59 protein-coding genes, 1 pseudogene and 1 riboswitch (1 of these 61 only partly in view) are annotated in these 57,671 nt (G+C 49.7%); of the genes and pseudogenes, 58 read left to right on the top strand and 2 right to left on the bottom strand.

Features of this window, described 5'->3' with window-relative positions:
* From WMO29_RS08170 to WMO29_RS08210, 9 genes are all read left to right on the top strand, one after another.
* Positions 1-587 carry the 3' portion of a single-stranded DNA-binding protein gene (locus WMO29_RS08170; RefSeq protein ID WP_349164434.1) on the top strand. Its footprint begins 40 nt before the window's first position, so the window shows 587 of its 627 coding nt (coding positions 41-627); its start codon lies off the left edge, out of view; it ends in the stop codon at positions 585-587.
* Positions 588-678: 91 nt separating this feature from the next.
* On the top strand, positions 679-1,164 hold the full coding sequence (locus WMO29_RS08175; protein WP_349164435.1) for a cob(I)yrinic acid a,c-diamide adenosyltransferase: 486 nt from the start codon (positions 679-681) through the stop codon (positions 1,162-1,164).
* A gap of 106 nt (positions 1,165-1,270) precedes the next feature.
* A riboswitch (Lysine riboswitch) is annotated at positions 1,271-1,445 on the top strand.
* 90 nt (positions 1,446-1,535) lie between these two features.
* Complete coding sequence (gene dapA, locus WMO29_RS08180; RefSeq protein WP_178038896.1) at positions 1,536-2,426, top strand: 4-hydroxy-tetrahydrodipicolinate synthase; 891 nt, start codon at positions 1,536-1,538, stop codon at positions 2,424-2,426.
* 3 nt (positions 2,427-2,429) lie between these two features.
* Positions 2,430-3,185, top strand: a complete 756-nt coding sequence (dapB, locus tag WMO29_RS08185) for a 4-hydroxy-tetrahydrodipicolinate reductase (RefSeq protein ID WP_349164436.1) — start codon at positions 2,430-2,432, stop codon at positions 3,183-3,185.
* Between the two features lie 203 nt (positions 3,186-3,388).
* Complete coding sequence (locus WMO29_RS08190; protein WP_349164437.1) at positions 3,389-4,339, top strand: ABC transporter ATP-binding protein; 951 nt, start codon at positions 3,389-3,391, stop codon at positions 4,337-4,339.
* 1 nt (position 4,340) lies between these two features.
* Positions 4,341-6,419, top strand: a complete 2,079-nt coding sequence (locus tag WMO29_RS08195) for an ABC transporter permease (RefSeq protein WP_349164438.1) — start codon at positions 4,341-4,343, stop codon at positions 6,417-6,419.
* Positions 6,420-6,992, top strand: coding sequence for a DUF4340 domain-containing protein (locus WMO29_RS08200; protein WP_349164439.1), 573 nt, complete (start codon positions 6,420-6,422; stop codon positions 6,990-6,992). It begins immediately after the preceding gene.
* 97 nt (positions 6,993-7,089) lie between these two features.
* Positions 7,090-7,728, top strand: coding sequence for a TIGR01906 family membrane protein (locus WMO29_RS08205; RefSeq protein ID WP_349164440.1), 639 nt, complete (start codon positions 7,090-7,092; stop codon positions 7,726-7,728).
* A 76-nt stretch (positions 7,729-7,804) separates the two neighbouring features.
* Positions 7,805-8,047, top strand: coding sequence for a hypothetical protein (locus WMO29_RS08210; RefSeq protein WP_349164441.1), 243 nt, complete (start codon positions 7,805-7,807; stop codon positions 8,045-8,047).
* Positions 8,048-8,135: 88 nt separating this feature from the next.
* On the opposite strand, the gene WMO29_RS08215 is transcribed toward WMO29_RS08210, so the two are convergent.
* Entirely contained in the window at positions 8,136-8,456 is a 321-nt protein-coding gene (locus tag WMO29_RS08215) for a DUF1622 domain-containing protein (protein ID WP_349164442.1), read from the bottom strand.
* Positions 8,457-8,832: 376 nt separating this feature from the next.
* On the opposite strand from WMO29_RS08215, the gene WMO29_RS08220 reads away from it, so the two are divergent.
* The 30 genes from WMO29_RS08220 to WMO29_RS08365 all read left to right on the top strand — a co-directional run bounded on the left by WMO29_RS08220 (position 8,833) and on the right by WMO29_RS08365 (position 39,059).
* Positions 8,833-9,681, top strand: a complete 849-nt coding sequence (locus WMO29_RS08220) for a MurR/RpiR family transcriptional regulator (RefSeq protein ID WP_349164443.1) — start codon at positions 8,833-8,835, stop codon at positions 9,679-9,681.
* Between the two features lie 38 nt (positions 9,682-9,719).
* Complete coding sequence (locus WMO29_RS08225; protein ID WP_349164444.1) at positions 9,720-10,202, top strand: PTS sugar transporter subunit IIB; 483 nt, start codon at positions 9,720-9,722, stop codon at positions 10,200-10,202.
* A gap of 44 nt (positions 10,203-10,246) precedes the next feature.
* On the top strand, positions 10,247-11,035 hold the full coding sequence (locus WMO29_RS08230) for a PTS mannose/fructose/sorbose/N-acetylgalactosamine transporter subunit IIC (protein ID WP_349164445.1): 789 nt from the start codon (positions 10,247-10,249) through the stop codon (positions 11,033-11,035).
* Positions 11,028-11,843 (top strand): PTS system mannose/fructose/sorbose family transporter subunit IID, encoded by an 816-nt coding sequence (locus tag WMO29_RS08235; RefSeq protein WP_349164447.1) that lies wholly within the window; start codon positions 11,028-11,030, stop codon positions 11,841-11,843. Before WMO29_RS08230 ends, WMO29_RS08235 begins: the two co-directional genes overlap by 8 nt.
* Positions 11,844-11,870: 27 nt before the next feature.
* On the top strand, positions 11,871-12,716 hold the full coding sequence (locus WMO29_RS08240) for a class II fructose-bisphosphate aldolase (protein WP_349164448.1): 846 nt from the start codon (positions 11,871-11,873) through the stop codon (positions 12,714-12,716).
* Between the two features lie 7 nt (positions 12,717-12,723).
* Positions 12,724-13,176, top strand: coding sequence for a PTS sugar transporter subunit IIA (locus WMO29_RS08245; protein WP_349164450.1), 453 nt, complete (start codon positions 12,724-12,726; stop codon positions 13,174-13,176).
* A 16-nt stretch (positions 13,177-13,192) separates the two neighbouring features.
* Positions 13,193-13,660 (top strand): PPC domain-containing DNA-binding protein, encoded by a 468-nt coding sequence (locus tag WMO29_RS08250; protein WP_349164451.1) that lies wholly within the window; start codon positions 13,193-13,195, stop codon positions 13,658-13,660.
* A gap of 69 nt (positions 13,661-13,729) precedes the next feature.
* Positions 13,730-14,968: a 3-oxo-tetronate kinase gene (otnK, locus tag WMO29_RS08255; protein ID WP_349164452.1), complete on the top strand. Its 1,239-nt coding sequence runs from the start codon at positions 13,730-13,732 to the stop codon at positions 14,966-14,968.
* Between the two features lie 3 nt (positions 14,969-14,971).
* Positions 14,972-15,571, top strand: coding sequence for a class II aldolase/adducin family protein (locus WMO29_RS08260; RefSeq protein WP_349164453.1), 600 nt, complete (start codon positions 14,972-14,974; stop codon positions 15,569-15,571).
* A 137-nt stretch (positions 15,572-15,708) separates the two neighbouring features.
* Positions 15,709-16,206, top strand: coding sequence for a MarR family winged helix-turn-helix transcriptional regulator (locus WMO29_RS08265; protein ID WP_349164454.1), 498 nt, complete (start codon positions 15,709-15,711; stop codon positions 16,204-16,206).
* Positions 16,200-17,945, top strand: a complete 1,746-nt coding sequence (locus WMO29_RS08270) for an ABC transporter ATP-binding protein (RefSeq protein ID WP_349164455.1) — start codon at positions 16,200-16,202, stop codon at positions 17,943-17,945. The genes WMO29_RS08265 and WMO29_RS08270 overlap by 7 nt, the downstream gene beginning before the upstream one ends.
* A complete protein-coding gene (locus tag WMO29_RS08275; protein WP_349164457.1) occupies positions 17,942-19,861 on the top strand; it encodes an ABC transporter ATP-binding protein in 1,920 nt (639 codons plus the stop codon). The genes WMO29_RS08270 and WMO29_RS08275 overlap by 4 nt, the downstream gene beginning before the upstream one ends.
* Positions 19,862-19,944: 83 nt before the next feature.
* Positions 19,945-20,340: a hypothetical protein gene (locus WMO29_RS08280; RefSeq protein WP_349164458.1), complete on the top strand. Its 396-nt coding sequence runs from the start codon at positions 19,945-19,947 to the stop codon at positions 20,338-20,340.
* A 161-nt stretch (positions 20,341-20,501) separates the two neighbouring features.
* Entirely contained in the window at positions 20,502-20,855 is a 354-nt protein-coding gene (locus WMO29_RS08285; RefSeq protein WP_349164459.1) for a hypothetical protein, read from the top strand.
* 201 nt (positions 20,856-21,056) lie between these two features.
* Positions 21,057-22,448 (top strand): asparagine--tRNA ligase, encoded by a 1,392-nt coding sequence (gene asnS / locus WMO29_RS08290; protein ID WP_349164460.1) that lies wholly within the window; start codon positions 21,057-21,059, stop codon positions 22,446-22,448.
* A 215-nt stretch (positions 22,449-22,663) separates the two neighbouring features.
* Positions 22,664-23,902, top strand: a complete 1,239-nt coding sequence (locus WMO29_RS08295; RefSeq protein WP_349164461.1) for a VWA-like domain-containing protein — start codon at positions 22,664-22,666, stop codon at positions 23,900-23,902.
* Positions 23,899-25,353 carry an ATP-binding protein gene (locus WMO29_RS08300; protein ID WP_349164462.1) on the top strand — a complete coding sequence of 485 codons (1,455 nt, stop codon included), beginning with the start codon at positions 23,899-23,901 and terminating at the stop codon, positions 25,351-25,353. The genes WMO29_RS08295 and WMO29_RS08300 overlap by 4 nt, the downstream gene beginning before the upstream one ends.
* Positions 25,354-25,540: 187 nt before the next feature.
* Positions 25,541-25,924 carry a metal-sensing transcriptional repressor gene (locus WMO29_RS08305; protein ID WP_349164463.1) on the top strand — a complete coding sequence of 128 codons (384 nt, stop codon included), beginning with the start codon at positions 25,541-25,543 and terminating at the stop codon, positions 25,922-25,924.
* A gap of 78 nt (positions 25,925-26,002) precedes the next feature.
* The gene (locus tag WMO29_RS08310; protein ID WP_349164464.1) at positions 26,003-26,860 is read left to right on the top strand and encodes a hypothetical protein; all 858 of its coding nucleotides are present in this window, start codon (positions 26,003-26,005) and stop codon (positions 26,858-26,860) included.
* 212 nt (positions 26,861-27,072) lie between these two features.
* Positions 27,073-27,612 carry a Uma2 family endonuclease gene (locus WMO29_RS08315; protein WP_349164466.1) on the top strand — a complete coding sequence of 180 codons (540 nt, stop codon included), beginning with the start codon at positions 27,073-27,075 and terminating at the stop codon, positions 27,610-27,612.
* Positions 27,613-27,834: 222 nt separating this feature from the next.
* Positions 27,835-28,611 (top strand): SDR family NAD(P)-dependent oxidoreductase, encoded by a 777-nt coding sequence (locus WMO29_RS08320; protein ID WP_349164467.1) that lies wholly within the window; start codon positions 27,835-27,837, stop codon positions 28,609-28,611.
* A 15-nt stretch (positions 28,612-28,626) separates the two neighbouring features.
* The gene (locus WMO29_RS08325) at positions 28,627-29,304 is read left to right on the top strand and encodes a nuclear transport factor 2 family protein (RefSeq protein WP_349164468.1); all 678 of its coding nucleotides are present in this window, start codon (positions 28,627-28,629) and stop codon (positions 29,302-29,304) included.
* Positions 29,305-29,317: 13 nt separating this feature from the next.
* Positions 29,318-29,989, top strand: coding sequence for a hypothetical protein (locus tag WMO29_RS08330; RefSeq protein ID WP_349164469.1), 672 nt, complete (start codon positions 29,318-29,320; stop codon positions 29,987-29,989).
* A gap of 23 nt (positions 29,990-30,012) precedes the next feature.
* Positions 30,013-30,999 carry an ABC transporter permease gene (locus WMO29_RS08335; RefSeq protein WP_349164470.1) on the top strand — a complete coding sequence of 329 codons (987 nt, stop codon included), beginning with the start codon at positions 30,013-30,015 and terminating at the stop codon, positions 30,997-30,999.
* Positions 30,999-31,880: an ABC transporter permease gene (locus tag WMO29_RS08340; protein WP_349164471.1), complete on the top strand. Its 882-nt coding sequence runs from the start codon at positions 30,999-31,001 to the stop codon at positions 31,878-31,880. The genes WMO29_RS08335 and WMO29_RS08340 overlap by 1 nt, the downstream gene beginning before the upstream one ends.
* 10 nt (positions 31,881-31,890) lie before the next feature.
* Positions 31,891-32,880 carry an ABC transporter ATP-binding protein gene (locus WMO29_RS08345; protein WP_435391125.1) on the top strand — a complete coding sequence of 330 codons (990 nt, stop codon included), beginning with the start codon at positions 31,891-31,893 and terminating at the stop codon, positions 32,878-32,880.
* Positions 32,873-33,832 carry an ABC transporter ATP-binding protein gene (locus tag WMO29_RS08350; protein ID WP_349164473.1) on the top strand — a complete coding sequence of 320 codons (960 nt, stop codon included), beginning with the start codon at positions 32,873-32,875 and terminating at the stop codon, positions 33,830-33,832. The genes WMO29_RS08345 and WMO29_RS08350 overlap by 8 nt, the downstream gene beginning before the upstream one ends.
* 60 nt (positions 33,833-33,892) lie before the next feature.
* On the top strand, positions 33,893-35,497 hold the full coding sequence (locus WMO29_RS08355) for an ABC transporter substrate-binding protein (RefSeq protein WP_349164474.1): 1,605 nt from the start codon (positions 33,893-33,895) through the stop codon (positions 35,495-35,497).
* 24 nt (positions 35,498-35,521) lie between these two features.
* Positions 35,522-37,513, top strand: coding sequence for an oxidoreductase (locus tag WMO29_RS08360; protein ID WP_349164475.1), 1,992 nt, complete (start codon positions 35,522-35,524; stop codon positions 37,511-37,513).
* 43 nt (positions 37,514-37,556) lie between these two features.
* The gene (locus WMO29_RS08365; RefSeq protein WP_349164476.1) at positions 37,557-39,059 is read left to right on the top strand and encodes an FGGY-family carbohydrate kinase; all 1,503 of its coding nucleotides are present in this window, start codon (positions 37,557-37,559) and stop codon (positions 39,057-39,059) included.
* A 5-nt stretch (positions 39,060-39,064) separates the two neighbouring features.
* On the opposite strand, the gene WMO29_RS08370 is transcribed toward WMO29_RS08365, so the two are convergent.
* Positions 39,065-40,021 (bottom strand): sugar-binding transcriptional regulator, encoded by a 957-nt coding sequence (locus tag WMO29_RS08370; protein ID WP_349164477.1) that lies wholly within the window; start codon positions 40,019-40,021, stop codon positions 39,065-39,067.
* A 193-nt stretch (positions 40,022-40,214) separates the two neighbouring features.
* On the opposite strand from WMO29_RS08370, the gene WMO29_RS08375 reads away from it, so the two are divergent.
* From WMO29_RS08375 to WMO29_RS08465, 19 genes and pseudogenes are all read left to right on the top strand, one after another.
* Positions 40,215-40,964 carry a MurR/RpiR family transcriptional regulator gene (locus WMO29_RS08375; protein ID WP_349164478.1) on the top strand — a complete coding sequence of 250 codons (750 nt, stop codon included), beginning with the start codon at positions 40,215-40,217 and terminating at the stop codon, positions 40,962-40,964.
* 142 nt (positions 40,965-41,106) lie between these two features.
* Complete coding sequence (locus tag WMO29_RS08380) at positions 41,107-42,663, top strand: PTS transporter subunit EIIC (protein WP_349164479.1); 1,557 nt, start codon at positions 41,107-41,109, stop codon at positions 42,661-42,663.
* A gap of 2 nt (positions 42,664-42,665) precedes the next feature.
* The gene (locus WMO29_RS08385; RefSeq protein WP_349164480.1) at positions 42,666-43,997 is read left to right on the top strand and encodes a family 4 glycosyl hydrolase; all 1,332 of its coding nucleotides are present in this window, start codon (positions 42,666-42,668) and stop codon (positions 43,995-43,997) included.
* Positions 43,998-44,090: 93 nt separating this feature from the next.
* Entirely contained in the window at positions 44,091-45,353 is a 1,263-nt protein-coding gene (locus tag WMO29_RS08390) for a peptidoglycan-binding protein (RefSeq protein ID WP_349164481.1), read from the top strand.
* Between the two features lie 130 nt (positions 45,354-45,483).
* Positions 45,484-46,254 carry a phosphoribosylformimino-5-aminoimidazole carboxamide ribotide isomerase gene (hisA, locus tag WMO29_RS08395; protein ID WP_349164482.1) on the top strand — a complete coding sequence of 257 codons (771 nt, stop codon included), beginning with the start codon at positions 45,484-45,486 and terminating at the stop codon, positions 46,252-46,254.
* 72 nt (positions 46,255-46,326) lie between these two features.
* Positions 46,327-46,851: a ribosome hibernation-promoting factor, HPF/YfiA family gene (gene hpf, locus WMO29_RS08400; RefSeq protein WP_178039627.1), complete on the top strand. Its 525-nt coding sequence runs from the start codon at positions 46,327-46,329 to the stop codon at positions 46,849-46,851.
* Positions 46,852-47,050: 199 nt separating this feature from the next.
* Entirely contained in the window at positions 47,051-49,624 is a 2,574-nt protein-coding gene (gene secA, locus WMO29_RS08405) for a preprotein translocase subunit SecA (protein ID WP_178039626.1), read from the top strand.
* Between the two features lie 65 nt (positions 49,625-49,689).
* The gene (locus tag WMO29_RS08410) at positions 49,690-49,881 is read left to right on the top strand and encodes a small, acid-soluble spore protein, alpha/beta type (RefSeq protein WP_178039625.1); all 192 of its coding nucleotides are present in this window, start codon (positions 49,690-49,692) and stop codon (positions 49,879-49,881) included.
* Between the two features lie 74 nt (positions 49,882-49,955).
* On the top strand, positions 49,956-50,249 hold the full coding sequence (locus WMO29_RS08415; RefSeq protein WP_349164483.1) for a response regulator: 294 nt from the start codon (positions 49,956-49,958) through the stop codon (positions 50,247-50,249).
* A gap of 56 nt (positions 50,250-50,305) precedes the next feature.
* Complete coding sequence (locus WMO29_RS08420) at positions 50,306-50,458, top strand: hypothetical protein (protein WP_349164484.1); 153 nt, start codon at positions 50,306-50,308, stop codon at positions 50,456-50,458.
* 87 nt (positions 50,459-50,545) lie between these two features.
* Entirely contained in the window at positions 50,546-50,899 is a 354-nt protein-coding gene (locus WMO29_RS08425) for a helix-turn-helix transcriptional regulator (protein WP_349164485.1), read from the top strand.
* Between the two features lie 90 nt (positions 50,900-50,989).
* Positions 50,990-51,133, top strand: a complete 144-nt coding sequence (locus WMO29_RS08430; RefSeq protein ID WP_349164486.1) for a hypothetical protein — start codon at positions 50,990-50,992, stop codon at positions 51,131-51,133.
* Positions 51,118-51,546: pseudogene (locus tag WMO29_RS08435) on the top strand (D-lyxose/D-mannose family sugar isomerase); the annotation flags it as partial. The gene WMO29_RS08430 and the pseudogene WMO29_RS08435, both read left to right, overlap by 16 nt.
* 14 nt (positions 51,547-51,560) lie before the next feature.
* Positions 51,561-52,943: a xylulokinase gene (locus WMO29_RS08440; RefSeq protein WP_349164487.1), complete on the top strand. Its 1,383-nt coding sequence runs from the start codon at positions 51,561-51,563 to the stop codon at positions 52,941-52,943.
* A gap of 85 nt (positions 52,944-53,028) precedes the next feature.
* Positions 53,029-53,172, top strand: a complete 144-nt coding sequence (locus tag WMO29_RS08445; protein ID WP_349164489.1) for a hypothetical protein — start codon at positions 53,029-53,031, stop codon at positions 53,170-53,172.
* 64 nt (positions 53,173-53,236) lie between these two features.
* Positions 53,237-54,502, top strand: a complete 1,266-nt coding sequence (locus WMO29_RS08450) for a saccharopine dehydrogenase family protein (RefSeq protein WP_349164490.1) — start codon at positions 53,237-53,239, stop codon at positions 54,500-54,502.
* Between the two features lie 89 nt (positions 54,503-54,591).
* On the top strand, positions 54,592-55,035 hold the full coding sequence (locus tag WMO29_RS08455) for a GNAT family N-acetyltransferase (RefSeq protein ID WP_349164491.1): 444 nt from the start codon (positions 54,592-54,594) through the stop codon (positions 55,033-55,035).
* A 14-nt stretch (positions 55,036-55,049) separates the two neighbouring features.
* Complete coding sequence (gene cdd / locus WMO29_RS08460) at positions 55,050-55,478, top strand: cytidine deaminase (RefSeq protein ID WP_178039621.1); 429 nt, start codon at positions 55,050-55,052, stop codon at positions 55,476-55,478.
* Positions 55,475-57,517: a hypothetical protein gene (locus WMO29_RS08465; RefSeq protein ID WP_349164492.1), complete on the top strand. Its 2,043-nt coding sequence runs from the start codon at positions 55,475-55,477 to the stop codon at positions 57,515-57,517. Before cdd ends, WMO29_RS08465 begins: the two co-directional genes overlap by 4 nt.
* The last annotated feature ends 154 nt before the right edge of the window (positions 57,518-57,671 follow it).

Here is a 57,671-nt window from a genome sequence, read left to right on the forward strand (position 1 = left end):
GCGGAGAAATTGTATCGGGATTTACGTTCAGCCATGAGGTATTCGGGGAGGGCTTTTATATGGTGGATATTCTGGTTCGCCGCCTGTCCGATTCGGCGGATCTGATTCCGGTGATGATATCCGAGCGGCTGATTGACATATCCAGGGATTACGTGGGGGAATATATCCGTATCGGCGGACAGTTCCGTTCCTATAACCGGCACGAAGAGAAAAAGAACCGGCTGGTGCTTTCGGTCTTTGCCAGAGAGGTGGAATTTCTTGACGAAGAGGTGGAAAATGCCAAGACAAACCAGATTTTCCTGGACGGCTATATCTGCAAGCCGCCGGTGTACCGGAAGACGCCGCTGGGCCGTGAGATTGCCGATCTGCTCATCGCAGTCAACCGCCCCTATGGGAAATCAGATTACATCCCATGCATCTGCTGGGGCAGAAACGCCCGCTTTGCATCCGGCTTCGAGGTGGGAGGCCACGCCCAGATTTGGGGCCGCATCCAGAGCCGCGAATACGTGAAAAAGCTCAGCGAGACCGAGTCTGAGCGGCGGATTGCCTATGAGGTATCCGTGAGCAAGCTGGAGTACGAATACTGATACGCTTGCATTTCCTCCTGTTTTGTTGTATGATAAGCCTGATTATGGAGTAGCATACGGAATTGCTTTAGAAGGGAGTAGCGTATAAAAAATGGGGAAAGCACATGTAACTGTCTTTTGCGGCAACGGGAAGGGTAAGACTTCAGCGGCGCTTGGACAGGGAATCTTCGGGGCCAGCGCAGGAAAATCCGTCATTATTATACAGTTCCTGAAGGGAAAGGTTGGCGAACGTATTGATTTCATCAAGCGTCTGGAGCCTGAGATTAAGGTATTCTGTTTTGAAAAATCCGATGTGAATTTTGAGGCGCTGTCGCCGGAGGAGCAGCAGGAAGAGGCCATGAATATCCGCAACGGCCTGAATTTCGCCAGGAAAGTGCTGACGACGGACGGCTGTGACATATTGATCCTGGATGAGGTGCTGGGGCTGATCGACAAGGGAATCCTGACAATTGAAGAACTGAAGGCCCTGATTGAAGCCGGAGACGGCGATACAGAGCTGATGCTGACCGGTATCCGAATGTATGAGGAGCTGTATCCGTGTGTAGAGGATGTATTTTGCATTGATACATTAAAGTAAAGACAGATGTATCCGCTATACGGACAAATGTTGCGAGATGTCCGGAAAGCGTTGACAAGCGATACACACTGTGCTAATCTGAACATAATTCATATAATTTAATAGGAAGAAAGATAGAGGTTGCGTTTTCCATCAGTACCTTTTCGGATATGGCAGGCATAGACGAAGAAGAGGGAAAGGGGGCGACGCCGAAAGAGATTGTTTCCTGTGAGTAGTTTCTTGGGCATACCGTGAAGAACGATATGACTGTCATCAGTTTTTGATGGGGCGCTATCCGGGGAATAGAACAGAACATGCGATTCTTTTGGGGCGGGCCTTTACAGGTACGCCTCATTTTTAAACCTTATTTCATCTAGCAGGAGGAAATGAAAATGGCTATTTTTAAGGGAGCAGCAGTAGCAATTGTCACACCGTTTTTTGACAATGGAGAGATTAACTATCCGAAGCTTGCAGAGCTTCTGGACTACCAAATTGAAAATGGCACAGATGCCATCGTCATCTGTGGAACCACCGGCGAGTCATCCACACTGAGCCATGAGGAGCATCTGGAGGCTATCCGCTTTACCGTAGAGCATGTCGCTAAGCGCGTGCCGGTCATCGCAGGCACCGGCTCTAACTGCACCGAAACCGCAATCTATCTGTCGCAGGAAGCGGAAAAGTACGGCGCGGACGCTCTGCTTGTGGTAACTCCGTATTATAATAAGGCGACCCAGAAAGGTCTGATTGCTCACTATACCGCAGTGGCAGAGTCCGTAAGCCTTCCGGTTATCATGTACAACGTACCGTCCCGTACCGGATGTAACATCCAGCCGGAGACCGCCGTAGCTCTTGCAAAGAATGTCAAGAATATCGTTGGCATCAAGGAAGCAAGCGGAAATATTTCCCAGGTAGCGAAGCTGATGCAGCTGGCAGACGGATGCATCGAGCTCTACTCCGGAAATGACGATCAGGTGGTTCCGATCCTTTCCCTTGGTGGAAATGGCGTCATCTCTGTACTTTCCAATGTAGCGCCCCGCCAGACCCACGACATGGTCATGAAGTATCTGGAGGGCGACCTGGCAGGCAGCCTTGCTATCCAGCTTGCGGCCATTCCGGTTATCGATAAGCTGTTCTGCGAGGTGAATCCGATCCCGGTAAAGGCAGCCCTGAACCAGCTGGGATTCCAGGTTGGCCCCCTTCGTATGCCGCTGACCGAGATGGAGCCGGAGCACCAGGCACAGTTAAAGCAGGCAATGATTGATTTTGGAATCGAGGTAAAATAACAAATGACAAAAATTATACTTCACGGCTGTAATGGCCGCATGGGACAGATGCTGACCGGACTCCTGAAAGAGGATCCGGAGGCAGAGGTAGCAGCAGGCGTAGACGGATATACCGGTATCGCAAATGAATACCCGGTATTCGCAAGCATTGACGAGTGTGATGTGCCGGCAGACGTAGTTATCGACTTCTCAAACGCAAAGGCAGCGGACGGACTGTTGGACTACTGTGTACGGACCAAAACCCCGGTTGTTCTCTGCACCACCGGACTTTCCGAGGAACAGCTTGCGAAAGTCGAAGAGGCAGCCAAAGAAACGGCTGTTCTGAAATCCGCCAACATGTCTCTGGGTATCAACCTGCTTATGAAGCTTCTGAAGGAAGCAGCTCCGACTCTGGCGGCAGCAGGTTTTGATATCGAGATTGTAGAGAAGCACCACAACCAGAAGCTGGACGCACCCAGCGGCACCGCACTGGCACTGGCAGACGCCATCAATGAGGCATCTGACGGAGCATATCACTATGTATATGACAGAAGCCAGGAGCGTAAGAAGCGCGAAAGCAGCGAAATCGGTATCTCTGCTGTTCGTGGCGGCACCATCGTGGGTGATCATGACGTGATCTTCGCGGGAACTGACGAAGTCATCACATTTGAGCACCGCGCTTACTCCCGCGCTGTTTTCGGCAAAGGGGCGATTCAGGCGGCGAAATTCCTGGCGGGGAAACCGGCGGGACGGTATGATATGAGTGATGTTATCGGTTAGTGTATAGAAAGACGGACGGCGCTCCGGACTTTCGTCCATTTGCTCGTGTTCACAAAAGTTTCACTTAAAAATCACAGAATCCATTCAGAAAAAACACAAAAGAGGAATATCCTTAGACAGATACGTCTGCCCGAGGATACTCCTCTTTTTTATTGCAGAAGAGAGAAAAGGGCCGGACGATTACGGAGAAGGAGGAAACAATTTTGATTGAAGTAAAAGATCTCGTGAAACGCTACAGCAAAAACACTGCGGTCGATCACCTGAATTTTCATGTACAAAAAGGTCAGATCTACGGATTCCTGGGTCCCAACGGAGCCGGAAAATCTACTACTATGAATATGATGACCGGCTATCTGGCTCCCACGGAAGGGCAGATTCTTATAAACGGGTACGACGTAGCGGAAGAGCCTATGGAGGCCCGAAAATGCATCGGATATCTGCCGGAGATTCCGCCTCTCTATCCGGACATGACTGTCCTGGAATATCTGCGTTTCGCAGCAGAGCTGAAACAGTTGCCGAAAAACGAACGCAGCACGGAGATAGAGAGGGTCATGGATGAAACACGCATCAAAGATATGGAAAATCGGTTGATTCGTCATTTGTCCAAAGGATATAAGCAGAGAGTGGGACTGGCTCAGGCGCTGCTTGGGGATCCGGAGGTGCTGATTCTGGATGAGCCCATGGTGGGTCTGGATCCAAAGCAGATCATTGAAATCCGTGAGCTGATCCGCGGGCTTGGGCAGAAGCATACGGTTATTTTGAGCTCCCACATTCTCTCGGAGATCAGCAGCATCTGCGACCATGTCCTGATTATTTCCAATGGAAAGCTGGTGGCCAGCGATACGCCGGAAAATCTGGGCAGTTACATGAAACACACAGACGCGATGGAACTGCAGGTGCGTGGAAGCAAAGAAGTCTGTGAGCAGGCCATAGAACTTCTGAAGCAAGTCAAGGGGCTGGAAGTGAAGACCACGACAGCAACGTTGGAGGATGTATTCCTAGAATTGACGAATGAGGAAAATAATGGAAATCCAAAGACAACAGAGGAACAGGAAAAAACAGAGAGATTTTCTCTGAGAAAAAAGCTACGCAAAACAGAAGAGAAAGAATTTTCTGTGAAAGAAACAAAATCAGACGAAAAGGAGGAAAAGTAATATGTGTGCGATTTACAAAAAAGAACTGCGGGCGTATCTGACCTCCATGACAGGCTATATCTTCATGGCTGTACTGCTGGCGGTTACCAGCCTGTACTACGTGGCCAACTGCCTGGTTGGCGGCTATCCGGTATTCGGAGCTATCCTGTCCTCTGTTTATTTTGTGCTGTTGATTATCGTACCGGTGCTGACCATGCGCAGTATGGCCGAGGAAAAGCGCCAGAAGACCGACCAGCTTCTGATGACCGCGCCGGTCTCTCTCTGGAAAATTGTACTGGGCAAATATCTGGCTATGGTGACTGTTTTTCTGATTCCCATGGCGATCCTGTGTCTGTATCCGTTGATCATATTGCGATTTGGCAGTGTCTCATTGACCATGGCGTATACAGCAATCCTGGGCTACACCCTATTTGGCGCAGCCTGTCTGGCCATTGGACTGTTTCTGTCAGCAGTGACGGAGAGCCAGGTCATTGCGGCGGTACTGACCTTCGGCGTTCTGTTCTTCCTGAACATGGCATCCGGTATTGCCAACGTTATCGGAGCCAGTGGCCTTCTGGCGTCCATTCTTAACGCCCTTTGTATCTATCAGCCGTTCATTAATTTCGTGCAGGGTATGTTTGATTTGACCGGCATTCTTTACTATATGACGGTCATTGTCCTGGCTCTGTTTCTGACGGTTCAGCTTCTGCAGAAAAAGCACGGAACCTACCGCGCCAGCATGGTGGTTTTCGCCTGTGTGGCCGCCGTGCTGGTGAACCTGACAGCAGGAAAATTACCCTCCCAGTACCTGAAATACGATGTCAGTGACCAGAAGCTGTTCACTACCGGAGATCAGACGGCAGAGATTGTGAAGGGTCTGGACGAGGATATCACCCTCTACCTGATTGCCCAGCAGGGCAGTGAAGATGCCACTTTACAGGAATTGCTGGATCGCTATGCGGGACTGTCCTCCCGCATCAAAGTAGAGACGAAGGATCCGGTGCTTTACCCGAATTTTGTCTCTCAGTATACCAGCGAAAATCTGTCTGAAAACAGCGTGCTGGTGGTGGGCCAGAACCGTTCCAAGGCTGTAGATTACTATGATATTTATCAGTATAGTATGGATTATTCCACTTACAGCAGCTCTTTAAGCAGCTTCGACGGTGAGGGTCAGATCACCAGTGCCATTGCCTATGTAACCGCCGAGAATATGCCGGTTGTTTATACGCTGGCCGGCCATGATGAGGCAGAGCTGAGTACTACGGTCACTTCGTCCATTGAGAAGGAAAATATTGAACTGAAATCCTTAAGTCTGCTGACGGAGGAGGCTGTGCCGGAGGATGCAAAAGCTGTTATTATCTACGGGGCCATTTCCGATATTTCCGAGGATGAGAAAAATAAGCTGGAAGCCTATATGGAACAGGGCGGACAGATGGTGCTGCTGCTTGGATACACAGACAAGGATACGCCGAATCTGGACAGTCTGCTGGGCGATTATGGAATTACTTTGGCGGACGGACTGGTGCTGGAAGGCGACAGTCAGCATCATTTGCCGAACTATCCCTATTATCTGCTGCCGGATATTCAGTCCTCGGCATATACCTCAGACGTAAGCTCCCGTTATGTGTTACTGGCCTTTGCTCAGGGTATGACGGAGGCTGCGGATATCAGTGAAGATCTGACTTATGAAAGCCTGCTGACCACATCGGCAAAGTCTTATTCCAAGACCAACCTGGAATCTGAAAATCTCGATCAGGAGGAGGGCGATATTGCGGGGCCCTTTGACCTGGGTGCTGTCGTCACCAAGACCATTGACGAAGACACAGAAGCAAAACTCATCGTGTTCTCTTCTGAGACTCTGCTGGATGAACAGGTAGACAGTATGGTATCCGGCGGCAACAGTACCCTGTTTCTGAATGTCATGAGCCAGCTGGTAGACCATGAAAACACCGTTTCTATCGAGCCCAAAAGTATGAGTACCGAATACCTGACGGTAAGTGCGGGCAGCGCTATTTTCTGGGGGATTCTGACGATTATTCTGATCCCGCTGTTTCTGCTCATTACAGGGGGCGTTATCTGGTTTGGAAGGAGGAAACGGTAGATGACGAAAAAGAAAAGACAGGTAAAGCTGCTGGCGGCGATAGCCGCCCTGGCTGTCCTGGCTCTTGTCTATGTTCTGGTTAGCCGGGCAGACTGGAATCATGAGGAAGACGAAACCACGGAAGAAATCGAGGTTTTAAGCGTAGCGCCTGCGGAAATCAGTGAAGTCGAGATCACGAATTCCTATGGCCCCCTGTATCTAAACTATGATGGCGAGACCTGGATCAGCCCGGATAACCCGGAGCTGGATCTGAATCAGGATGCTCTGGCGACCCTGTGGAATCGGTTGAATCCGCTGTCTGCTGTCCGGGATCTGGGCGAAGCGCCGGAGGATTTAAGTGCTTACAGTCTTGCTGATCCGGCTGTCACGATCCGGATCATCCGCGATGACGGTACGGAACTTACTGTCTCTATCGGCAGTACGGCTTCGGATGGAAATGTGTATGTAATGACTTCGGAAAGTGATCATATCTATACCTGCGACAGTTATCTGGCGACGGCTTTTACGTGCAGCTTACGTGATTTTGAGGCGACTGTTGAGGAAGAACCGGGAGATAGCGAGTCTGCGGAATAGAAGGACGGACGGGTCGGGGCTTTAGACCCCACAAACCACTGGAAATGTGGAAGAATTTCCTTTATACTGAAAAAGACGTCTGTAAAGGAGAATTACTATGAAGATAAAAGCATGGAGCATCCTGCTCTCCCTTATCCTGACTTTGACGCTTATTTCCCTGGCTGTCGTCCTGACCCTGGCCTGCAAGCCACTGTATTATCTGGATATCCACGCACTCCATATTCCGGAAACTACCGGCTATACGATTTCGGAGATTAAAGCGAATTATGACGCAGTCATCGACTACAGCCTGAGCTTCGGAAATGCTCCGCTGGAATTTCCCACGTTTCCCATGTCGGAAGGCGGGCGCATTCATTTTGAAGAAGTAAAGAACATCTTCAATCTTTTTAAATACATAGCTATCTTCGGTACGCTGACAGGTGCCGCCGGGATTCTCCGGCAGCGCCGTAAGCAAAGCTATGGATATCTGAAGCTGACGGCTATCCTGACTGTGGCCCTGCCAGCCGTTATCGGAGCAACCGTCGCCCTGAACTGGGACTGGACTTTTGCCGCGTTTCATGAGCTCGCTTTCAACAATGACTACTGGCTCTTCGACCCTGCCACCGATCCGATTATCAATATCCTGCCGGATGCGTATTTTCTGCACTGTGCAGTTATGATTTTGGTACTGGTGATCCTGGGAAGCCTTATCTGCGGTCTGATTTACCGGCGAGTACAGAGAAAGAATGTGAAATAAGAAGAAAAACAGAAAGTAAAATAGAATGTAATATAGAGCGCAAACGGCTGCCCGACAGAATCACCTGCGGGGGACATTGACAGAGCGCCACGAAGAGCTTCTGGCGTCCTGTTATCGCTCCTGCCTGGAGATGGGGGTCGGCTTTAATACCCCGACGATTATTCGCTATCCTTTCGAAAAGCTGCTGCGGGAGCGCAGCCAGGCGTCGCTCGTCCGGCTGAATCTGAACGAAGCCGTGGTGCCGGAGAGCCTGGGCGTGCGGGCAGTGGGGATTAACGCGGATATGAAGCAGAGTATCGAAGATATCATGGAATGTTAGTTATAGAAATGAAACAAGAACAGAGGCTGTCACTTGGAGCGTTTCTGTCTTTCTAATAATATTAAATCGTGATTTAGTAAATCGTGATTTATTTCTCCTCTTCCTTAATCTCCCAGTGAATCAAAAACGTCAGCGCAGCCCTGAGCGCAATAATTCCCGCCACCGTTCCGATTTCTTTCCAGTCCCGGACTACTACGGTTCGCAGGATCTCGCTTCCCAGCTTAAATTCCAGACCCATGGCCAGCCCTCGGGCCAGGGTCAGCTTTGTCTCCGGAGAGCGGTGCAGGTAACTCCAGAAGCCCCGCAGGCCTGAGAAAATGATAATGCCCACGCCGATAAATTCAAAGAGCAGAATCGCTCCGTCCACGATATTTTTCAGAATGAGGTGCAGTAATTCTAAAAATTCCATAGTAAAATCCCCCCGATGTTCCTTCGTAAAAAATTAAACTATTAAAATAAGTATAACATGAAAGATACAGATTTACTACAAAAGGAATGTATTTCAACCGGTAAATAATAAGGCCAGACTATCCTAAAAAACAAGATTGTAAATAGAAAGACAATCCTGTTTTTTATGGAAATACGAAGAAGCCATGAAATAAATTTTTATGTACAAAAAATAATATTTTATAAACTATCATAAAAATGACGAAAAATAAAATTAATTTTCATTGACATTTGGATAAAAAACGATTAAAATACAACTAGATAAAAAAATATTTCTTGAAAGAAATATAACAAGAAAAATTATTTTATGAAAACCAGGTAAAAATGAAAGGATGTCAATGGGAAAAGAAAGTGTAATTAACAATATCAAAGCAAAATATGAGGAGTTATTTCCGGCGGAAAAGAAAGTGGCAGATTACATTTTGAATCACATGGAAGAAGTGATGCTACTGAATGTATCGGAACTGGCCGGGAAAAGCGAGACCAGCGATGCGACGGTAGTAAGAGCCTGCAAGCATCTGGGCTACGGCGGATATTACCAGATGCGGATCTTGCTTTCTCATGATTTGGGAAAAAGCGAGAATAATAATAAAGAAGAAAAACTGGAGACGGCTCAGAAATTATTTTCCTATCATGGAGAACGTGTGAGATATCTGGCGGAACACATCAAGACAGAGACGCTGCTCAATGTGTCGAAGATTCTGATGACCAGCAGAAATACCCACATCGTGGGCGTGGGCAATACCGTTCCGGTGGTGATGGATCTGGGCTTTCGGCTGGAGCGGCACGGAGTTCCCTGCACCTACTCCATGCTGCCGGAGTATTATTACAACCACATCGCTCTCGGCAGCAGCCAGGACGCTATGATTGCCATTTCCAGAACAGGCGCTTCCAAACAGGTTATCCGCGCGGTGGAGATGGCCCATAAAAAAGGCATGAAGATCATCGTTATTACCGGGGAGCTGAACAAACAGATTACAGAATACGCGGATGAAGTGATTCATATCGCGGAGAAGAATAGTAATGAAGGTATAATTATCAAACCAGATTCCCATCTGCTTGAGATTGCCGTCAACGACGCCATTTTATATTCGGTCAAGAATTACAAAGAGCTGGCCGACGACATGGCGAAGCAGCAGGTGGAGAAGGAAAACATCGATATCCTGTTAAGTGAATTCAAACTATAGCAATATAGTGGAAAATAAAAGGGAAAGGAGGAAACACAATGATAGTTGGATTTAGAATTGATGAAAGACTGATTCATGGTCAGGTCATAGCCACATGGCTGAAAACACTGGGCGTAACCCATCTGATCGTAGCGAGCGATGAGGTCGCTGCAGATCCGAAACGCCAGCAGATTCTGAAAGTGATACTGCCTCAGAATGTGAAATGCCTGATCAAAAGCGTCAACGACGTGATCCGAGTGCTGAAGGATCCCAGATGCGATTCCATGCGAATTCTGCTGATTACAGGAAATCCGCAGGACGCCTGTCAGATCGCGAAGGAGATTCCGGTACTGAAGGAAGTGAACCTGGCCAATTACGGAAGTATCACGAAGCCGGACGTCAAGGACAAGATCAGTATTTCACCTATGGTGTATTTGGATCAAGAGGATGTCAAAGCGGCTAACGAACTTATTAACTTGGGATTAAAAGTGTATACGCAGAAAACACCCTCTGATCCAGTTAAAAGTATAGCAAAAATTTAAAGAAAAATCTAGAGAAAAATCAAGATATTTAAGGAGCAAAAACTATGTTAAATGCATTAATCGTAGCCTTGGCTTACTGGGCGTTATTATTGCTCTATAGACTGGGAGCCAACGGCATGGCTGACAGACCGATTTTTGTAGGACCGGTCATCGGATTATTATTAGGGGATATTACAACAGGAGTATTAATCGGAGCAGCACTTGAAGTTATCTATCTGGGCGTCGTGAACGTAGGCGGAGCACAGTCTACCGATACGCTTTACGCGACCTGTATGGCGGTAGCGCTGGCTATTATGACAGGCATCAATCAGGAAGCGGCGATCACGTTAGGTATCGCGTTGGGCTATATCGGCCTTCTGATGCTTCAGGTAACCAGAATTTTCTTCGCGTTCATGTGCCCGATTCTTGACCGGGTAGCAGAGGAGGGCAATTCCAGAAAGTTCTCGTTCATGTACATCGGCCATATTGTAGTGGGTTACGGCTTCGGCGCCATCACCATTTTCGTAGCTCTGGCAGCAGGCGCAGACGCGACACAGGCGTTCATCGATTCCCTGCATCCGGCTATCATGGGCGGTCTGCAGACAGCAGCCGGTTTACTTCCGGCACTGGGACTCGGCATCCTGTTAAATATGCTTTGGGATAACAAGAAAATCATGTACTTCTTCCTTGGCTTTGTTCTGGTGGTATACATGGCAATGCCGACCATCGCGCTGGCAGTTATCGGCGTCTTCCTGATGCTGACCGATCTCTACAGAAATCAGGATCTGCTGGCAGTTAAGAAACTGGTTTCCAAGGGCAAAATGACGGAAGAGGAGGAATTCTTTAATGAGTAATAGTGTTAAGGAAAATAAAGTTTTAAAGCGTATTCTGAATCGTAGCTGGGCGGTAGGAGCCGCATACAACAATGTGCGTGGTCAGGGTCACGGCGCGATTTACTGCTTATATCCTCTGCTGGACAAGCTGTATCCGAATCCGGAGGACAAAGAGAAAAAAGTAGAGGCTATCAAGAGACATGAGGTGTTTTACAACATCACCCCCCAGGTAAATACTATCGGACTTGGTATCTTCGCCGCTTTGGAGGAGAAGATTGCGGAAGACGATAACTTTGATAAGAGTACTGTAAACTCCATTAAAACAGCTATCATGGGACCGGCCAGCGGTATCGGCGACGCCATGTTCCAGGTTACGATTAAGCTGATTGCGGCCAGCATCGGTCTGAGCTTCGCGCAGAACGGCTCACCCCTTGGAGGTATTCTTTTCTTCCTGATTTTTAACCTCTGCAGCTGGTTTGTGCGGAAATATCTGATGAATCTGTCCTACAACGCAGGTGAAAAACTTGTGGCGACAGCAAGCGAGACAGGAATTATTCAGCTTCTGACCAACGCGGCTTCCATCATCGGTCTGTTCATGGTAGGTGGTCTGGTGGCAAATTCTGTAAAATTATCCCTGGCATTCAGCTGGGAGGCAGCAGGAGGAACCATTACCCTTCAGAGCTTCTTTGACGCGATTATGCCGAACTTCCTTCCGCTGGCAGCCACCCTTCTGGTTACATACGCACTGCGGAAAAAGGCAAACGCAAACCTGATTATGATTCTGATTATCGTGCTTTCCATCGTTGGAAAGTGGATTGGACTTTTCTAAAAAATAAGAAAGAGGAGGAAATGAAAAATGCTTGTTACAATGGCGGAAATTATGAACCGTGCGAGAGCGGAGGGCTATGGCGTGACAGCCCCCAATGTACAGAGTGAGGACACAGTCAGAGCGGTTATTAAGGTCGCAGAGGATCTGAACGCGCCGATGATCATCGACGTAAATGCGTTCATTCATCCGGATCTGCCCTGGTTTATTCAGATGATTCGTGAACTTTCTGAACTCTCTCCGGTGCCCATTGCCATCAATCTGGATCATGGAAAGACCTATGAGGATGTGATTCTGGGCATCCGTTCCGGTTGCACATCTGTCATGGTAGACCGCTCATCACTTTCCTATGAGGAAAATCTAGAGCAGACAAAGGAGATCGTAAAGATTGCGAAGGCTCTGGGTATCAGCGTAGAGGCTGAGCTGGGTCATGTGGGCATGGGTGCCAACTATGAGGTAGATGGCGTCAGCAATCTGACCGAGCCGGATCAGGCAGCGAAATTCATCCAGGAGACTGGCGTAGATTGCCTGGCAGTTGCCATCGGAACGGCGCACGGCAGATATAAGGGAACGCCACATATCGATTTTGAGCGTCTGGCCCAGATCGTGGAAGCCTGCGGTGATACACCATTGGTACTGCACGGTGGTTCCGGAACCGGTGACGAGAACCTGGCGAGAGCAGTCAGAAGTGGAATCCAGAAGGTAAATCTGGCGACGGAGCTGGTGGTAGCAGGAAAAGAGGAGCTGGTGGAATTCTTCAAGGATCCGAACTTTGATAAGTGGAAACTGATGCCCACATTCATCAAGGGCTACAGTGACAGACTGGCTCATTACGTAAAATTATTCGGACAGGATGGAAAGGCTTGGACTAGGTAGGTAACATATGATCAGATTTTTGATAGCGAGTCACGGACGCCTGGCGGACGGATTCAAAAGTACGGTAGAGGTTATCATCGGAAAAGATGTGGCGGACAAGATAGAGACAGTCAGTGCTTTTATAGGGGAAAGTATCGAGGACGCAAAGGGAAGGCTGGAAGCGGTGGTAAAAGCCATTCCGAAGGAGGAGCAGGTCATCATTTTCAGCGATATTATGCATGGAAGTGTGAATCAGTACCTGATGCCTTTCGTAGATGATGAAAGAGTATTTCTGATCACCGGAACGAGCTTTCCGTTGGTGTGCGATATTATTATCCAGTACTGTTTCTACGAAGACGCAAAGGTGGCTCCGGAGGAACTGGCGGCGGCCGTAGAGAGAGCAAAAGACGAGATCATTTTTGTAAACCAGGCAATGAAAAAGGAACAGTCAGAGAAAAACGAAGACGACTTTTTTGAATGATGAAGGAGTGGAAACTATGATTAGATTTGCAGACGCCTGCGGAAAGACAGGAAAAACCATAGCAGCCAGATTGCTGCCGGAGACAGATTTAATAGAGGGAATTGAAGCGGTATGCGAGAAAAACGGCGTGAAGCACGCGTACGTTACCTGCTTCGGATCCTTTGCGAAGACCGGATATATGTATCTGGTTCCGAAGCCGGAGGCAAAGATCGGCGCAGGCTACGGAGACGTATTTACCTGTGAGGGTCCGGTGGAATTCCTGAACGGAACCGGCGTGGTATGTCAGAATGATGGAAAGTACGACACCCATTTCCACGCGACCATGTGCGACAAGACCGGAAAGGTATTTGGCGGACACATTGTAAAAGGACAGACGCCCACATTAACCACCGTTGATTTGGTCATTGTTGAGATTGCGGATGTTGAGATGCTGAGAGTATTCGACGAGGAGACAGCGCTGACGCAGTTCCTTCCGAAAGCATAACAGGCAGATTTCAAAGGGATATCAGACACGGTTTGATATCCCTTTTGAGTTGTAATGGAGAAAGCAGATATGATGGGAAATATAAAACTGGGCGTTATCGCGGATGATTTTACGGGAGCCAGCGACGCGGCCTCATTTCTGGTCAAAGCCGGGTACCGGGTTATCCTGCTGACGGATGTCCGCGGGGTTCAGCCGCTGGACTGCGACTGCGTGGTTGTGGCGCAGAAGATACGAAGCGTGCCGCCCAAAGAGGCGATTCGCCAGGTGCAGGCGGCTCTGGGACTGTTCCGGGCGCTGGGCGTGGAGAAGGTATACTACAAATATTGTTCCACCTTCGACTCCACACCAAAGGGAAATATCGGAATCATCGGGGACTATCTGATGGAGGCGCTGGATGTGCCGTACACGCTTCTATGTCCCTCCCTTCCGGTAAACGGGAGAACCGTAAAAGACGGAAGGCTGTATGTGAACGGTCAGCCGTTGGACGAAAGCCCCATGAGAAATCATCCGTTGAATCCCATGTGGGATTCCTATATACCGAATCTGATGAAAGAGCAGTCCGGGTATCCCTGTTATGTTCTGGACAGGGAGACACTGAAACAGCCGTCAAAGGGTGTGAATGAAGCACAGAAAACTGGAAAATTTTACCTGGTCCCGGATTATGAGACGGAGGAGGATGGAAGGGCGATTCTCGCTGCCTTTCCGGATCTGCGTCTGTATACAGGCGGTTCGGGACTTTTGGAATATTTCGGCGGCGCAGGCGGACGGGGAGAAACGGTATACAAAAGCGAGGGCGACAGTGAAAAAGCGGTGATTCTCTGCGGAAGCTGCTCGGAAATGAGCGGCAGGCAGATCCGCAGTTATATCGAAAAAGGCCATCCCTTTGTCCGGATTGACTCGGAAAAGCTGCTGGCTGGGGAGGTAAACGCGGAGCAGATATTTGAGACAGTCCTGCAAAACCTCCCGGAGACGACAGTGGTATACAGCGACGGCGTAGAAAAAAATATGAGCGGCGTAGCGCGGGATGAGACGTTTACGAAGCTGTCTACGTTATTTGAAAAGTTGCTGGCAGATCTGAGCGAAAAAACACTGCAGGCCGGATTTGGTAAAATCGTGGTGGCAGGCGGTGAGACTTCAGGCGCGGTAACCCTCCGGCTCAACTATCACGCATACCATATCGGCCGAGTGATAGCGCCAGGCGTCCCCATGTTGATACCAGTGGAAAATCCGAAGCTGCAGCTGGCATTGAAATCCGGTAATTTCGGGGATGAAGAATTTTTTACGAAAAGTCTGAGTGAGGAGAAATAAAATATGAATGAGACAATGAAAGAGGTTATCTGGGTCGCCAATCAGTTATTTAACCGGGGACTGGTGACCGGTTCAACAGGAAATATCAGTTTCCGGGACGGAGATACGGTCTATATCTCAAAAAGCGGCGGTTGTTTCGGGCGGCTGGATGAAAATGGTTTTGCGAAAATTGCTTTGGATGGAACGATTCTGGAGGGAAGGCCCAGCAAAGAATATCCGCTGCATCTGGCCATGTACCGGGTTTCCGATGAAAATCAGGTCATCATCCATACCCATAGCTTTTACGCCACGCTGATTTCCTGTCTGAAGGATAAGGAAAAGGCGTTTGCCGGTTTATATGCGTATACGCCTTATCTGAATATGAAGACCGGCGGTCTTCTGAAGGCGGTTCCCTATCAGAAACCGGGCAGCAGGGAATTGTTCGCGGACTTTGAGGCAGTGGTGGATGAGAAGACCAAACTGTACTTTTTGAACAATCACGGAGTCGTACTGGGAGCGAAAAACGCGCTGGACGGCTTTTATACACTGGAAGAGCTGGAAACCAACTCAAAACTGTTGTATACGATTGAAAAATATGGAAAGGAGGAATTTCAGACCGTCTAGGAAAATAAAGTTCACACATTTTTAAGATTTATTTTATTGACAATCAAACCCAAGCGTACTAACATATAGGATACTATATAGGGAGCTATATAGTATCCTATTTATTATGAAAAAATTTGCAGAAGGAGGATCAACCAATGAGGAGGGGGCCCAGCCCAATCAGCAAGCGGATTCGGATTATCAACAACAAGTTCCGCGAGCTGTGGGATAAAAATCTTCTGAAATACAACCTGACCGGCATGCAGATGGAAATACTCTGCTATCTGAAATGCAATCCGGACAAGGAAATTCATCAGCGGGAGATCGAGTACTGGTTCCAGCTGAAAAACCCGACGGTGACCGGCATCCTGAACCGGTTGGAGGAAAAAGGCTATATCGCCAGGCGGCGCAATCCGGCTGACGGCAGATACCGGATTATAGAAGTGACGGAAAAAGGCAATCAGGTCATGGAGGATATGGGAGAGGGAGCCAGAAATCTGGACGAACGAATCTACGCCTGTATGACGGACGAGGAGCAGGCAAAGCTTCTGGAGCTTCTGGACCGGATCCTGGCGACTATGACGGAAAATGATGGAACAGAAGAACAGTTAGAGCAGCATAGAGAAAGAATCACACAAGGAGGGCACACATGCTGAAGACATTAAAGGCCTATATAGGCGAGTACAAAAAGACGGCCATCTCAGCGCCGATTTTTATTGTCTTCGAGGTTATCTTTGAGATGATCATTCCGCTTCTGATGGCGGCTATCATCGACAACGGACTTGAGACAGGCAACATGAAATATGTAATCACGATGGGACTGGTGATGCTTCTGGTATCCTTTGCGTCCCTGTTCTGCGGAGCTTTTGCCGCGAAGCAGGCGGCCATCGCGTCTACCGGCTTTGCGAAAAATGTAAGAGAGGGAATGTACAATCATATCCAGGAATTTTCCTTCTCCAATATCGATCATTTTTCTACCGCGGGACTGGTTACACGTCTGACCACCGATGTAACCAACGTACAGAACGCGTTCCAGATGATGATGCGTATGCTGATGCGTGCGCCGGTTATGCTGGTCACGGCCATGACTATGACCTTTATCATCAATGCCAGACTGTCCTGTGTATATCTGGTGGCGCTGGTATTCTTAGGAATCGTCATTGCCTTCCTGATGGGACGCGTAGGAAAATATTTCCGTGAAATGTTCGATAAATACGACGCCCTGAACGCGGATATCCAGGAAAATCTGACCGGTATCCGGGTAGTCAAGGCATACGTGCGTGAGGAGCATGAGAAGCAGAAGTTTGGCAAGGCCTCCGAGGCCGTATATCGCTGCGCGGTTCGGGCCCAGAAGCTGATGGTCAGCATGATGCCCACCATGCAGTTTACGGTTTACGCCTGTATCATCGCGGTGTCCTGGCTGGGTGCCAGAACCATCGTAGCGGGCAATATGACCACCGGCCAGCTGATGAGCCTCTTTACCTATACCATGAATATCATGATGAGCCTGATGTTCATCGCTATGGTAGCTGTTATGCTGACCATGGCCAAATCCTCCGCAGAGCGTATCTGCGAGGTCTTAAATGAAAAGAGCAGCCTGACCAATAAGGAGCAGGCTGTTACAGAGGTTCCCGACGGCTCCATTACCTTTGACAACGTATCCTTCAGCTATCGGAACGACGAGGGTAATCTGAATCTGGATCATATCAATCTGGAAATCAAATCCGGCGAGACTGTAGGGATCCTGGGCGGCACCGGAAGCGCCAAGTCTACGCTGGTACAGCTGATCCCCAGATTGTATGACGTAACAGGAGGAAGCGTCCGGGTAGGCGGCATCGACGTCCGGGATTACGACCTGGATTCCCTCCGGAATCAGGTGTCCATGGTGCTTCAGAAGAACGTGCTGTTTTCCGGCACCATCAAGGAAAACCTGCGCTGGGGCGATAAGGACGCCAGCGATGAGGAGCTGATCCGCGTCTGTAAGCTGGCCTGCGCCGATGAATTTATCCAGCGCTTCCCGGAGCAGTATGACACCTGGATTGAGCAGGGCGGCAGCAATGTGTCCGGCGGACAGAAGCAGCGTCTCTGTATCGCCAGAGCCCTGTTGAAGAAGCCGAGAATCCTGATTCTGGACGATTCCACCAGCGCGGTGGATACCCATACGGACGCCATGATCCGGAAGGCCTTCCGGGAGGAGATTCCCGATACCACCAAGATCATCATTGCCCAGCGTATCTCTTCCGTACAGGATTCGGATAAGATTATCGTGCTGGATGACGGCGCGGTGAGCGGCGTCGGAACCCATGCGGAATTATTGAAAAATAACGCAATTTACCGGGAAGTATACGAATCCCAGCAGAAGCCCACAGACAGCGAAGGAGGTGACGCAGAATGAGCAACAGCAAAAGACCGGGAGGTCCCGGAGGACCCAGAGGAATGAGAAAAGGCCCCAAGGCGAAAAACCCCATGAAGACGCTGAAGCGAATCTTCGCCATCATCGTAAAGGGCTATCCGATTCAGTGCGTACTGGTTATCATCGGTATCGTAGTCGGAGTACTGGCCAACGTATACGGCAGCTTATTCCTGCAGTCTCTGATCGATGACTACATTACACCCCTGGTGGGAAGCTCCGCGCCGGATTTCACACCGCTTTTGAAGGCGCTGGCCACCATGGCGGTGATTTATCTGGTGGGCGTGGTCTCCAACTATCTGTACAACCGCCTGATGATTTACATTTCCGAGGGCAGCCTGAAAAAAGTAAGGGACGGCCTGTTCGACCACATGGAGACCCTGGCGATTCCGTATTTTGACACCCATACCCACGGAGACCTGATGAGTATCTACACCAATGATACAGATACCCTGCGGCAGATGATCAGCCAGAGTATCCCGCAGCTGCTGTCCTCCGCCATTACCATCGTCAGCGTCTTCGCGTCCATGGTATACTTAAGCCCGATTCTGACCCTAATGATCGTTGCCATGGTATTCGTCATGACAAATGTCATCAAGAAAATCGGCGGCCAGTCCGGCCGGTACTTTATGGCGCAGCAGCAGGATCTGGGTAAAGTCAACGGCTACATTGAGGAAATGATGGACGGCCAGAAGGTGGTAAAGGTCTTCTGCCATGAGGAAGAAGCCAAGGCAAAATTCAAGGAGCTGAACGACAAGCTCTTTGACAGTGCCAGCAACGCGAACGTCTATGCGAACGTGCTGATGCCGGTAATGGGAAATATTGGAAATATCAATTATGTGCTGACCACCATTGTAGGATCTCTGCTGGCCATCGGCGGGATCGGCGGCCTGACCCTGGGCGGTCTTGCCTCCTTCCTGCAGCTGACAAGAAGTTTCAATCAGCCGATTGCGCAGATTGCCCAGCAGTTCAACTCTATCATTATGGCCCTGGCAGGCGCGGAGCGAATCTTCAACCTGATGGATGAGCCCTCTGAGCAGGACGGCGGTTACGTAACCCTGGTCAATGCCCGCTATGAGGGTGACAAGCTGGTGGAGGTGCCGGAGCGTACCGGTATCTGGGCCTGGAAGCATCCCCATCATGACGGTACCATCACATACACGGAGCTGAAGGGCGACGTAGTCATGGACGGGGTAGACTTTGGTTATACACCGGAAAAAACCGTACTTCACGACATTAAGCTCTACGCGAAGCCCGGACAGAAGGTGGCCTTCGTAGGCGCTACCGGAGCCGGAAAAACGACCATTACCAACCTGATCAACCGGTTTTACGATATTCAGGACGGAAAGATCCGTTACGACGGTATCAACATCAATAAGATTAAGAAGCAGGATCTGCGCCGTTCCCTGGGTATGGTACTTCAGGACAGCCACCTGTTTACCGGCACCGTAGCCGACAATATCCGGTACGGCAAGCTGGACGCCACCGACAGCGAGGTCAAGGGCGCAGCCATGCTGGCAGGCGCAGACAGCTTTATCAGGCACCTGCCCCAGGGCTATGATACCATGCTCACCGGAGACGGCGGCAACCTGTCCCAGGGACAGCGTCAGCTTCTGACCATCGCCCGTGCAGCCATTGCCGACCCGCCCGTCCTGATCCTGGATGAGGCGACGTCGAGCATCGACACCCGAACCGAAGCAATCGTCCAGCGAGGCATGGACAGCCTGATGCAGGGCCGTACGGTATTTGTCATTGCCCACCGCCTCTCCACCGTCCAGAACTCCGACGTGATCATGGTCCTGGAGCAGGGACGCATCATCGAGCGGGGCAATCACGAGGAACTGATTGCCCAGAAGGGCAAATATTATCAGCTCTATACCGGAGCCTTTGAACTCTCATAACCTTAATCTCGAAAACCAGCTCTGTGGGGTTCGAACACACGATTTTTGAACCTCGCAGAGCGTCCGTCTTAAAAGGAGCTTTTATGCGAGAAAAATTTCAACATTTTATGCAAGGCCGCTACGGCGCCGATCAGCTGTCCCGGTTTCTGACTACCATCGGCCTGGTTCTGATTATTCTGAACCTGTTTGTCCGCAGCAACATCATCGTCTACCTGGTCATGGCGATATTAGTCTACTGCTACTACCGCATGTTCTCCCGCGACTACAACCGCCGCTACGCCGAGAATCAGAAATTCCTGACCTGGCAAAATCGGGTAAAATACAAAGTAAATAACTGGAAGCGCAATTTAACTGACCGCAAAACCCACCACATCTACAAATGTCCAAACTGCCGTCAGAAAATCCGCGTCCCCAGGGGCAAAGGAAAAATTATCGTAACCTGTCCCAAATGCCGCACCGAATTCCAGAAAAAAAGCTAAAACCCAAAAAGCAATGCAGTCTGTAAAAAGATTGCATTGCTTTTTTTAATAGAACAAAGTGGAAAAATAACATTTCCCTGTGTATAAAAAAATCAGGAACCGCTCATAATGTGGATAGAAACGGATACCGTCCAGCGACGGCAGAAAGGAGATTCTATATTATGAAGAGGTTCAGAAAATACACAGCAGGACTGTTGCTGCTTGTACTGGTCCTGGGCGTAAGCGCCTGTGGCAATTCCGACAACAACGGCGGAACCAACAAGCCGAACACCGAAAACAACGGAACTACCAATAACGGAGCCACCACCGACGGCACCGTGAACAATGGAACCGTCAATGACGGCAACATCGTAGACGACGCCGTAGACGGCGCAGGCGACGCAGTCGAGGATGTAGGCGATGGCATCATGAACGGCGTGGATGACGTGGTAGACGGCACAGAAAATGTGGTGGACGATATGACGAATGGGACAACGAACACCAATAACGGCACCACAAACCAGACCACTCGTTAAGCCTGAAAAGAAAGCAAAAAGCAATGCCCTGCAGATCGAGATGGATTTGCAGGGCAATTTTATGGGAAAACCTGGTCTGACGGTGAGATTCTTTGTGATTCCCGTCTTGCAGACCCGTCCAAAATGCGCTATACTGTAGACTGAATCGGCGCGCGGGAAAAGCGCCGGAAGCAAGAGAAAGAAAAGGGCAGGGATAAAACAATGAAGTGCATTACTGTAAAAGAATTATATCGCAACACCGAAAGCTATCTGGATAAGGAAATCACAGTAGCAGGCTGGCTCCGCAGTAACCGTGGCTCCAAGGCCTTCGGCTTCCTGGTTATGGGAGACGGAAGCTGCTTCCAGACACTGCAGATCGTATACCATGATAACATGGAGAATTTTAAAGAGGTTTCCAAGCTGAACGTGGGCGCAGCTGTGATTGTAAAGGGAACTCTGGTTGCTACACCGGAGGCAAAGCAGCCCTTCGAGATTCAGGCAGAAGAGGTTGTGGTAGAGGGCGATTCCGCGCCGGATTATCCGCTGCAGAAGAAGCGCCACTCCTTCGAGTATCTGAGAACCATTCCCCATCTGCGCGCCAGAACCAATACCTTTCAGGCTGTATTCCGGGTTCGCTCCCTGATTGCCTACGCGATTCACCAGTTCTTCCAGGAGAGAGGCTTCGTATACGTACATACGCCGCTGATTACCGGAAGCGACTGCGAGGGCGCAGGCGAGATGTTCCAGGTGACCACGCTGGATCTGAACAATGTACCGAAGACCGAAGAGGGACAGATCGATTACAGTCAGGACTTCTTCGGAAAAGAGACGAATCTGACCGTAAGCGGACAGCTGAACGGCGAGACCTACGCTATGGCGTTCCGTGATATCTATACCTTTGGACCGACCTTCCGCGCGGAGAATTCCAATACCACACGCCATGCGGCTGAGTTCTGGATGATTGAGCCGGAGATGGCCTTTGCGGATCTGGAAGACAATATGGAAGTAGCCGAGGCTATGCTGAAATATGTCATCAGCTACGTGCTGGAGAATGCTCCGGAGGAGATGAATTTCTTCAACCAGTTTGTGGACAAGGGACTTTTGGACAGACTGCACGGCGTGCTGAATTCCGAGTTCGGTCATGTGACCTACACCGAGGCCATTGAAATTCTGGAGAAGAACAACGACAACTTTGATTATAAGGTAAGCTGGGGCTGCGATCTGCAGACCGAGCATGAGCGTTATCTGACCGAGCAGGTCTTCAAGCGCCCGATTTTCGTAACAGATTACCCGAAGGACATCAAGGCCTTCTATATGAAGCTGAACGAGGACGGCAAGACCGTAGCCGCTATGGACTGTCTGGTACCGGGTATCGGTGAGATCATCGGCGGAAGCCAGAGAGAGGACGACCTGGAGAAGCTGACCGGTCGTATGCAGGAGCTGGGTCTGAAGGAAGAGGATTACGGCTTCTACCTTGACCTGCGGAAATACGGCTCTGTCCGTCATTCCGGCTTTGGCCTGGGCTTCGAGCGCTGCGTGATGTATCTGACCGGTATGGGCAATATCCGCGACGTGATTCCGTTCCCGAGAACCGTAAATAACTGCGAGCTGTAATCAGAATCTAATATTTTACAAATTATATGGAAATGTAATTAGAATATCTGTATCATTCTCTGATTGGGGGTGGTGCAGATATTTTTATATTCAAAGATTTCGGGAGAGACATATTTTTTCATTTTCTTTTTTCATGGAAAGGGTTCTTTATAAAACGATAGCATCGTGTTAGAATAAAAGCTGAGAATAAAAGCAAAAGGAGCAGAGAGGGATCCATGGAAAATCAGTCCAGCCAGTACGCAACCGAATACGAAATCCTCGATCTGGTCAAGCTGAAGCTCTACCAGCGTCTCCACGGCCTTGCGCCTGTGTTGGGAGCGGTGAAGTTTCAGATAGAGGAGACGAAGCAGCTGGTACAGAAGAATCTGGATCCGAAGGAGTTGGAGCAGAAATCAGACGCAGAGGGTTGGGAGAGTGAAAAGAAAGTCTGCGTGGGCTTCCGAACCGATGGCCATGCTTTCTACCTTTCCCAGTTCCGTCTCCAGTCCGATTTCCTGCATAGCAGCGACTTCCTCTCACAGGAGCTGCTGCATATGCTCAGTCACTGTCTCCTGGGGCACCCCTTCGAGGCCTGGCGCGTCGAACAGGAGGAGCGCAAGGGCTGGGAGGCTGCCTGCGACGAGAAAGCCTGGGAGCTGACGGAAGAACTGTGGGGAAAGCCCATCCCGGAAAAGCCGCCTGTGGACGACCACAGTCTCTGGGGACAGAAGCCTGACGAGCGGGAAAAGGCCTTCTGGCAGGGGCAGGGGGAGAAGCTGCTTCGAAGCGGCAATCCCAGAGGAAAACGGAAAGCGGGGACGGCGAAGCGGCACCGCACCCGGCAGCTGGTTCCGGCAGCCGGTCAGCGGGGCGATTATCGGAGTATTTTAAGAGGCCTGTCCTCCTACCGGGAGGACAGCCGCCTGAATCTGGACGAGTTTCAGTATTCCTGGTACACTTACGGACTGGAAATGTATAGAAATATGCCGCTGATAGAACCGCTGGAATACAGTGAGGAACGGAAAATCGCCGACCTGGTCATTGTCATCGATACCTCCGGTTCCTGTGAAAAAGAACTGGTGCGGGTATTCCTGGAGGAGACCAGGGGGATTCTGGAACAGGATCGCCTGTTTTTCCGAAGCTTCTGCCTGCACCTGATCCAATGCGACAATCAGATCCAGCAGGACGACTGCATTCACAGCCGGGAAGAATTCGAAAAATATCTGGAGCACCTGGAGATCCGGGGCGGGGGCGGGACAGATTTCCGTCCGGCCTTCGCGCGGATTGAGGAGCTGAGGCAGCGGGGAGAGCTGCGGGATTTACAGGGAATTCTGTATTTTACGGACGGCTGCGGCTGGTATCCGAAGAAGGAGCCGGACTATCAGGTCTGGTTCGTAATGCTGCAGGGGCATTTTGACAGTATCGATATGCCGGACTGGGTACACAGACTGGTATTGGAGGAGAAAAGGGCATGAATATACAGGAAGCAAAAGAAGAAATCAAAAAGACAGTCCGGGCTTATACGGCCAGAACGGCGGCGGGAACCTTCCGGATCCCGGTGCCGCGCCAACGTCCGGTGCTGCTCATCGGCCCGCCGGGCATTGGCAAGACCGCCATCATGGAGCAGATTGCCGGAGAATGCGGCGTCGGCCTGGTGTCTTACACCATGACCCACCATACCCGCCAGAGCGCCATCGGCTTGCCGGTATTGACGGAAAGGCAGTTCGCGGGAAAAGAGTATACCGTGACCTCCTATACCATGAGTGAAATCATTGCGTCGGTCTACGGGCAGATCGAGAAAACCGGCTGCACCGACGGCATCCTGTTCTTGGATGAAATCAACTGCGTGTCAGAGACCCTGATGCCCGCCATGCTGCAGTTTCTCCAGTATAAGACCTTCGGAAGCCATGCGTTGCCCGAGGGCTGGGTCATCGTGGCGGCCGGTAATCCGCCTGCCTACAACCGTTCGGTGCGGGAATTCGATACGGTTACTCTGGATCGGGTACGCTATATGAAGGTGGAACCGGATTTCCCCATCTGGAAGCATTATGCGGTGGAGCGCGGCCTACACCCGGCGGTATTGTCCTTCCTGGAGCTGCGTCCGGAACGCTTTTACGTGATGGAGCCTGGCGAGAAGGGCTTTGTGACCGGACGGGCCTGGGAAGATTTGTCAGAGATACTGCTGACCATGGAGGAGCTGGAGCTTGGCGTGGAGGAGGCGCTGTTCGGCCAGTATCTTCAGGACGAGGACACGGCGACGGAATTTACCTTTTATTACCGTCTTTATGAAAAATGGAAGAAGGAGCTGAAGCCCGAGCAGATTCTGACCGGAGCAGCGGACGTGCCGACGAATCTGCCGTCCCTGCCCTTTGACGAGCGTCTCTGCATCGTCTGGCTTTTGTTACAGCGTATTTACGCCCTGGGAGGGGCGTACGAGGAACAGCAGAAGCTGTCCGACAGTTTGCGCTTCTTTGCGGACGGCCTGGGACAGGGAACCGCAGAGCAGCTGACAGCGCTTGTGGACGAGCGCCTGGACCGTCGGAGAAAGAGCCTGGCGGTCCGCAAAGAAAACGGTCTGCTGGATGCAGGGGAAGAAGAACGGGAACAGCGGCTTTTCAACGTGATCCGGGACTGCAGGGAGGCAGTCAGGACAGGCGGAGCCGCAGACGCATTTTCGGAGAGAAGCGGACAGGAACAAAAGCGGGCAGAGCGGCAGCGGAAAGAACTGACCGCGGCCATGCAAAACGGCGCGGCATTCGTCCGTGAAGCCTTCGGGGAAAAGCAGGAGCTGGTCATCTTCCTGACCGGCATCCGGGAGCGTTCCGTCTGTGCGGGAATCCTGAAGAGGGAGCCGGAGCTTCGGACGCAAGCGGAGCAGCTTCTGGGCGCAGACCGGCGGGAAGCGGAGCTTCGAAAACGGCTGTAATAAAACAGAAAAATGACAGAAGGGGGAAGAGAGCAGATGAGAAAAATATATAAACGCTAAAGGTCGAAAACAGGGAAAAACATCCCCTTGACCCGGATTGTAATTTCAGGGTGTGTATGATATACTGGACAAAATAAAAGAAAGAACGCAATGGGAGTGAAACTCGTTGCGAAAGAGAAAAACAGACATGAGTGAGCATACACATCCCCATACACACATCGCGCCGGATGGTACGGTATACGAGCACACCCACATAGACGACAGCCACAGCCATGAGGGCGGCCATCCCCATAGTCATGGTCACACCCACACCCACCAGAACACCAAGGCAGTCCTGAACCGCCTCTCCAGGGCCATCGGCCATATGGAATCCATCAAGAGGATGGTGGAGGACGGCCGGGACTGCAGCGAAGTGCTGGTACAGCTTTCCGCCGTCAAAGCCGCCATCAACAACACGGCCAAAGTGATCCTGAAAGACCACATCGAACACTGTATGGTAGACGCCGTTGAAAGCGGCGACCATGAAGCTATCGAAGAGCTGACCGCAGCCATCGACCGGTTTATCAAATAAATAAAAAAATCTTCATAAAAATTTAAACAAAGCTACGGAAAAATGCGCTAAGATAACAGAAACAGGAGGCGCAAGAATATGAAGAGAAAAAAGATATTGCTATGCATATTGCTGACCGCAGCCCTGCTGGTCGGCTGCAATGCCAAAAACATAGATACGGATACGACGACACCATCCCAGGGTACCGACGACACCGCAGATTCCGATACCCCGCTGATATCCGAGGACGAAAAATCCGGAAGCGTCACCTCGCTGGCCGTCAATATCCCGACCAAGATAAACGGAAAGGAATTTACCATAACCACCGAGCAGGCCTATCCGGACGACGATGAGATTCTTGCAGTCAACGCTATATACGGGGATCAGACCCTGAAGCTGGATGAAAGTCTGGGGGTAAAGGGTATCTACGAGGTAGTTCAGAAGGACGGTACCTATATGCTGACAGAAACCGGCACCTTCAATGACTGGCGGGTGGTCTATCTGCTTCGGGCAGATGCGAAGGAAATCACCGAGACAGATGTGATAGATGGTTCTCTGGGTGATATACCAAAGAATCCCGAGGACGGATTTTCTATTACCTCCAAGATAGACGTGCTGGGCAGCTATGGCGGCACCAGGACTTACACCATTGAAAACGGCCGCTTTACCACAGACAGCACGCTGTATGAATTCCGGGGCACTCCGGACGGATACAGGCCTGTGCTAACCGTAACAGGCGAGATCAGCTGCCGGATCGAAGGCGGCAGTACGGAGCTGAAGCCTGGCGATATCATCACCCCGACGGCATATTCGGAGGACGGAGTATTCTATTTTGAAAGGGAGGACGGCACTCCGGGCAGCTTCCAGGTGGATCTGGACGAAGAAGGAAATTACGCATATACAATTGGCGGCGTAGATGAGAATGAGCTGTTTGAATCACTGCCCTATGCAGGTTAAAGACAGGTGTGACACCCGGTCGGAAGGAATCCTTCCGCCGGGTGTTTTTGCGCGAATTTGAAAGGATTATTTTTAGGGACGAGAATTGAAGTCAGGGAGTGAATCACTCCAAATATTCCAGAGATTGTGAGCCCACAAAAGATAGCGACGCCTTTACTTTGGCAAAAGAATTAAATATAATAAAGGAAGGAGAGATGAGGAGGTATATGATTATGCCGCTTATGGAAAAGGAACACTATACGATCGAAGATATTTATGCGTTGCCGGAAGGAGAAAGGGCAGAACTGATAGACGGGCAGATGTATATGATGTCACCGCCTGGAAGAAGACATCAGTGGCTTTCTACTTATCTATTGACGGAAATAAGCCTCTATATCAGAAGTAAGAAGGGGACATGTGAGGTATATGCGGCTCCCTTTGGCGTATTCCTGAAAAATGAAAAAGGAGAGGACGATTATCTGGAACCGGATATTGTGGTAGTATGCGATCTGGACAAGCTGGACGAAAAAGGCTGTCATGGCGCTCCAGACTGGGTGATAGAGATTGTATCGCCCTCTAGTAAGAAGCGGGATTACCTGAAAAAGACTGCGATTTATATGGAGCAGGGTGTCCGGGAATACTGGATTGTGGATCCGATGCGCGAGGTGACCGTAGTTTATAAGCGTGAGGAAGAAGGCTTCCCGGTAATATACAAATTCGGCGAGTCGGTAAAGGCAGGGATATACGAAGAACTTGAGATTACGATAAAGTAATTTCCTCGCCGCTTTGTTAAAAAATTAGCAACTAAGTCTCAAAAGGCACATTTGTGCTTAAATGAGTGTAAAAAAAGCCATGGTTGAACAATATAGACGTTTCAACCATGGCTTTTTTGTTGAAAAAGTGCTTATAATGGCAAAATGTACAAAAACGAATACAATGTCCTATAATCTAATCATCAAAGTAAACAACACAAACGTGAGGAGGAACATAAAACTATGGCAAGTAATTACAGAGAACCGAACATTATCTTCGAGGGATGGACCGACAAACCGGGTACCGGTATCATCGTGACAGGAGCAGCGAGCGGAATCGGAGCCGCCACCGCGATTCTGGCAGCACAGCACGGATTGAAGGTAGCAGCCTGGGATATGTTCGTAGAGGGCGTACAGGAGACTATCGAGCGTGCAGGCGAATTCGGCTGCAACATCAAACCGATTCAGGCAGACCTGTCCTCTGACGAGGCAGTAGACAGAGCTATGAAAGAGACCCTGGAGTTCTGCAAGCCGAAGTATCTGGCCAACGTAGCAGGCCCGAAGATGCTGAACACCCAGTGGAATTATGAGCAGGTAGTCGGAATCGCATGTGCGATGATTCATCGCCTCTGCATTGCATTTGAGGCACTGGATCTGGATGAGGGCGCAGCCGTAGTAAACGTAGCGGCAGTAGCCGGAATCTTCGAGGGCGGCGGCGGAGATCCTTGGTACGCGACAGCAAAGGCCGGTATCGCAGGCTATACCAAGAATCAGGCAGATGCTCTGAAGGGACGTGTTCGTATGAACTGCGTATGCCCGGGAGGCCCGATTCACACTCCGAGAAACCACAGCGCAGTAGAAGGCGAATTCATGCAGCATCTGATTTCCATCAACCCCATGGGACGACCGGGACGTCCGGAGGAGGAAGCAAGCGTTATCCTGTTCCTGCTCGGACCGGCATCCAGCTATGTAAACGGACAGGTTATCGCAGTAGACGGCGGACTGACACTGGCAAGATAGGCGGGAGGACAGAACATGATTGCAGCAGAAAGAAAGACAGCGCTTCTGAACGCCATGCAGAAACTGGAAGCATACAGACAGATTCAGAACGAAATGGGACGCGCGGTAGCAGCATTCAACTTTCGTCAGGCAGACCGGCTTTTAAGCTTCTTCGCGCTGGATAAGGCGGATGTGTCCCTGGAATACGCCGACGAGGGCGTCTTCAACGGACCGGAAGCAGTCAGGGCCATCGTAAATGACGTGGTAGGAAAGGAGCCGAAGCCCGGCGAGATGCTGGATATGCAGCTGACCACCCCGATTATCGAGATTGCCGACGACCTCCAGACCGCGAAATGCGTATGGTGGATGCCCGGCGCAGGCGCCATTCCCCAGGAGGAAGGCGACCCGATGGCCATCTGGGCCTGGGGCGAACTGGCAGTAACCTTCGTACAGGAAAACGGCGCATGGAAGATTTGGAAGCTCCACTATTTCCGTTATATGAAATGCGACTATAAGAAGGGCTGGGTAGACGACACAAGCATGATCAACCGGTTGAATACACCGCTTCATCCTATGTCAGACACCACCACCTATCACAATCCCTATTCACCCACCAACATCCGTGTTGGCATCCCCTGCCCGCCGAAGCCCTACGCGGTATACGATGCGGAGAAGGATAAAAACTGGGAGCTGGATGTAAACAAGAACTGGTAAGGAGGAACGGCAGATGTTTGATTTGACAATGGAAGATTTTGACCTCCTGACCGATGAAGAATTCGAGGTACTGGAGCAGGAAGTAGGAAGACTCACCTCCTGCTGGAAAGTATCCAATACCCGCGGTGGATCCGCTATCTACTGGGACGACCAGAGAATCGGCGAGAAGCGTCACGAGTATATGGCACTGAAACATCCGAGTGTCAATGTGGAGGCTGAGATGGCCTTCCGCAACAAAGCGGTAGTAGATTCTCTGGAGGGAAACTCCCTGATTCATCCGCTGACCACACCGGTCATCGTGGTGGACAAGACCAACACAAAATGCCGCGCCGTATGGCGTTCCATCGGCGTCGAGGGATTGTCCAAATTCCGTGAGAAGCCGCAGGCTATCATATCTCTCGGAAGCGTACAGGGAGCCAATGTACTGGAGGATGGCGAGTGGAAGCGGCTGTGGGGAGCATGGCTTCGTCTCACCAAGAACGAGTATCACGCAGGCTGGGTAGAGAGTATGGTTCCGACCAACACGAGACCGCCTCTTACACCGGAGCAGGACAGAGCGATGCTTGGAAAATACGCATACCAGAAAGACGAAATCCGCAAGCCCGCGCCGGAACCTCCCCATGACGACACCTGGGAGGTATGGTCGGACGAGACGGATCCGAGTTATCAGTTTATTAACTTGTAGAGTATGTAGAACAGGAGAAGACTATGACGAAGTACATCGTAAAGAGATTACTCTGGATGGTACCTGTTATTATCGGAGTATCATTGTTGGTTTTCGTATTGTTGGATCTTTCTCCAGGTGAACCGGCCAGAATGGTTCTGGGAGATCAAGCGACAAACGAAGATGTGGCAGAGTTTAATGAAAAATATGGATTGGATGAACCTGTTCTGGTTCAGTATGGAAAATATATGTGGAATGTGGTAACGAAAGGAGATTTCGGTGAGTCTTATGTAACCGGTCGGTCTGTTACTACGGAAATTCTGAATCGTTTTCCGAAGACGTTTGTACTCGCAGTGGCTATTACGGTAATAGCTACCATGGTGGGAGTTTTACTGGGAATGCTTGCAGGACTGCATCGAGGGTCGATTATTGATTCAATAGCGCAGGTCTTTGCAGTAGTAGGAGTTTCCATACCGGAGTTCTGGCTAGGGTTGTTGCTGATCTTGCTGTTTGGCGTACATCTGAGATGGTTCCCGGTGTCTGGCTTTTATGGGCCGAAATATCTGGTACTTCCGGCACTGACCTGTGGACTTATCTGCTCGGCGTCCACCATGCGTATCACCCGCTCTGCTGTTCTGGATTACATCAACGAGGACTTCATCAGGACGGTCAGAGCAAAAGGACAGAAGGAATGGGTTATCACTTGGAAGCATGTATTTAAAAATGCGCTGATTCCGATTGTAACCAATATTGGTTCACAGTTTGCGTCCGTACTGGGCGGAACTATCACAACCGAGACAGTATTCTCGATACCGGGACTTGGAAAAATGCTGAAAGAGGCGTTGACCAACCGGGATTATCCGCAGATTCGAGGCGCAGTCATCATGCTTGCTATCTTTGTATGCGTGGTTAATCTGCTGGTAGATTTGCTTTACACCTATATCGACCCGAGAATCCGAGCGGAGTTCGCCGGAAACTCGAAGAAAAAGGCAAAAAAGAAAAAGGCTGAGGTGAAGGGAGGGGTTGCGTAATGCAGGAAAAGACAAAGCAGATAAAAAGTAAGAGCCTTCTTGCGGTGTCTTTGGGAAGACTTGTATACAGCCGGACCTTCATCCTGGGCGCGGTAATCCTGTTTGCGATTATTGTACTTTGCGTCATGGCCAATGTCATCTGTCCGGAGGGCTACGACTTACAGCAGCTGGATCAGCGTTTTGTGGCTCCATTTTCACAGAGTGGTCTGAGCTTCCTGTTCGGAACCGATGATTTCGGAAGAAGTATGCTGGCCAGGATGCTTTACGGCGGCAGAATTACTCTTTTGGTAGCGATGGTATCGACCTTTATTACTACCGTGTTCGGAACCTTTCTGGGCGCGGTATCCGGATTCTTCGGAGGAAAAGTGGACTCCGTCATCATGAGAATTCTAGACGTGATTGCGGCTATCCCGACTCTGCTGACCGCCATGGTTATCTCCGCGGTACTGGGAAGCGGCCTTCTGAATACGATGATCGCAGTCAGTATTCCGAACATTCCGGGCTATGCCAGAATGATTCGAGGTCCAGTTCTTACCGTAAAGAATCTGGAGTATATCGAGGCAGCCAGAAGTATTGACGCAAAAAACCCGCGTATTATCTTTAAGCATGTATTACCGAATATCCTTTCTCCGGTCATCATCAAGACCACTCAAGGACTGGCAACGGCACTCTTAAGTACCGCGACGCTTAGCTTCCTGGGGTTAGGTGTACAGCCGCCGATTCCCGAGTGGGGCGCGCTGATTTCTTCCGGAAGAGAGTTTATCCTAACCTATCCATACCTGGTTACGATTCCGGGCTGCTTTATTGCGCTGACTGTATTTTCCTTTAACCTGATGGGCGACGCGCTCAGAGACGCGTTCGATCCAAGACTGAAGAACTGAGGTGGCTGACATGAAAGAAAACGTAATTGATATTAAAGATCTGACAGTCCATTTTCAGTCCAGGGAAATCGGTGTCTGTAAAGCGGTCAATCATTTCAGCCTTTCGATTAAGCGCGGAGAAACCATCGGACTGGTAGGAGAGACAGGAGCGGGAAAAACGACGGTAGCATTGTCTATCATGCGTTTACTCCAGATGCCTCCCGCTGTGATTAAATCAGGAGAAATTCTGTATGAGGGACAGGATGTATTAAAATTTTCCAAAAAGCAGATGCGAGAGTTTCGTGGTAAAAAGGTTTCTATGATTTTCCAGGATCCCATGACAGCGCTGAATCCGATTGAGACTATTGGCGATCAGGTATCCGAGGTTATCCGGATTCATAACAAAGTAGACAAAAAGACAGCTATGGAAATGGCGGTAAAAATGCTGGAGCGGGTAGGAATTTCTGTAGACCGTTTCAATGAATATCCCCATCAGTTTTCTGGCGGTATGAAACAGCGAGTTATCATTGCAATTGCGCTGGCCTGCAATCCACAGATTCTGATTGCGGATGAACCGACAACAGCTCTGGATGTAACGATTCAGGCACAGGTTCTGGACATGATGAATGAATTGAAGAAAGAGACAGATGCATCCACACTTCTAATTACTCATGATTTGGGTGTAGTGGCGGAAATGTGTGACCGCGTGGCGATTATGTACGCAGGCGAAGTGGTTGAGCTTGGAACGACAGCGCAGATCTTTGATGAGACGGCTCATCCGTATACACAGGGACTGCTGGATTCCCTTCCGCGTCTGGCAGGAGGCGGAAAGCGCCTGAAATCCATCCCGGGTCTGATGCCTGATCCAACCAATCTTCCGGAGGGCTGCAGCTTTGCAGACCGGTGTGCGTACGCTACAGAGGAGTGCAAGAAGTGCAAGCACGATTTGAAAGAAATCAAAAACGGACATTATGTGAGGTGTATCCATCAGTTGAGCAAAGGAGGGAAAAAGGATGAGTAATATTATAGAAGTTCAGCATCTGAAAAAATATTTTAATACTTCTTCCGGAACCCTTCATGCAGTAGATGACGTATCCTTTGGCATAGAAGAGGGTGAGACCCTTGGTGTTGTAGGTGAATCTGGTTGCGGAAAATCAACTCTGGGTCGTGTCATTCTTCATCTTCTGGACAGTACAGATGGAAAGATTCTATACCGTGGGGAGGATATTACGCAGGTAGATCGGGAGAAAATGAGTGAGCTACGCAAGAGCATGCAGATTATTTTCCAGGATCCTTTCGCCTCCCTGAATCCCAGAATGACGGTTTATCAAACTATCCGAGAACCCATGGACATCGCAGGCGGCTTTAGTAAAGAAGAGATTGATAAGCGAGTCTATGAGCTGATGGACACAGTAGGACTGGCCAGACGTCTTGTAAACGCTTATCCGCATGAGTTGGACGGAGGAAGAAGACAGCGAGTAGGTATCGCCCGGGCGCTGGTGCTGAATCCGAAGTTTATCGTCTGTGACGAGCCTGTATCGGCGTTGGACGTATCCATTCAGGCACAGATTCTGAACCTGATGCAGGATATTCAGGAAGCCACAGGACTGACTTACATTTTTATTACACATGATTTGTCTGTCGTAAAATATATTTCCAACAATATTTTGGTTATGTATCTGGGACAGATGGTAGAGAAGGCAGAATCAGACGCATTGTTCGCGGCTCCGTTGCATCCGTATACAAAGGCACTGCTGTCAGCGGTTCCGATTCCGAATGTGCATCATGAGAAACAGCGAATTGCACTGAAGGGGGAACTGACTTCACCAATCGATCCGCATGACGGATGCAGATTTGCTTCCAGATGTCCTTATGCAAAAGAGAAATGTTTTAAAGAAAATCCTGTTCCTGAAATGATTGGAGAAAATCATATGGTAGTCTGCCACTATGTACATGAGATCAATCATTTATAAAGAAATGGAACTGCGAAGGTACTGAGCAGTTAAAATAAAGAAAAGAAAAGGAGAAGAGGTATGAAAAAGAACATTCAGAAGGTACTGGCATTGACGCTGGCATGTGCAATGCTCGCGGGTTGCGGCGGTGGAGCTGCCAAGGGAGGTGAAGCCCCGGCTTCTACAGAGAACGGAGAAAGCGGCGTAGCGACATCATCCCGTGACACATTAACGATCGGAGTCGGTGGAACGATCGCAAATCTGGATGCAAAAGAGGGTGTTGTAGAGCAATCAATGAGTGTATACAGCATTGCAGGAGAGGCACTTTTAAAAATGGTAAGCGGCGATGATGGACTTCCAATTATGACTACAGAGAATTCCATTACTGAATCTTATGAGCTGGATGAAGAGAATTCCGCAATTATCTATCATCTGCGCCAGGGCGTTCAGATGCAGGATGGAACCGAATTGAATGCGGATGACGTAATCGCGAGCGTTATGCATATGCAGGACGGAACTTATTATGCAGACGTAGATTATGACAATGTAACGGCGGTTGACGATTATACTGTATCTGTCGGTGTAAAGACACTGGGACAACCAGTTATTAATAAGGTTTCCACCATTCCGATCTGGAGTAAGGAAGCTTATGATAAGGTAGGTAATGAGGGTGTATTCTTTACGGAAGGCTATGTAAGCTGTGGCCAGTACAAGATTACAGACTGGGTAGCAGGCGATTCCGTGACACTGGAAGCTTTCGACGGCTATTATAATGGCGTTGCGCCGATTAAGAACGTTATCTTCCGTATTTTCTCGGAGTCCTCTGTAGCAATGATGGAACTGCAGACAGGCGGCGTAGACGTTCTGATGAGCCCGGATTTCCAGTCTTACACAGACGTAGTAGATGGTAAATACGGCGATACTCTGACGGCGACAGCAGCAGACGGCAACCTGTTATATTCCATTTACCTGAACATGAATTCAGAGAAGCTTCAGGACTTCCGTGTACGTCAGGCAATTATGTACGCACTGGATCGTAAGGGAATCTCTGACGGTGTATTCAACGGCTGGGGTAGCCTTGCTTACAGAGTACTGGGACTGACCTATGCAGGAATGACTAACTACGACGAGACCACATGGCCGTATGAGCAGAACATTGAGAAGGCAAAAGAGCTGATGAAAGAGGCTGGTTATGAGAATGGCATGGAGCTGAATTTGATTTCCCATAACGCAGGCGTATATTATCAGAAGATGGGCGAGGTATTCGCAAATCAGGTAAAAGAAATCGGTATCACTGTAAATATCAGCGTATATGAGCCAGCAACTTTTAAGTCCACGCAGAACGGTCTTGAGGGCTGGGATGTGTCCACTACATCACCGAACACTTCTTATGTAACCAATGCAAGTGATTTCCTGAACAACGCGTTAATCGGAAGTATGCACGCAGATGCGAGACCGACCGAAGGCTATGATAAGGCACTTGAGATTACCACTGCTCTGAAGACTGAGACAGATGAGGCAAAGGTAGCAGAGCTGTCCAAGGAATTTGAAGATAACTACTTCAATAACTGGCTGTGGTGGTTCCCGATTCAGGTAAGTGGCGTATACACTGTTTATAATTCTGACTTACAGGGATTGCAGAGATGCATGGCAGCTCTTGACCTGAGCCAGGCATATTTCAAATAAAACCGGGTTTCAGGAGGCACAGCAATGAAATACCAGACATTGTTTACCCCCATCCAGATTGGCAAGCTCACATTAAAAAACAGATTTGCAATGGCCCCTATGGGGCCATTGGGTCTGGGTGACAGCGAAGGCGGCTGGAATCAGAGGGGTATTGACTATTATACAAGACGGGCGCAGGGAGGCACCGGGCTTATCATCACCGGAGTAACCTTTTCAGACTGTGAGGTAGAGACCCAGTCCATGCCGAACTGTCCCAACAGTACGTACAATCCCGTGCATTTTGTGAGAACAAGCCGGGAGATGACAGAGCGTGTTCACGCCTATGGGGCGAAAATCTTTTTGCAGATGTCAGGCGGATTTGGGCGTGTGACAATTCCTACAAATCTGGGAGAGTTTCCGCCGGTAGCTCCCTCTCCCATTCCCCATCGCTGGCTTGATAAGACCTGTCGGGAACTTACCAGGGACGAAATTCACAAGATTATAGAAAGCTTTGGAAAGGGCGCGTTTAACGCAAAAAGAGCAGGCTTCGACGGCGTGGAGATTCACGCGGTTCATGAGGGTTATCTCATCGACCAGTTCGCTATTGCCTTTTTCAATCATAGAACCGACGAGTACGGCGGAAGCTTGGAGAACCGGCTACGCTTTGCGAAAGAGATCCGCGAGGAAATCGCGAAGACCTGCGGTTGGGACTTCCCGGTGGCGGTGCGCTTTAGTCCGAAGAGTATGCTCAAAGACTGGAGAAAGGGCGCTCTTCCGAATGAGGAGTTTGAGGAGAAGGGACGTGACCTGGAGGAAGGCCTTCAGACTGCGAAGCTTTTGGAAGCCTATGGATACGACGCTCTGGATGTGGACGTGGGATGCTACGACGCATGGTGGTGGAACCATCCGCCTATGTATATGGAGAAGGGACCCTATCGGAAATACGCGAAGCTAGTCAAAGAGATCGTAAAGGTTCCGGTCTTCATGGCGGGCCGCATGGATACGCCGGAGATGGCTGAAAGCTGTGTAAAGGACGGTACCTGTGACGTGATTTCCCTGGGAAGACCGCTTTTGGCAGACCCGGATTACGTAAAGAAGCTGCGTACGAACCACGTTTGTGAGATTCGCCCCTGTATCTCCTGTCAGGAGGGCTGCATGGGAAGAATCCAGACCTACTCCATGATCAACTGTGCGGTAAACCCCCAGGCGGCCAGAGAGCGCGTGACGGCCTACGAGCCGGTGGCGCGGAAGAAACGCGTGCTTATCGCGGGCGGCGGTGTGGCAGGCTGCGAGGCGGCCAGAGTGCTGGCGGAGCGCGGCCACGAGCCGGTGCTGTACGAGGCGTCCGAGAGGCTTGGCGGCAATCTGCTTCCGGGCGGGGCGCCTGCTTTCAAGGAAGACGACCTGCAGCTGGTGAAATGGTATGAAAACGAGCTTGAGCGCCTGCGCGTTCCGGTTTATCTAAATACAAGGGTTACGAAGGAAATGGTGTTGGAGAGCGACTGCGACGCAGTCATCGTAGCCACCGGTTCCCGCCCGAAGATGTTCTCTCTGGGCGACGATGAGAAGGTATACTGCGCGGAGCAGGTACTGATGAACCAGAAGGATCCGGGCGACAGGGTAGTCGTCGTGGGCGGCGGTCTGGTAGGCTGTGAGATGGCCCTGGACCTGGCCCAGAAGGGCAAGAAGGTTACGATTCTGGAGGCCCTGCCGAAGATTATGGCGGTGAACGGTCCTATCTGTTCAGCAAATAAGGAGATGCTGGAGGAGCTGCTTCCCTTCCACGGTGTGAATATCATTTGCAATGCTAAGGTGACAGGCTTTAAAGACGGCGCAGTCAGCTACGAGACTGCCGGAAAAGCAGAGAAGCTGGACACAGACAGCGTCATCCTCTCCGTAGGCTACCGCAGCGCGGACGAGCTCTATCATGAGCTGGAATTTGACGTGGCGGATCTGTATCTGCTGGGAGATGCAGGAAAGGTGTCCAATATCATGTATGCTATCTGGGATGCGTTTGAGGTGGCAAATCACATCTGAGCACGGAGCAATCCGGTATCGGAGTAGAGAGGGGGCAACGCCTATGAACATTTTAGTAATTGATGTGGGAACCTCAAGTATCCGCGGTGTCCTGTACGATGAGAAGGGAACGGAAATCTTTTGCCATCAGATTCCCTATCAGGTGCATTTCATCGACGGAACCCATGCAGAGCAGGAAGCATCCGACTGGTCAGACACCATCGTGGAAATTGGGCGGGCGGCTACCGTATATTGTGAAAAAGAAAATGCAAAGATTGGCGGGCTGGCTCTGACGAGCCAGCGCTCCAGCGTAATACCGGTGGATAAGGACGGCCACGCGCTGATGCCTGCCATCATGTGGCAGGATAAGCGCAATAAGGAGATCGTCGATGAATTCCGGGGCATGGAAAAGGCTATCTACAAGTTGACCGGAGCCAGGATCAATACCGTATTTTCCGGAACCAAGATGACCTGGGTGCGCCGAAACGCGCCGGAGATCTATGAGAAAACCTATAAATTCTGCACCATCGCGGACTTTATTACCCATGAGATTACCGGAGAGTACCGGACTGATTACACCTACGGCAGCCGCAGCCTTCTGATGAATGTAAGGACCAGGGAGTGGGATCCGAAGCTTCTGGATATCCTCGAAATCGAGGCAGATAGGCTCTGTGAGCTTCAGAAGCCGGGTACCGTGATTGGCACAGTGACGGAGAAATTCGCGGCAAAGACGGGTCTGAAGGCCGGAACGCCTTTCGTATCCGCAGGCGGCGACCAGCAGTGCGCAGCCTTAGGGCACGGCGTAACTGCGCCGGGCAGTCTGGAGATTACCACCGGAACCGGAGCCTTTATGCTGGGTTACAGTGAGAAGGTGCCTGAGAACCTGACCAATAATATCATCTGCGGTGCCCATGCGATTCCGGGCAAATACGTGCTGGAGAGCAGTATGCTGACCTGCGCGGCCCTGTACAATTGGGCGAAGGCCAATTTCTTCGCGGACAGTGAAGGGGATGAGAATCCCTTCGAGCGCATCAATGAGGCGGTAAAGCAGAGTCCGCCGGGAGCCAACGACTGTCTGGCACTGCCTTATTTCCAGGGAAGGGGAACCCCGGACTGGAACGCGGACGCCAAGGGGCATTTCGCAAATCTGGGACTGAATACGACGCGCGCGGATATGGCGCGGGCCGTTCTGGAGGCAATCGCGCTGGAAGCCAAGAACAACCTGGATATCGTGGAAGGCTACGTGGGAACCATCGACAAGCTGCTAATCGGAGGGGGCCTTACCAGGTTCCCGGAGTTTAACCAGATGCAGTCGGATATCTACCAAAAGAAGCTGCTGCATAACCAGTCAAGCGCAGAGCAGACCGCCCTGGGAGCCTGGGCCAATGCGGCGGTGGCGCTTGGTATCTATGAGACGCACAGCGAAGCAATTGAGACAGCCAAAGAAAAAGAGCAGGTAGAGATGTATTCTCCCAATCCTGCCCATGCGGAAATCTATCTCCGGAAACAGCGGCAGATGAATGCGCTGTACGACAGTGTGAAAAAGCTGTCCCGGGATATGTATTAAAAAATTTATTTTGCTTCATTTAAGATACGGGTGGCCGTCGTGCCATCCGTAATTAATGTGTTGATAAAATCGCCTTTCAGGGCGGCCAGAAGCGCAGGCGCTTTGGATACCGGAGAGGCCACGATCACTACGTCAGAGATGTTGCGAAGCTGTTGAATGGATAAACTGATGGATTTCTCATTCCAATCACAGGCAAGCTCTTGTCCATTGGCGTCAAAGAAACGGCCCAGAATGGATCCGCAGGCACCCTTTTCCACCAGATCCTTATAAATCTCAGGCGGCATACTGCCCCGCCAGTAATCGCTTTCCCGAATCTTCCCCATGGTTCCGATGCTGGCAATTATTTTATCGCAGAAAATTCCTTTTTTTAAAATAACAGAATTATTGGCATCGTTACAAAGAACCTCCCGGACATAAGGATCCGGAATATACAGTGGCAGGTTCAAAAAATCCGCATGGCCGTGAAAGACCTCAGCCATGGCGGTTACGACAGCCTGTGGAGTGCTGCTGATAGATTCGCAGGTAACGGATCCCATGAGCTGGACGATATCCGGATTCAAATCCAGAGGCTGCAGCATTTTTACAAGGACAGCCAGACTGTCACCCCAACCGGCGCCGATGATCATATTTTTCTTCATATGCTCCATCAGGTATTCCGCACCCAGCTTGCAGACGTCCCGGTGGTACATGGATTTTTCGCTGATGCGGTTGTTCAGGACGCGGGCGTGCTTCAGACCGAAGCGGTTTTTCAGACGTTCTTCAATTTCATAATGACGCTCAAAGGTATAATTAACAGAGAAGGAGACGATTCCCTCGTCCACGGCTTCTTTTAAAAGGCGGGAGACGCGGGTGCGGGAAAGAAAGAGCTTGTCAGCGATTTCATTCTGTGTAAGTCCCCGCTCATAATAGTCGCAGGCCACTTCAGCCAGTAAGCTTAATTTCTTGAGTTCTTTCTGATTCATAAGTCACCTCACTGAGAGTCCATAACATAAAGATGGTGTAAATAGATACGTATATTATAGCGCTTTGGAACGGAATTTCAAAGTATTTTTTTGAAGGCTTCTCTTCCGGCTATAAAAGATAGCGGCGCCTTTACTTTCACTCTGAGATCAAATATAATAGAGAAAGAAACGGAAATGTGCAGGGGGGATACATGTGGAGAAGTTTATCGGTGAGTACGAAAATTTAACAGACAGTGAAAGAAATGTTTTTACGTATGTATTTCAGAACCAGGAAAAAGTTTCTGTTATGAAGATAAACGATCTGGCTGAAGAGACGGCAGTTTCAAAAACAGTTGTGATTAATATGTGTCAGAAATTGGGGTTTGATGGCTTTGGAGATCTGAAATATTATTTAAAAGGCAGGCAGGAAGGACGGAGCCAAAGAACCTATGAGGATATTCAATTTCAGTGTCTTGATCAGGTAAAGAAGACGATGGCAGTAGCAGATCGGCAGTGCCTGAAAAAGGTGGCATCTGTTATTACCAAGACAAAAACAGTATATATTGTTGCCAGAGGAACAAGTAAAGCTGCGGCAGATTATCTGGAACATTTACTTTTACTGATAGGAATTAAGTGTATTAATTTACGGGATTACAATCTGAATTCTACAGTTATCAAAAAAATTAATATGAACGAATCTGTAATTTTAATTTCTTTATCAGGCGAAACAAGAAAAATAGTCGAAGTGGCAAGAATTGCAAAAGCCAGATCTGCAACGGTAATTGCCCTGACTGGCTTTTTTTCCAGCACGATTGGACGATTGGCGGATTATACCTTATATTGTTCCGCAGAAAATGCAGATACCAGAGAAAATGATATTAATTCAAGGCTGGGAATGTTTGTCGTGATTGATATGCTGGTAACAATTGTAAAGGAAATGTACGAAGAAAATATATTTAAATGAAATGGCAGAAATGACATAAGTCAGAAGCTGTGACATTAGTATTGAAAAACAATCTATGTCACAGCTTTTTTATTGTATGGCAGGAAATATCTTTTTATAATTAGTTCATGGTTAACCAAAAAATAAGTATGGGAGAAGAAGAATGCTAAAGAAATATAATCAGGCAATACAGAAATTCGGAAGAACATTGTTATTGCCAATTGGTGTTATGGCGCCAGTAGGTATGGTATTGGGAATTACGGGAGCTCTTGTACAAAGCTATATGATAGCAAGATTTCCATTTTTAGGGACTCCGGTTGTCAACACGATCTTAGTAAGTATCAGAACAATTGCAAGTATTATCTTTGATAATATCCCGTTGCTGTTTGCGATGGGCGTCGCATATGGAATGAGTAAGAAAGACAAGGGAATTGCAACATTTGCCTCTGTTATTGGTTATCTGGTTATGCTGATTGCCATGAATGTGTGGTTGAAGGTAACGGGCAATCTGGCAGATCCGGAAACGATGAGTCAGGTAGGACAGATTCAAATCCTTGGAATTCAGACGTTAAATATAAACGCGCTGGGCGGAATCGTTGCAGGTCTGATAGCGGCATGGGCTACCGACAAGTTTTATAATCTTGAGTTACCGGTTGCATTCGCATTTTTCGCGGGTAAAAAATCAGTCTCTATTATCTGTATTCTGCTGATGTCAGCATTTGGTCTGACGGTTCCGTTTGTGTGGCAGTTCTTTGTAAAGGGACTTACTAAATTATCCGTTATATTTCTGTCTCCGGTAGGACCATTTTTTACAGCAGCAGGGGAAAGAGTATTTATTCCCTTTGGTCTTCATCATTTATGGAATTCTCTGTTCCGTTTCACGGAAGCTGGAGGAAGTTATGTGATTAACGGTGAAACATATGTAGGCGTGGTTCCGGCCATGAATGAGATTTTGTTTAATCTTGGACCGTCCAGTGAATATTGGTCCATGATGCCAAAACTGACCAGATTTATGGCACAGCAGCAGATGCTGTGTACAATGTTTGCATTTCCGGCGATTGCGCTTGCTATGTATCAGACAGCCTATAAGAAAAATAAACCGCTGGTAAAATCATTGATGATCACCTGTGTAGTTACTGCGCTGTTGGGAAATGTTACGGAACCGTTGGAGTTCTCTTTTGTATTCATTTCTCCAATTCTGTATGTTATTTATGCTTGTATCATAGGAATTGGAGCAGTTGCTTTGAGCTTTGCCCATGTTGCGATCGGATATATCCGTGGTACCATTTTTGACTTTGCAATTTTTGGTTTATTGTATGAGAAAACAAACTGGATATTCTTTGTCCTGATCGGTCTTGCCGTGTCAGTTGTAACCTATCTGGTATTTAAATGGTTTATCTTGAAATTCGACATAAAAACGCCGGGACGGGAGGACGCGCCATCTTTGGACAATACGCTGATTAAAGAAAAGAAGTATGACAAAATTGCGGAGATAGTTATTGAAGCGCTCGGTGGAAAAGAAAATATCAAAAATGTAGATAATTGTATTACACGATTGAGAATTGACGTGGAAGATATTAAGAAAATTGATAAGAAAAAGCTGAGTGAATCAGGCTGCTCAGGCGTATTTTTCCCGGCTCCGCAGCATATTCATATTGTGTTTGGTCCATTGGTTGAGTTTGTAAGAAATGCAGTGGACGACAGATTGGAGATAAGATAGAAATGACAATGAACAGAAAAAAACATACCATTACGATTGCGGGAGCAGGCAGCGCCAGAGTGCCGGCTCTGGTAGGCAATCTGATTGAGATGAAAGAACGTTTTCCGCTTACGAAAATCATATTTTACGATATTGATAATGAACGTATGGGAAAAATGCAGGCATATGACGAACTGGTTCTCAAAACTTATTATCCGGAAGCAGAGGTTGTATTTACTACAGATATGGATGTTGCGTATTGTCATACCGACTTTGTGTTTTGTCAGATGAGGGTCGGAAAAGGCGAAATGAGAAGCTATGATGAAAAAATGCCTTTAAAATACGGACTGGTAGGACAGGAAACCTGCGGACCGGGAGGATTTTCCTATGGGATGCGTTCTCTGGGAGCCATGAAGGAAATGGTGGAAAAGGTTCGTTCTTATTCGAAAGATACCTGGATTCTGAATTATACAAATCCGGCAGCTATTGTAGCGCTTGGATTAGATCGGTTATTTCCGGATGATAAACGAATTTTAAATTTATGTGATCAGCCATTTTCTCTGATGAAGTCTTTTGCAAAAATCCTGGAGGTTCCGCAGGAAACATTAAGGGCAAGATATTTTGGATTAAATCATTTCGGCTGGTTTACAGATTTATTTGACACAGCAGGAAATAACTATTTTGATCAGTTGCGGGATTATCTGAAAAATCATGATTTTAAACCCTTTAATGCGGAGCAGAGATCAAAATCCTGGCTGGATACATATGTAAGAGTTAACAAGTATATGCAGTACTTTGATGAGTACATTCCGACCACATATTTACAGTATTATTTCTTCCCGGATGAAATCGTGCAGGAAAGCAATCCACATTATACCAGAGTGGATGAAGCGCGGGACAGCAGAGAGAAAGAAGTGTTTGAGGTTTGCGGACAGGCCGTCGGACGAGATACCATGGACGGAATTACCATGCTTACCAATGGGGTCTTTGGTAAATTGATGGTAGAAGTGGCGGAATCCATAGCATACGATCTCCATAATGAGTTTATTGTTCTGGTAAAAAATAACGGCATTATTCCTAATTTTGAAAAGGATGCAATTGTAGAAGTTGCAGGAACAATCGGAAAAAATGGAGCAGAAGGTTATTACTTTGGAAACATCGATATGTTTTACAAAGGCCTGATGGAGAATCAATACGCATATGAGAGCTTGACGGTAGACGCGTTTATTGAGCAGGACTATAAAAAGGCGCTGGAAGCTCTGACGTTAAACAGAACAGTTATTGATCCGGAAAAAGCAAAAGCCATCTTAGATGATTTTCAGTCGGTTTCAAAAGATTATTGGGTATTAAAGTAGAATCGTGAAAAGCCATGATGAGAAAATAGTTTCATCATGGCTTTTTTACATTCCTTCGCATATATTATAGAAAAATTCATACAGGAAACCATCATGCAAAATTTTAGAGTAAAAGCCATGCAGTCCGACCTGCCGGACTACGGGAAGCTACAGATTCATATTACTTCCGCCCGGGGCGCGCAGCCGATTCCGGGGGCGAAGGTGGCTATCTCTTATACCGGAGAGCCGGATCAGACCATGGAGGAGCTGACGACCAACAGCTCTGGTCAGACCGACGAGGTGGAGCTGGCCGCGCCGCCGCTGGAGTACAGTGTGGAGCCAAGTGAGCCCCAGCCCTACTCGGAATATACCCTGTCGGTGACCGCTCCGGGCTACGAGCCGGTGGAGATTGCGGGAACGGAGATTCTGCCGGAGGTGACGGCCATTCAGGAGATTCGGATGCAGCCCCGGCAGGGAGAAGAGTATGAGCGCTATGTCATCGGAGCTCATACTCTGTTCGGGAATTATCCGCCGAAGATTGCTGAAGCGGAGATTAAGCCGGTGGGCGAGAGCGGGGAGATCGTCCTGAGCCGTGTGGTGGTGCCGGAGTACGTCATCGTCCACGACGGCGCGCCCTCGGACAGCTCCGCGTCAGATTACTGGGTTCGCTACCGGGATTACATCAAAAATGTGGCCTGCAGCGAAATCTACGCCACCTGGACCGACGCGGCCATCCGCGCCAATGTGCTGGCGATTATGTCCTTTACCCTCAACCGGGTGTATACCGAATGGTATAGAAACAAGGGCTATGACTTCACCATCACCTCATCCACCGCTTTCGATCATAAATGGATTCACAACCGCAATATTTTTGAAAATATCTCCCTGATTGTCGATGAATTGTTCGCGGACTATCTGTCCCGGCCAAATGTAAAGCAGCCGATTCTGACTCAGTACTGTGACGGAAAGCGAGTCAGCTGTCCCAGATGGATGAGCCAGTGGGGGAGTCAGTCTCTGGGCGAGCAGGGCTATACGGCCATCGAGATCCTGCGGAATTATTACGGGGAATCCATGTACATCAATACGGCGGAGGAGATCTCAGGCGTACCCTATTCCTGGCCCGGCTATGAGCTGAAGAACGGTGCGTCCGGCCAGAAGGTGCTGCAGCTTCAGGAGCAGCTGAACCGGATTGCACGTAACTATCCGGCCATACCGATTATCTCAGAGGACGGCATCTACGGCCCGGCCACGGCGGAGAGCGTGCGGACGTTCCAGTCTATCTTCGGGCTGCCACAGACGGGTGTGGTGGATTATCGGACCTGGTATAAGATTTCGGAGATCTATGTAGGCGTGTCCAGAATCGCGGAGCTGAACTAGAACAGATTAAAAAGTACCGGCATTCAGGGAATGAATAATAGCTCTCTGAATACCGGTATTTTTCGCTTTACAAAAGAAAAACAATTCTATTATAATAGGGAAAATGATTGGAAAGCGGGGAAAGAAATTTATGCGTTTTCGTCCATGTATCGATATCCACAACGGTCAGGTAAAGCAGATCGTGGGAGGCAGCCTGACCGATAAAAATGATTTCGCCAGGGAAAATTTTGTGTCGGAGCAGGACGCGGCCTGGTACGCGAAGCTTTATCAGGAGGACGGCCTGAAAGGAGGCCATGTGATCCTGCTGAATGGCGCGGATTCTCCTTATTATGAGGCTACGAAAGCGCAGGCGTTGAAAGCGTTAAAGGCCTACCCGGGGGGCCTTCAGATCGGCGGCGGCATCCATCCGGACAACGCGGCGGAATATCTGGACGCCGGGGCCAGTCAGGTCATCGTGACCTCTTATGTCTTCAAAAATGGTCGGATTCAGTATGAGAATCTGGAGAAAATGCTCGCAGCTGTGGGCCGCGACCGCCTGGTGCTGGACTTGAGCTGCCGCAAAAAGGGCGGCGCGTACTACATCGTCACTGACCGCTGGCAGAAGTTTACAGATGTGCAGGTGACGCCCGCCCTTCTGGATGAATTATCCGGAAAATGCAGTGAATTTTTAATCCACGCCGTGGATATGGAGGGCAAGGCCTCAGGTATCGAAACGGAGCTTGCGAAGATGCTGGGCGCCTGGGACGGAATTCCCGTTACCTATGCGGGCGGCGTGGGCAGCCTAGAGGATGTGGAGTCGCTTCGCACCCTCGGAAAGGGCCGCCTGGACGTGACCATCGGAAGCGCCTTAGATCTTTTTGGCGGTTGTATCCCGTACCGAAATGTGGTATACTTGCGTTAGATGAAAGATTGTAACAGTGAAGGTACTGAACAGTTGCGATCTCGTCTAAATACCCGTAAAGGAGTTGATTTTATGCGTTATGTAATCAGCGGCAAAAATATCGATGTGACAGAGGGGCTCCGTACAGCGATCACGGACAAGCTCGGAAAGTTAGAGCGCTATTTTACTCCGGACACGGAAGTACATGTTACTTTAAGTGTCGAGAAAGAAAGACAGAAGATTGAGGTAACCATTCCTGTAAAGGGAACTGTGATTCGTTCCGAGCAGGTAAGCAATGATATGTATGTATCTATCGACTTGGTGGAAGAGGTCATCGAGCGTCAGCTTCGCAAGTACAAGAACAAGATTGTACAGCGTGAGCAGGGTGCAGGAAGCTTTCGTCAGGAGTTTATCGACAAAGAGGCAGAGGATGAAGAGGTTCGCATCATCCGTACCAAGCAGTTCGATATGAAGCCCATGTATCCGGAAGATGCATGCGTACAGATGGAGATGCTGGGACACAGCTTCTACGTATTTGTAAATGCGGAGACCGAGCAGATCAACGTGGTTTACAAGAGAAAGGGCAATACCTACGGACTGATTGAGCCGGAACAGTAAAATATGATTTATCTGGGGACTGCGCGCAGGCGCAGTCCCTTTTTGGTCTATAGGAAATACCATGTTGCAGGATTCTATTTTGGGGTTCCGGCCCCAGGGCAGGGATATTGGAAACTTCTTGAATATTCCGCCGTGTAGTGTTAGAATGTTAAACAGAGTATTGTCTGAAATGGCAGAAACTTAAGATTGGAGTTTGCAGATGAATTTATTTACAAAAATGTTTGGTACTCACAGTGAAAGGGAGCTGAAGCTGATTTACCCGCTGGTGGATCGGATCGAAGCGCTCCGCCCGGAGATGCAGAAGCTTTCTGATGAAGAACTGAAGGGAAAGACAAAAGAATTCAAGCAGCGTCTGGCCGATGGCGAGACCCTGGATGATTTGCTGGTAGAGGCCTTCGCGACTGTCCGCGAGGCTGCGAAGCGTGTGCTTGGTATGGAGCATTACCGGGTACAGCTGATTGGTGGTATTATCCTGCATCAGGGACGTATCGCCGAGATGAAGACAGGTGAAGGAAAGACCCTGGTGTCCACCCTTCCGGCTTACCTGAACGCATTGGAGGGTAAGGGCGTCCATATCGTTACGGTCAACGATTATCTGGCCCATCGTGACGCATCCTGGATGGGCAAGGTACATGAGGCTCTGGGACTGACCGTCGGCGTGGTTCTGAACAGCAGCACAGGAGATGAGCGGCGCGCCGCTTATAACTGTGATATTACTTATGTAACCAACAATGAGCTGGGCTTTGATTACCTGCGTGATAACATGGTTATCTACAAGGAGCAGCTGGTGCAGAGAGACCTGCATTACGCCATCATCGACGAGATCGATTCCATCCTTATTGACGAGGCCCGCACCCCGCTGATTATCTCCGGACAGAGCGGCAAATCCACCAAGCTTTACGAGATCTGTGACGCATTGGCGAAGACCATGAAGCGCGGCGAGGCCAGCGGTGAGTTCAGCAAGATGAACGCCATTATGGGCGAGGAGATCGAGGAGACCGGCGAATTTATCGTCAATGAGAAGGATAAGATCGTCAACCTGACGGCAGACGGCGTGAAGCGGGTAGAGGATTATTTCCACATCGAGAACCTGGCGGATCCGGAGAACCTGGAGATCCAGCACAATATGATTCTGGCCCTGCGCGCCAACTATCTGATGTTCCGGGATCAGGATTACGTGGTAAAGGACGATCAGGTTCTGATCGTCGATGAGTTTACCGGACGTATTATGCCGGGACGCCGTTACTCCGATGGACTTCACCAGGCTATCGAGGCGAAGGAGCATGTAAAGGTGAAGCGCGAGAGCAAGACGCTGGCGAATATTACCTTCCAGAACTTCTTCAATAAATACGCAAAGAAGGCCGGTATGACCGGTACCGCCCTCACCGAGGAGAAGGAGTTCCGCGAGATCTACGGTATGGACGTTATCGAGATCCCGACCAACCGTCCGGTTATCCGAAAGGATCTGGACGACGCGGTATACAAGACCAAGAAAGAGAAGTTCCATGCAGTTGTGGAGGAGATCGAGCGTGCTCACGCCAAGGGTCAGCCGGTTCTGGTAGGTACCATTACCATCGAGACCTCTGAGTACTTAAGCGGACTGCTCCGCAAGAAGGGCATTCAGCATGAAGTCCTGAACGCCAAGTTCCATGAGCGCGAGGCGGAGATCGTAGCCCTGGCAGGCCAGCATGGCGCGGTTACCATCGCTACCAATATGGCAGGCCGTGGTACCGATATCAAGCTGGACGATGACGCCAAGGCAGCAGGCGGACTGAAGATTATCGGTACCGAGCGTCATGAGTCCCGTCGTATCGACAACCAGCTGCGCGGACGTTCCGGTCGTCAGGGAGACCCGGGAGAATCCCGTTTCTACATCTCTCTGGAGGACGATCTGATGCGTCTCTTCGGATCCGAGCGTCTGATGAGTGTGTTCAACGCCCTGGGCGTGCCGGAAAATGAGCAGATTGAGCATAAGATGCTTTCCGACGCCATTGAGAAGGCTCAGAAGAAGATCGAGAGCAACAACTTCGGTATTCGTAAGAACCTGCTGGAGTACGACCAGGTTATGAATGAGCAGCGTGAGATCATCTACGCGGAGCGCCGCCGGGTACTGAACGGCGAGAGCATGCGTGATGCCATCTATAAGATGCTCACCGATACCGTAGAAAATGTGGTAGACAGCCTGATTGGCGACGATCAGGATAAGTCCGAGTGGGATCTCTTAGGCTTGAACGAGTCTCTGCTCCGCACGATACCGCTGCAGACCATTACGCCGGAGCGCATTGCCGATAAGAAGAATAAGGCAGAGCTGAAGCATATGTTGAAAGAAGAGGCAGTGAAGCTCTATGAGCTGAAGGAGGCGGAGTTCCCGAATCCGGAGATGCTGAGAGAATTAGAGCGTGTATTCCTTCTGAAGGTCATTGACCGCAAATGGATGGATCACATCGACGATATGGAACAGCTGCGCCAGGGTATTGGCCTGCAGGCATTTGCCCAGCGTGATCCGCTGGTAGAGTATAAGCTCAGCGGTTATGAGATGTTCTCTGCCATGACAGCCAGCATTCAGGAGGAAACCGTCCGGATTCTGCTTCATGTGCGCGTGGAGGAGAAAGCAGAGCGTGAACAGGTAGCCAAGGTAACAGGAACCAATAAGGATACCTCCCTAGCAGCAGCGCCCAAGAAAAGGGAAAGCGCTAAGATTTATCCGAACGATCCCTGTCCCTGCGGAAGCGGCAAAAAGTATAAGCAGTGCTGCGGAAGAAAAGGCGCGTAAGTATAAAGCATAAAAAAGAAGGCCATACTCTTTTTAAAATGATCAGAAAGGGGTATGGTCTTTTTATGTCAAAAAAGAAAAAGCCGGAACTGAAGCATTTAGAGCCGGAGGAACAGTTGAAATATGAAATCGCGGAGGAACTGGGGCTTTTGGATAAAGTGCTTAAGGATGGCTGGAAATCTCTTTCTTCCAAGGAGACCGGACGAATCGGCGGGTTGATGACGAAGAAGAAAAAGGAACTGAACAAATCCAGGTAAGACGCAGCCAGCTTGCTATTTTTAACGGGGTTGTATATAATGAAGAATACAAAAAACGGAATAGAAGAAAATGTATGATCCGTGTAATAGTAGCAGATGATGAGGAAAAGGTATGTCAGTTGATTTGCAAGCTGATCCACTGGGAAGCTTTGAATGCCACGCTGCAGAAGGTGCGCCAGCGTTATATGGAGCATCAAGCATTGACGGAGAAAAATCTGGAGCAAAAGAAGCAGCAGGTTCTGGATCAGGCCCGTGTAAGAGAAACCCTGTGGATGGATTTGGAGTATGCCCGGATTCCCCAGAATATGGAAGCCTTAAATGAAAATACTGGTACCATTTTCAGGAGGGAAAATTCAGGACCTTTCTGATACAGGCCGATGTAAAAAATAACGAAAATCTCAGCGAAAATTATGCCGATAACGTGATGGAACTGGTGAATAGCAAAGTTCCGGGCCTGTTTGAAAAACATGTGTCCGGATTGTGCGTGGACAGCGAGATTTTCTGTGGTAACCGGAAAATATCCGGAATTCTCAATTATACGGTCGAAAATGAAAAGGCCCTGAAGGCTGGCCTGTAAAATGAATGGCGCGCAGATGTTGAGGCTGAACTGTGCAGCAGCCATGAGAGGCTGTTTGATTTTCTGGCTGACACCCGCAAAAAGAATATGGAAGACGCCAGTGCCTGGTTCCGTGTGGAAAAGGCAAGACCCATCAATCAGGCAAAGCGTTATATCAAGAAGCATTTTGCGGATCCCATCAGTCTGGAAGAGGTAAGCTCTGAGGTAGGATTTTCCGGAAGCTATTTCAGTACGTTGTTCCGAAAGGAAACGGGGAAAAATTTTCTTGAATATTTGACGGATGTGAGAATAGACGAGGCAAAAGTTCTTCTTCGCGAGAGCAGGATGACGATAGAAAATGTGGCGAAATCAGTGGGAATTAACGATTATAAGCGTTTTTCCAAAACCTTTAAGAAGCTGACGGGAATCAGTCCGAAGGAATATCGGAGCCTGTATTCTTAAGGATAGAGGGGAACATGCAGTGGAAATTACGCTGCCGCGCACAAGCGAGCAGGATCGGAAGAGCGTGGAACGAAGGACGGAGACATTGAAATGAGAGAAGAAATTCTCCGGATGGAACATATCTGCTGCATGGATGAGGGAGTCCTGGAACTGGATTATCTCAAGATGAAAGCGGTAATAGCCGGTTCCAAACTAATCAAATTGTGGGATATTTCGGATATGCTGAGAAGCTGATTTACCTGAAGGACGGACAGACCTTTCCATCCCATTTCCACTGGGTAAAGAGCGAGGATATTATCAACCGTGGCGGCGGAACCCTGCTTCTGAAGCTGTACAACGATGACGGAGAGGGCGGATACGCAGATACAGATGTTCTGGTGAACTCTGACGGACGTTCCTACTATGTACCGGCTGGCACAGAGGTTGAGGTAAAACCGGGAGAGAGTATCACTCTGTGGCCCCATCAGTATCACAGCTTTGCAGTTGTGCCCGGATCCGGAGATATTCTGATTGGCGAGGTTTCCATGTGCAATGACGACACTACGGATAACCGTTTCCATGATCCGGTAGGACGTTTTCCGGAAATTGAAGAGGATGAGGCTCCTTATCGCCTGCTTTGCAACGAGTATCCGGCAGCAGCTGAATAAAGGGAGAAGCCATTATGCTTTATGTTGGAATTGATTTGGGCACATCAGCGGTAAAACTGCTGCTGATGGATGCTTCAGGTAAAATAGAAAAAATTGTATCCAGGGAATATCCCCTTTCTTTTCCGCATCCGGGATGGTCTGAGCAGAATCCGGAGGATTGGTATGACAAGTCTCTGGACGGCCTCAGAGAACTGCTGGCAGACTGTGATAAGTCGCAGGTGGCCGGTATCAGCTTTGGCGGCCAGATGCACGGACTGGTGATCCTGGACAAGGATGATCAGGTGATTCGTCCGGCCATTCTCTGGAATGACGGCAGGACCACAGAGGAGACCGATTATCTGAACCAGGTGATTGGCAAGGATAAGCTGTCCGCCTATACGGCCAATATTGCCTTCGCAGGCTTTACCGCACCGAAGATTCTCTGGGTGAAGAAGCATGAGCCGGAGAATTTTGCGAAGATTGCGAAGATTATGCTTCCGAAGGATTACCTGGCTTACCGTCTAAGCGGAACCTTCTGCACGGATGTATCGGACGCCTCCGGCATGCTGCTTTTTGACGTACAGCACAAGTGCTGGTCCAAAGAGATGATGGAAATCTGTGGCGTAAAGGAAAGTCAGCTGGCACAGATCTTTGAGAGCTACGAGGCAGTGGGAACCGGAACCGTCGGCGACGGCAGCTGCAATATTTCTCTGGGAACATCTGGAACCATTTTTATTTCCAGTGAGAAGTTTGGCGTGGATGAGAACAATGCGCTGCATTCCTTCGCCCATGCGGACGGTCATTTCCACCTGATGGGCTGTATGCTGAGCGCTGCGTCCTGCAATAAATGGTGGATGGATGAAATTCTGAAAACGAAAGATTACGCAGGCGAGCAGAAGGAAATTGAGGTAAAAGAGTTAGGTAAGAATCATGTGTTTTTCCTACCTTATCTGATGGGTGAGAGAAGCCCTCATAACGATCCCAACGCCCGTGGAACCTTTATTGGCATGACTATGGATACTACCCGCGAGGAGATGACCCAAGCTGTGCTGGAGGGCGTAGTTTTTGGTCTGAGGGATTCCTTTGAGGTGGCAAAGAAGCTGGGCATTCAGATAGAACGTACCAAGATTTGCGGCGGCGGAGCCAAGAGTCCGCTGTGGCGTCAGATGGTGGCGGATATCCTGAATGTTAAGGTGGATATCCCGAAGAGCGAAGAAGGGCCGTCGATGGGCGGCGCTATGCTGGCTGCGGTAGCTTGTGGTGAATACGCAAGTGTGGAAGAAGCGGCGGAAAAGATTGTGGAAGTTGTGGATACCGTGGAGCCGATCCCGGAGAACGCGGCCCGATATGAAAAGCAGTATCAGAAGTTCCGCAGAATCTACCCGACCGTGAAGGAATTATTTCCGGTAATTGAGTAAAAAAGCTTGCATGAAGGAGCTGGGACTGGTATACTTGGTTCAAATTCATAGATCCGGTAGAGGATAACTCTAGAGACTCCGGCTGGTGAAAGCAAAAGGAGCGCCGAAGAAGCAAACTGTGGGAATTCATCATTCCGCAGTGGAAACTGACAGGCAAAAGGAAGGTTATCCGACGGAACTCTGGAGAGAGCGAGCAATCGCCGCCTACGTGGAGATAACCAACTGGTAAAAGGACAGAGAGATTGATGCACAGGCATCAGTCTCTCTATTTTTTATGGAAAAGGAGAAAAGATATGAGAATGATGCTGACAGGCGCAGGCGCCGTAGGAGAATGTATTTTAAAAATGCTGGAAAAGCGGGATCCCAAGGGAGAGTGGCTTTCCTATGTGCTGCTGGCGGATTTTGATTTAAAGCGAGCAGACGAGGTAAAGAGCCATCTGGAGCAGGAGCGGAAATACCGGGAAGGAACGCAGTATGAGACGGCGCAGGTGGACGCCAGAGACCGGGAAGCGCTGACGGCGCTTATGCGGGAGCACCGGATTGATTTCGTGATGGACGCGGCCTCTCCCTTTGTGAGCAATTTTATATTTGACGCGGCCTTTGAGGCGGGAGCCGATTATGCCAGCATGGGAACCTGGTCGGTGCCGAAGGATCATCCGGAATTCGGAAAGGGCTTTGAGGGTGCTTACCTGGAGCCCATGACCAAATACAATTTTGACCGGCACGAGGCCTGGAAGAAAAAGGGTCAGATGGCCTGTATCTGTCTGGGCATCGATCCGGGCGTGGTAAATGTATTTGCCAAATACGCGGCAGAATACCTGTTTGATGAGCTGCTGGAGGTGCATGTGAAGGACGGCGGCAATCTGACGCCGCCGGAGAGCGAGAAGGACGAGATTATCTTTGGCTTCAATGTATGGACGGTACTGGATGAGGTGATGAATCCCAACGCCGAATGGAGCCGGGAGGGCGGCTTCCTCATCGAGGACGCCTTTGCGGGAGAGGAAGACTTCCGGATGCCGGATCCCTTCGGCGTCAACCATCTGGTAAAGGTGGAGCACGAGGAGGTAGTCACTATGCCGCGTTACCTGGAAAAATATGGATTACAGAAGGCCAGCTTTAAGATTGCCCTAGACGACAACCTGCTGAACGCCCTGAAGGTCCTGGATAAGCTGGGACTCCGGAATATCCATCCGGTTCAGGTGGGAGATGTGAAGGTGGTGCCCCGGGATGTGGTAGCGGCCTGCGCGCCCCAGCCCAAGGATATCGGAGAGGACATGACAGGCGGTATGTGCGTGGGCGTGGACTGTATCGGTATCAAGGACGGAGAGAAGAAGGAATATTTTATCTATCAGCCCTTTGACAATCAGGAGGCGCTGCGGGATTTCGGACTGCAGGCAGTGGTAGCCCAGACCGGCTTTGGAGCGGCTCTGGCCATCGAGCTTATAGGCCGGGGAATCTGGAAGGAGGCCGGCGTATTCTCGCCGGAGTACTTCCCCTCCCGTCCCTACATGGATCTGATGGAGGAGGCAGGACTGGCCTATCAGATCCAGGAACGCTAAGGCGTCCGGGCAAGCATGGTTGACGGAAAAGCGGATTCAGGGTAAACTGTAGGCTAGTACTTAATATATAAGGGAGAATACCGTATACCATGTTTTATTTAAAAAAAATGACAAAAGAAATGCACGATGAGGTGCTGGCCATGGTGGAGCAGTTCTACCACAGCGATGCAGTCAGCCATCCGGTTCCGATGGAAAAACTGGAGCAGACCTTTGCGGATGCTGTCAGTGAGGATTCGATTCTCGAGGGCTTTGTGCTGAACGAGGATGATACAACCGTGGGCTTTGCCTATATTACGGAATACTATGCCTGTGAGGTGGGCGGACGCTGTCTGATGTTTGAGGAGCTGTTTCTGAAGGAAGAATTCCGGGGAAAAGGCTATGGCACCCGTTTCTTTGATGAAATTATGAAGGCGAAGCCGCAGGTGCGCCGTTTCCGTCTGGAGGTCACCCGCAGCAATGAGAAAGCTGTGCACCTGTATGAGCGGCTGGGTTTTGAATTCCTGGCCTATGATCAGATGGTTCTCGATCGATAAATAAGGAGATACAGATGAGTGATGAAAAATTGATGGAGCTTGCGCTGCAGGCGCGGGAGAGTTCTTACAGCCCGTATTCCCATTTCCGGGTAGGAGCGGCCCTGCTCTGCGCCGATGACAGTGTCTATACCGGCTGCAACATCGAAAATGCGGCCTTTACGCCGGGCATCTGTGCGGAGCGCACCGCCATCTATAAGGCAGTCAGCGAGGGAAAACGTGCGTTTACAGCCATCGCCATCGCAGGTGGATCGGAAGACAGTGCACCGGCTCTGACTGCGCCCTGCGGCGTCTGCCGCCAGGTCATGCGGGAATTCTGCGATCCGGAGGAGTTTCGGATCATTCTGGGAGCCGGAACCGGGGAGAAGCAGGTGTACCTGTTAAAGGAGCTGCTTCCTTTAAGCTTTGGACCGGATAATCTGAACGGGAAGGAGAAACATTCATGAATTTCTGGAAAAATCTATCAACTCGGAGAAAAGAAGTGTTCTTTTTCCTGTCCATGGTGCTGTTTGGTGTGCTGAAAGAGTTTCTGGTTTACAATCTGCCGATTATGGCGGTGCCGAAGGGCATCCATGACGACTGGATTATGGTACATATGGCGGATGCCCTGCGTGGTGGCCGGTGGTTGGGAGAATATAACGATCTGACCCTGACCAAGGGCATGTTTTTCCCTTTTTATTTGGCAGTGCTGAATTTTCTGCACCTGTCTTACCTAAGCGTGTCGGCATTTCTGTATACGGTCAGCTGCATGATTTTCGTGTACGCGCTGAGACCTCTTCTGAAAAAATACCGGGCCTGCCTGACCCTGTATCTGGTGCTTCTGTGGAATCCGGTGTCCTATTCGGTTCAGGCGTTTCAGAGAGTGTACCGCAACAGTATTTCCTATATCCAGGTGCTGCTGATCTTCGGCGGCCTGCTGGCTTTGTGGCTGCGTAGAAAGGAGCCGGTAAAGAAACAGCTTCTGTGGCTTCTTACCGCTGCGATCGGTATGGTGACATTTTTCTATACGAGGGAGGACGCTATCTGGGTGGAGCCGTTTCTCATCGTATTTGTATTGGTATATCTGGGAAATCTGTTTGTGCTGTGGCGTAAGGAGCACGCAAAAGTCTACGTGGCGAAAGCGGTTCTGATTTTGCTGCCGTTTTTAAGCGTCTGGGGTGCGGGACAGCTGATTGCCCAGGAGAACTATACCCATTATAATATCAGTCTGACCAACGAGCTGCAAAAAGGCGGCTTTGCAGAAATGTATAAGAGCATGATGGCAGTGAAGCCGGAGGAGGATATTCCGGGCGTCACTATGACCAGGGAGAAGGTGGCGCGGATGTGCGACGAGTGTCCGACTCTGAAGAAGCTGGAGCCTTATATTCAGAGCAGCCGCATCTACTGGGCCGGTTCCGAGGAAAATGAGAAGGACTGGGAGGTAAGGGACGGCTGGGTCTTCTGGATTTTCCGTACCGCTCTGGAGCAGGCCGGTTATTATACGGATGGCGGGACAGTCAATCAGGTATGCCTGCAGATCCGGAACGAGCTGGAGACCGCCATGGATGAGGGACGCCTGGAACGGCAGGCGACCATGCCTTCAACCTATATGTCCCCCTGGAGAAAAGGCTATCTGGGCGATTTGTTCGGCGCGTTAGGCAAGGCGATCGCTTATACCACCACCTATGATGAGATGGAGACACTGGTGTACCTCTACAGCGAACCGGATGATAACGGCGGCATCCCGCTGTTTGAGCGGATGACCGGCGACAAGGCGGTCTGGTATGAGTCGAATCTGGTGGAAATGGCGGGCTGGTACGCGTCCTATGAGGGTATGGATGGCGTGACTTTACAGGCGGAGCTTGCGGATGGCACCGTACTTGGAGCGGCGGATTTCACCGAGAGTGACGATATCGCGTCCTATCTGGCCGGACAGGGCATTGCGGCGCCCGGCAGCGAAAAGTGCCGGTTTTCCCTGAAGCTTTCCGTGGAGGATAAGCCACAGACCATATATCTGAAGTCCTATCGGAACGGTGCGCTTCTGGACTCCTATGAGCTGTCCGACGATGTGACCCGGATTGAGAGCGACACCTCCTGCCTGAATCTGGACTGGTACTGGGATGTACCGGAGCGCCATGGGTTCCTGGCGAAGATCAACTATAAGGGCATCATTTTAAATGGGGTGTGTCAGGCGTACCATTACACAGGAGCTATCGCAGCTGCAGCCGGAGCGATGGCTTATCTGGTTCTCTGTGTGCGGATGCTGAAACGTCGTCTGAAAAAGGTGAAGGACGCGGATGGCCGTGATCTGTCCGTGTGGCTGACCCTTTCCGCGCTGCTGGCCAGCTATTTCGTGTTACTGGGCGGCATCTCCTACTCGGAAATCTCCGGCTGGAACGCGATTCTGTACTGGTATTTGTCAGGGGCTTATCCGATTATGATTGCCTTTGAGGGATTGGCGGTACTGTTCCTGGTGCAAGAGCTTCGTGGAAAAGCGAAACAGTAAGAAAGTACAGAATCAGGATGGATTTTTGTTTAATTTTAGACATATTATGCATTGTATTTTTATGGAATTCTAGTATAATAAAACATAACAGAACATAACAAAACATAACAAAACATGACATTTATGCAACTAAATCGGGCGAACCTGACAGAAG

It is taken from the genome of Laedolimicola intestinihominis (assembly GCF_040096155.1).
GTDB lineage: Bacteria > Bacillota > Clostridia > Lachnospirales > Lachnospiraceae > Laedolimicola > Laedolimicola intestinihominis.

Excerpts from the sequence above, each read along its gene's own strand:
- WMO29_RS08175 (WP_349164435.1), top strand. The coding sequence starts at position 679 with ATGGGGAAAGCACATGTAACTGTCTTTTGCGGCAACGGGAAGGGTAAG.
- dapA (WP_178038896.1), top strand. The coding sequence starts at position 1,536 with ATGGCTATTTTTAAGGGAGCAGCAGTAGCAATTGTCACACCGTTTTTT.
- dapB (WP_349164436.1), top strand. The coding sequence starts at position 2,430 with ATGACAAAAATTATACTTCACGGCTGTAATGGCCGCATGGGACAGATG.
- WMO29_RS08195 (WP_349164438.1), top strand. The coding sequence starts at position 4,341 with ATGTGTGCGATTTACAAAAAAGAACTGCGGGCGTATCTGACCTCCATG.
- WMO29_RS08200 (WP_349164439.1), top strand. The coding sequence starts at position 6,420 with ATGACGAAAAAGAAAAGACAGGTAAAGCTGCTGGCGGCGATAGCCGCC.
- WMO29_RS08205 (WP_349164440.1), top strand. The coding sequence starts at position 7,090 with ATGAAGATAAAAGCATGGAGCATCCTGCTCTCCCTTATCCTGACTTTG.
- WMO29_RS08215 (WP_349164442.1), bottom strand. The coding sequence starts at position 8,456 with ATGGAATTTTTAGAATTACTGCACCTCATTCTGAAAAATATCGTGGAC.
- WMO29_RS08220 (WP_349164443.1), top strand. The coding sequence starts at position 8,833 with ATGGGAAAAGAAAGTGTAATTAACAATATCAAAGCAAAATATGAGGAG.
- WMO29_RS08225 (WP_349164444.1), top strand. The coding sequence starts at position 9,720 with ATGATAGTTGGATTTAGAATTGATGAAAGACTGATTCATGGTCAGGTC.
- WMO29_RS08230 (WP_349164445.1), top strand. The coding sequence starts at position 10,247 with ATGTTAAATGCATTAATCGTAGCCTTGGCTTACTGGGCGTTATTATTG.
- WMO29_RS08235 (WP_349164447.1), top strand. The coding sequence starts at position 11,028 with ATGAGTAATAGTGTTAAGGAAAATAAAGTTTTAAAGCGTATTCTGAAT.
- WMO29_RS08240 (WP_349164448.1), top strand. The coding sequence starts at position 11,871 with ATGCTTGTTACAATGGCGGAAATTATGAACCGTGCGAGAGCGGAGGGC.
- WMO29_RS08245 (WP_349164450.1), top strand. The coding sequence starts at position 12,724 with ATGATCAGATTTTTGATAGCGAGTCACGGACGCCTGGCGGACGGATTC.
- WMO29_RS08250 (WP_349164451.1), top strand. The coding sequence starts at position 13,193 with ATGATTAGATTTGCAGACGCCTGCGGAAAGACAGGAAAAACCATAGCA.
- otnK (WP_349164452.1), top strand. The coding sequence starts at position 13,730 with ATGATGGGAAATATAAAACTGGGCGTTATCGCGGATGATTTTACGGGA.
- WMO29_RS08260 (WP_349164453.1), top strand. The coding sequence starts at position 14,972 with ATGAATGAGACAATGAAAGAGGTTATCTGGGTCGCCAATCAGTTATTT.
- WMO29_RS08265 (WP_349164454.1), top strand. The coding sequence starts at position 15,709 with ATGAGGAGGGGGCCCAGCCCAATCAGCAAGCGGATTCGGATTATCAAC.
- WMO29_RS08270 (WP_349164455.1), top strand. The coding sequence starts at position 16,200 with ATGCTGAAGACATTAAAGGCCTATATAGGCGAGTACAAAAAGACGGCC.
- WMO29_RS08275 (WP_349164457.1), top strand. The coding sequence starts at position 17,942 with ATGAGCAACAGCAAAAGACCGGGAGGTCCCGGAGGACCCAGAGGAATG.
- WMO29_RS08280 (WP_349164458.1), top strand. The coding sequence starts at position 19,945 with ATGCGAGAAAAATTTCAACATTTTATGCAAGGCCGCTACGGCGCCGAT.
- WMO29_RS08285 (WP_349164459.1), top strand. The coding sequence starts at position 20,502 with ATGAAGAGGTTCAGAAAATACACAGCAGGACTGTTGCTGCTTGTACTG.
- asnS (WP_349164460.1), top strand. The coding sequence starts at position 21,057 with ATGAAGTGCATTACTGTAAAAGAATTATATCGCAACACCGAAAGCTAT.
- WMO29_RS08295 (WP_349164461.1), top strand. The coding sequence starts at position 22,664 with ATGGAAAATCAGTCCAGCCAGTACGCAACCGAATACGAAATCCTCGAT.
- WMO29_RS08300 (WP_349164462.1), top strand. The coding sequence starts at position 23,899 with ATGAATATACAGGAAGCAAAAGAAGAAATCAAAAAGACAGTCCGGGCT.
- WMO29_RS08305 (WP_349164463.1), top strand. The coding sequence starts at position 25,541 with ATGAGTGAGCATACACATCCCCATACACACATCGCGCCGGATGGTACG.
- WMO29_RS08310 (WP_349164464.1), top strand. The coding sequence starts at position 26,003 with ATGAAGAGAAAAAAGATATTGCTATGCATATTGCTGACCGCAGCCCTG.
- WMO29_RS08315 (WP_349164466.1), top strand. The coding sequence starts at position 27,073 with ATGCCGCTTATGGAAAAGGAACACTATACGATCGAAGATATTTATGCG.
- WMO29_RS08320 (WP_349164467.1), top strand. The coding sequence starts at position 27,835 with ATGGCAAGTAATTACAGAGAACCGAACATTATCTTCGAGGGATGGACC.
- WMO29_RS08325 (WP_349164468.1), top strand. The coding sequence starts at position 28,627 with ATGATTGCAGCAGAAAGAAAGACAGCGCTTCTGAACGCCATGCAGAAA.
- WMO29_RS08330 (WP_349164469.1), top strand. The coding sequence starts at position 29,318 with ATGTTTGATTTGACAATGGAAGATTTTGACCTCCTGACCGATGAAGAA.
- WMO29_RS08335 (WP_349164470.1), top strand. The coding sequence starts at position 30,013 with ATGACGAAGTACATCGTAAAGAGATTACTCTGGATGGTACCTGTTATT.
- WMO29_RS08340 (WP_349164471.1), top strand. The coding sequence starts at position 30,999 with ATGCAGGAAAAGACAAAGCAGATAAAAAGTAAGAGCCTTCTTGCGGTG.
- WMO29_RS08345 (WP_435391125.1), top strand. The coding sequence starts at position 31,891 with ATGAAAGAAAACGTAATTGATATTAAAGATCTGACAGTCCATTTTCAG.
- WMO29_RS08350 (WP_349164473.1), top strand. The coding sequence starts at position 32,873 with ATGAGTAATATTATAGAAGTTCAGCATCTGAAAAAATATTTTAATACT.
- WMO29_RS08355 (WP_349164474.1), top strand. The coding sequence starts at position 33,893 with ATGAAAAAGAACATTCAGAAGGTACTGGCATTGACGCTGGCATGTGCA.
- WMO29_RS08360 (WP_349164475.1), top strand. The coding sequence starts at position 35,522 with ATGAAATACCAGACATTGTTTACCCCCATCCAGATTGGCAAGCTCACA.
- WMO29_RS08365 (WP_349164476.1), top strand. The coding sequence starts at position 37,557 with ATGAACATTTTAGTAATTGATGTGGGAACCTCAAGTATCCGCGGTGTC.
- WMO29_RS08370 (WP_349164477.1), bottom strand. The coding sequence starts at position 40,021 with ATGAATCAGAAAGAACTCAAGAAATTAAGCTTACTGGCTGAAGTGGCC.
- WMO29_RS08380 (WP_349164479.1), top strand. The coding sequence starts at position 41,107 with ATGCTAAAGAAATATAATCAGGCAATACAGAAATTCGGAAGAACATTG.
- WMO29_RS08385 (WP_349164480.1), top strand. The coding sequence starts at position 42,666 with ATGACAATGAACAGAAAAAAACATACCATTACGATTGCGGGAGCAGGC.
- WMO29_RS08390 (WP_349164481.1), top strand. The coding sequence starts at position 44,091 with ATGCAAAATTTTAGAGTAAAAGCCATGCAGTCCGACCTGCCGGACTAC.
- hisA (WP_349164482.1), top strand. The coding sequence starts at position 45,484 with ATGCGTTTTCGTCCATGTATCGATATCCACAACGGTCAGGTAAAGCAG.
- hpf (WP_178039627.1), top strand. The coding sequence starts at position 46,327 with ATGCGTTATGTAATCAGCGGCAAAAATATCGATGTGACAGAGGGGCTC.
- secA (WP_178039626.1), top strand. The coding sequence starts at position 47,051 with ATGAATTTATTTACAAAAATGTTTGGTACTCACAGTGAAAGGGAGCTG.
- WMO29_RS08410 (WP_178039625.1), top strand. The coding sequence starts at position 49,690 with ATGTCAAAAAAGAAAAAGCCGGAACTGAAGCATTTAGAGCCGGAGGAA.
- WMO29_RS08415 (WP_349164483.1), top strand. The coding sequence starts at position 49,956 with ATGATCCGTGTAATAGTAGCAGATGATGAGGAAAAGGTATGTCAGTTG.
- WMO29_RS08420 (WP_349164484.1), top strand. The coding sequence starts at position 50,306 with ATGGAACTGGTGAATAGCAAAGTTCCGGGCCTGTTTGAAAAACATGTG.
- WMO29_RS08425 (WP_349164485.1), top strand. The coding sequence starts at position 50,546 with ATGGAAGACGCCAGTGCCTGGTTCCGTGTGGAAAAGGCAAGACCCATC.
- WMO29_RS08430 (WP_349164486.1), top strand. The coding sequence starts at position 50,990 with ATGAGAGAAGAAATTCTCCGGATGGAACATATCTGCTGCATGGATGAG.
- WMO29_RS08440 (WP_349164487.1), top strand. The coding sequence starts at position 51,561 with ATGCTTTATGTTGGAATTGATTTGGGCACATCAGCGGTAAAACTGCTG.
- WMO29_RS08450 (WP_349164490.1), top strand. The coding sequence starts at position 53,237 with ATGAGAATGATGCTGACAGGCGCAGGCGCCGTAGGAGAATGTATTTTA.
- WMO29_RS08455 (WP_349164491.1), top strand. The coding sequence starts at position 54,592 with ATGTTTTATTTAAAAAAAATGACAAAAGAAATGCACGATGAGGTGCTG.
- cdd (WP_178039621.1), top strand. The coding sequence starts at position 55,050 with ATGAGTGATGAAAAATTGATGGAGCTTGCGCTGCAGGCGCGGGAGAGT.
- WMO29_RS08465 (WP_349164492.1), top strand. The coding sequence starts at position 55,475 with ATGAATTTCTGGAAAAATCTATCAACTCGGAGAAAAGAAGTGTTCTTT.